General features: G+C 57.5%; 55 protein-coding genes (1 of these 55 cut by a window edge). 31 read left to right on the top strand and 24 right to left on the bottom strand.

The features are described 5' to 3' along the window. Positions 1 to 54: 54 nt before the first annotated feature. Entirely contained in the window at positions 55 to 813 is a 759-nt protein-coding gene (locus tag FEZ62_RS06740) for a Nif3-like dinuclear metal center hexameric protein (protein WP_090509731.1), read from the bottom strand. Positions 814 to 922: 109 nt separating this feature from the next. Here FEZ62_RS06740 and algW point away from each other — a divergent pair, with 109 nt between their 5' ends. Next, the gene (gene algW / locus FEZ62_RS06735) at positions 923 to 2065 is read left to right on the top strand and encodes a Do family serine endopeptidase AlgW (protein ID WP_069898003.1); all 1143 of its coding nucleotides are present in this window, start codon (positions 923 to 925) and stop codon (positions 2063 to 2065) included. A 76-nt stretch (positions 2066 to 2141) separates the two neighbouring features. On the opposite strand, the gene hisC is transcribed toward algW, so the two are convergent. From hisC to FEZ62_RS06685, 10 genes are all read right to left on the bottom strand, one after another. Continuing rightward, positions 2142 to 3194, bottom strand: coding sequence for a histidinol-phosphate transaminase (gene hisC, locus FEZ62_RS06730; protein ID WP_172927214.1), 1053 nt, complete (start codon positions 3192 to 3194; stop codon positions 2142 to 2144). 49 nt (positions 3195 to 3243) lie between these two features. After that, complete coding sequence (hisD, locus tag FEZ62_RS06725; protein WP_069898005.1) at positions 3244 to 4554, bottom strand: histidinol dehydrogenase; 1311 nt, start codon at positions 4552 to 4554, stop codon at positions 3244 to 3246. A 203-nt stretch (positions 4555 to 4757) separates the two neighbouring features. Then, positions 4758 to 5393 carry an ATP phosphoribosyltransferase gene (hisG, locus tag FEZ62_RS06720; protein ID WP_069898006.1) on the bottom strand — a complete coding sequence of 212 codons (636 nt, stop codon included), beginning with the start codon at positions 5391 to 5393 and terminating at the stop codon, positions 4758 to 4760. A gap of 125 nt (positions 5394 to 5518) precedes the next feature. Then, positions 5519 to 6784, bottom strand: a complete 1266-nt coding sequence (gene murA / locus FEZ62_RS06715) for a UDP-N-acetylglucosamine 1-carboxyvinyltransferase (RefSeq protein WP_069898007.1) — start codon at positions 6782 to 6784, stop codon at positions 5519 to 5521. A 22-nt stretch (positions 6785 to 6806) separates the two neighbouring features. Beyond that, positions 6807 to 7046, bottom strand: a complete 240-nt coding sequence (locus FEZ62_RS06710) for a BolA family protein (protein WP_069898008.1) — start codon at positions 7044 to 7046, stop codon at positions 6807 to 6809. Positions 7047 to 7190: 144 nt separating this feature from the next. Beyond that, positions 7191 to 7499 carry an STAS domain-containing protein gene (locus FEZ62_RS06705; RefSeq protein ID WP_090509724.1) on the bottom strand — a complete coding sequence of 103 codons (309 nt, stop codon included), beginning with the start codon at positions 7497 to 7499 and terminating at the stop codon, positions 7191 to 7193. Continuing rightward, positions 7496 to 8128, bottom strand: coding sequence for an ABC transporter substrate-binding protein (locus FEZ62_RS06700; RefSeq protein ID WP_069898010.1), 633 nt, complete (start codon positions 8126 to 8128; stop codon positions 7496 to 7498). The genes FEZ62_RS06705 and FEZ62_RS06700 overlap by 4 nt, the downstream gene beginning before the upstream one ends. Positions 8129 to 8139: 11 nt before the next feature. Next, a complete protein-coding gene (mlaD, locus tag FEZ62_RS06695) occupies positions 8140 to 8610 on the bottom strand; it encodes an outer membrane lipid asymmetry maintenance protein MlaD (RefSeq protein ID WP_069898011.1) in 471 nt (156 codons plus the stop codon). Next, a complete protein-coding gene (gene mlaE, locus FEZ62_RS06690; RefSeq protein ID WP_069898012.1) occupies positions 8610 to 9407 on the bottom strand; it encodes a lipid asymmetry maintenance ABC transporter permease subunit MlaE in 798 nt (265 codons plus the stop codon). The genes mlaD and mlaE overlap by 1 nt, the downstream gene beginning before the upstream one ends. Beyond that, positions 9407 to 10216 carry an ATP-binding cassette domain-containing protein gene (locus FEZ62_RS06685; RefSeq protein ID WP_150547623.1) on the bottom strand — a complete coding sequence of 270 codons (810 nt, stop codon included), beginning with the start codon at positions 10214 to 10216 and terminating at the stop codon, positions 9407 to 9409. Before FEZ62_RS06685 ends, mlaE begins: the two co-directional genes overlap by 1 nt. 242 nt (positions 10217 to 10458) lie before the next feature. On the opposite strand from FEZ62_RS06685, the gene FEZ62_RS06680 reads away from it, so the two are divergent. The 10 genes from FEZ62_RS06680 (at position 10459) to FEZ62_RS06635 (ending at position 17668) form a co-directional block, all read left to right on the top strand. After that, positions 10459 to 11433, top strand: coding sequence for a KpsF/GutQ family sugar-phosphate isomerase (locus FEZ62_RS06680; RefSeq protein WP_069898014.1), 975 nt, complete (start codon positions 10459 to 10461; stop codon positions 11431 to 11433). Then, the gene (locus FEZ62_RS06675) at positions 11433 to 11972 is read left to right on the top strand and encodes an HAD family hydrolase (protein WP_069898015.1); all 540 of its coding nucleotides are present in this window, start codon (positions 11433 to 11435) and stop codon (positions 11970 to 11972) included. The genes FEZ62_RS06680 and FEZ62_RS06675 overlap by 1 nt, the downstream gene beginning before the upstream one ends. An 8-nt stretch (positions 11973 to 11980) precedes the next feature. After that, positions 11981 to 12556: an LPS export ABC transporter periplasmic protein LptC gene (gene lptC / locus FEZ62_RS06670; RefSeq protein WP_090509720.1), complete on the top strand. Its 576-nt coding sequence runs from the start codon at positions 11981 to 11983 to the stop codon at positions 12554 to 12556. Continuing rightward, positions 12543 to 13088, top strand: coding sequence for a lipopolysaccharide transport periplasmic protein LptA (lptA, locus tag FEZ62_RS06665; RefSeq protein WP_172927213.1), 546 nt, complete (start codon positions 12543 to 12545; stop codon positions 13086 to 13088). Before lptC ends, lptA begins: the two co-directional genes overlap by 14 nt. A 2-nt stretch (positions 13089 to 13090) precedes the next feature. After that, positions 13091 to 13816: an LPS export ABC transporter ATP-binding protein gene (gene lptB, locus FEZ62_RS06660; protein WP_090509718.1), complete on the top strand. Its 726-nt coding sequence runs from the start codon at positions 13091 to 13093 to the stop codon at positions 13814 to 13816. A 127-nt stretch (positions 13817 to 13943) separates the two neighbouring features. Beyond that, entirely contained in the window at positions 13944 to 15452 is a 1509-nt protein-coding gene (locus FEZ62_RS06655) for an RNA polymerase factor sigma-54 (protein ID WP_069898019.1), read from the top strand. 273 nt (positions 15453 to 15725) lie between these two features. Next, the gene (gene raiA / locus FEZ62_RS06650) at positions 15726 to 16034 is read left to right on the top strand and encodes a ribosome-associated translation inhibitor RaiA (protein ID WP_069898020.1); all 309 of its coding nucleotides are present in this window, start codon (positions 15726 to 15728) and stop codon (positions 16032 to 16034) included. Between the two features lie 15 nt (positions 16035 to 16049). Next, a complete protein-coding gene (gene ptsN / locus FEZ62_RS06645) occupies positions 16050 to 16514 on the top strand; it encodes a PTS IIA-like nitrogen regulatory protein PtsN (protein ID WP_090509716.1) in 465 nt (154 codons plus the stop codon). 11 nt (positions 16515 to 16525) lie between these two features. Further along, positions 16526 to 17383 (top strand): RNase adapter RapZ, encoded by an 858-nt coding sequence (gene rapZ / locus FEZ62_RS06640; RefSeq protein ID WP_069898022.1) that lies wholly within the window; start codon positions 16526 to 16528, stop codon positions 17381 to 17383. Positions 17384 to 17395: 12 nt separating this feature from the next. Then, positions 17396 to 17668 (top strand): HPr family phosphocarrier protein, encoded by a 273-nt coding sequence (locus FEZ62_RS06635; protein WP_090509714.1) that lies wholly within the window; start codon positions 17396 to 17398, stop codon positions 17666 to 17668. Positions 17669 to 17752: 84 nt separating this feature from the next. On the opposite strand, the gene pmbA is transcribed toward FEZ62_RS06635, so the two are convergent. Next, positions 17753 to 19099, bottom strand: coding sequence for a metalloprotease PmbA (gene pmbA, locus FEZ62_RS06630; RefSeq protein WP_172927212.1), 1347 nt, complete (start codon positions 19097 to 19099; stop codon positions 17753 to 17755). Positions 19100 to 19204: 105 nt separating this feature from the next. On the opposite strand from pmbA, the gene yjgA reads away from it, so the two are divergent. Continuing rightward, complete coding sequence (gene yjgA / locus FEZ62_RS06625) at positions 19205 to 19723, top strand: ribosome biogenesis factor YjgA (RefSeq protein ID WP_172927211.1); 519 nt, start codon at positions 19205 to 19207, stop codon at positions 19721 to 19723. A gap of 46 nt (positions 19724 to 19769) precedes the next feature. Here the strand turns inward: yjgA and tldD are convergent, their stop codons facing one another. From tldD to mreB, 8 genes are all read right to left on the bottom strand, one after another. Further along, a complete protein-coding gene (gene tldD, locus FEZ62_RS06620) occupies positions 19770 to 21227 on the bottom strand; it encodes a metalloprotease TldD (RefSeq protein WP_172927210.1) in 1458 nt (485 codons plus the stop codon). 2 nt (positions 21228 to 21229) lie between these two features. Next, positions 21230 to 22078, bottom strand: coding sequence for a carbon-nitrogen hydrolase family protein (locus tag FEZ62_RS06615; protein WP_069898026.1), 849 nt, complete (start codon positions 22076 to 22078; stop codon positions 21230 to 21232). 63 nt (positions 22079 to 22141) lie between these two features. Then, a complete protein-coding gene (locus FEZ62_RS06610) occupies positions 22142 to 25957 on the bottom strand; it encodes a YhdP family protein (protein ID WP_172927209.1) in 3816 nt (1271 codons plus the stop codon). A gap of 31 nt (positions 25958 to 25988) precedes the next feature. Continuing rightward, entirely contained in the window at positions 25989 to 27446 is a 1458-nt protein-coding gene (rng, locus tag FEZ62_RS06605; protein WP_069898028.1) for a ribonuclease G, read from the bottom strand. A gap of 181 nt (positions 27447 to 27627) precedes the next feature. Then, the gene (locus FEZ62_RS06600) at positions 27628 to 28224 is read right to left on the bottom strand and encodes a Maf family protein (protein ID WP_172927208.1); all 597 of its coding nucleotides are present in this window, start codon (positions 28222 to 28224) and stop codon (positions 27628 to 27630) included. A gap of 27 nt (positions 28225 to 28251) precedes the next feature. Continuing rightward, positions 28252 to 28740 carry a rod shape-determining protein MreD gene (gene mreD, locus FEZ62_RS06595; RefSeq protein ID WP_069898030.1) on the bottom strand — a complete coding sequence of 163 codons (489 nt, stop codon included), beginning with the start codon at positions 28738 to 28740 and terminating at the stop codon, positions 28252 to 28254. Continuing rightward, on the bottom strand, positions 28737 to 29735 hold the full coding sequence (gene mreC, locus FEZ62_RS06590; protein ID WP_172927271.1) for a rod shape-determining protein MreC: 999 nt from the start codon (positions 29733 to 29735) through the stop codon (positions 28737 to 28739). The genes mreD and mreC overlap by 4 nt, the downstream gene beginning before the upstream one ends. Before the next feature lie 85 nt (positions 29736 to 29820). Beyond that, positions 29821 to 30858, bottom strand: coding sequence for a rod shape-determining protein MreB (gene mreB, locus FEZ62_RS06585; protein WP_069898032.1), 1038 nt, complete (start codon positions 30856 to 30858; stop codon positions 29821 to 29823). 236 nt (positions 30859 to 31094) lie between these two features. Here mreB and gatC point away from each other — a divergent pair, with 236 nt between their 5' ends. From gatC to FEZ62_RS06550, 7 genes are all read left to right on the top strand, one after another. After that, complete coding sequence (gatC, locus tag FEZ62_RS06580; protein ID WP_069898033.1) at positions 31095 to 31382, top strand: Asp-tRNA(Asn)/Glu-tRNA(Gln) amidotransferase subunit GatC; 288 nt, start codon at positions 31095 to 31097, stop codon at positions 31380 to 31382. A gap of 15 nt (positions 31383 to 31397) precedes the next feature. Then, positions 31398 to 32849, top strand: coding sequence for an Asp-tRNA(Asn)/Glu-tRNA(Gln) amidotransferase subunit GatA (gatA, locus tag FEZ62_RS06575; RefSeq protein WP_172927207.1), 1452 nt, complete (start codon positions 31398 to 31400; stop codon positions 32847 to 32849). Positions 32850 to 32860: 11 nt separating this feature from the next. Beyond that, on the top strand, positions 32861 to 34306 hold the full coding sequence (gene gatB, locus FEZ62_RS06570) for an Asp-tRNA(Asn)/Glu-tRNA(Gln) amidotransferase subunit GatB (RefSeq protein ID WP_069898035.1): 1446 nt from the start codon (positions 32861 to 32863) through the stop codon (positions 34304 to 34306). 69 nt (positions 34307 to 34375) lie between these two features. After that, on the top strand, positions 34376 to 34741 hold the full coding sequence (locus FEZ62_RS06565; protein ID WP_172927206.1) for a septal ring lytic transglycosylase RlpA family protein: 366 nt from the start codon (positions 34376 to 34378) through the stop codon (positions 34739 to 34741). Between the two features lie 102 nt (positions 34742 to 34843). Further along, positions 34844 to 35935 carry a calcium/sodium antiporter gene (locus FEZ62_RS06560; protein ID WP_090509693.1) on the top strand — a complete coding sequence of 364 codons (1092 nt, stop codon included), beginning with the start codon at positions 34844 to 34846 and terminating at the stop codon, positions 35933 to 35935. Between the two features lie 17 nt (positions 35936 to 35952). Then, the gene (locus tag FEZ62_RS06555; protein WP_069898038.1) at positions 35953 to 36330 is read left to right on the top strand and encodes a carboxymuconolactone decarboxylase family protein; all 378 of its coding nucleotides are present in this window, start codon (positions 35953 to 35955) and stop codon (positions 36328 to 36330) included. 207 nt (positions 36331 to 36537) lie between these two features. Continuing rightward, complete coding sequence (locus FEZ62_RS06550) at positions 36538 to 37161, top strand: CatB-related O-acetyltransferase (protein WP_172927205.1); 624 nt, start codon at positions 36538 to 36540, stop codon at positions 37159 to 37161. Positions 37162 to 37174: 13 nt separating this feature from the next. Here the strand turns inward: FEZ62_RS06550 and FEZ62_RS06545 are convergent, their stop codons facing one another. The 3 genes from FEZ62_RS06545 to FEZ62_RS06535 all read right to left on the bottom strand — a co-directional run bounded on the left by FEZ62_RS06545 (position 37175) and on the right by FEZ62_RS06535 (position 40055). After that, positions 37175 to 38116: an AEC family transporter gene (locus FEZ62_RS06545; protein WP_172927204.1), complete on the bottom strand. Its 942-nt coding sequence runs from the start codon at positions 38114 to 38116 to the stop codon at positions 37175 to 37177. Between the two features lie 101 nt (positions 38117 to 38217). After that, entirely contained in the window at positions 38218 to 38778 is a 561-nt protein-coding gene (locus FEZ62_RS06540; protein WP_069898041.1) for a response regulator transcription factor, read from the bottom strand. Positions 38779 to 38801: 23 nt separating this feature from the next. Beyond that, on the bottom strand, positions 38802 to 40055 hold the full coding sequence (locus tag FEZ62_RS06535) for an ATP-binding protein (protein WP_069898541.1): 1254 nt from the start codon (positions 40053 to 40055) through the stop codon (positions 38802 to 38804). A gap of 248 nt (positions 40056 to 40303) precedes the next feature. On the opposite strand from FEZ62_RS06535, the gene FEZ62_RS06530 reads away from it, so the two are divergent. The 12 genes from FEZ62_RS06530 (at position 40304) to FEZ62_RS06475 (ending at position 55712) form a co-directional block, all read left to right on the top strand. Then, positions 40304 to 41020, top strand: coding sequence for an SIMPL domain-containing protein (locus tag FEZ62_RS06530; protein ID WP_172927203.1), 717 nt, complete (start codon positions 40304 to 40306; stop codon positions 41018 to 41020). A 234-nt stretch (positions 41021 to 41254) separates the two neighbouring features. Then, complete coding sequence (locus FEZ62_RS06525; RefSeq protein WP_172927202.1) at positions 41255 to 42856, top strand: ABC transporter substrate-binding protein; 1602 nt, start codon at positions 41255 to 41257, stop codon at positions 42854 to 42856. 104 nt (positions 42857 to 42960) lie between these two features. Then, entirely contained in the window at positions 42961 to 44574 is a 1614-nt protein-coding gene (locus FEZ62_RS06520) for an ABC transporter substrate-binding protein (RefSeq protein ID WP_172927201.1), read from the top strand. A 101-nt stretch (positions 44575 to 44675) separates the two neighbouring features. Next, positions 44676 to 45686: an ABC transporter permease subunit gene (locus FEZ62_RS06515; protein WP_069898045.1), complete on the top strand. Its 1011-nt coding sequence runs from the start codon at positions 44676 to 44678 to the stop codon at positions 45684 to 45686. Between the two features lie 12 nt (positions 45687 to 45698). Next, the gene (locus tag FEZ62_RS06510) at positions 45699 to 46610 is read left to right on the top strand and encodes an ABC transporter permease subunit (RefSeq protein ID WP_069898046.1); all 912 of its coding nucleotides are present in this window, start codon (positions 45699 to 45701) and stop codon (positions 46608 to 46610) included. A gap of 10 nt (positions 46611 to 46620) precedes the next feature. Next, complete coding sequence (locus FEZ62_RS06505; protein ID WP_172927200.1) at positions 46621 to 47595, top strand: ABC transporter ATP-binding protein; 975 nt, start codon at positions 46621 to 46623, stop codon at positions 47593 to 47595. Continuing rightward, a complete protein-coding gene (locus tag FEZ62_RS06500; RefSeq protein ID WP_172927199.1) occupies positions 47595 to 48581 on the top strand; it encodes a peptide ABC transporter ATP-binding protein in 987 nt (328 codons plus the stop codon). Before FEZ62_RS06505 ends, FEZ62_RS06500 begins: the two co-directional genes overlap by 1 nt. Positions 48582 to 48881: 300 nt before the next feature. After that, the gene (locus FEZ62_RS06495) at positions 48882 to 50129 is read left to right on the top strand and encodes a hypothetical protein (protein WP_172927198.1); all 1248 of its coding nucleotides are present in this window, start codon (positions 48882 to 48884) and stop codon (positions 50127 to 50129) included. 38 nt (positions 50130 to 50167) lie between these two features. Beyond that, the gene (locus FEZ62_RS06490) at positions 50168 to 51841 is read left to right on the top strand and encodes a PEP/pyruvate-binding domain-containing protein (protein ID WP_172927197.1); all 1674 of its coding nucleotides are present in this window, start codon (positions 50168 to 50170) and stop codon (positions 51839 to 51841) included. A gap of 24 nt (positions 51842 to 51865) precedes the next feature. After that, complete coding sequence (locus FEZ62_RS06485) at positions 51866 to 53143, top strand: hypothetical protein (RefSeq protein WP_172927196.1); 1278 nt, start codon at positions 51866 to 51868, stop codon at positions 53141 to 53143. An 80-nt stretch (positions 53144 to 53223) separates the two neighbouring features. Next, positions 53224 to 54846: an ATP translocase gene (locus tag FEZ62_RS06480; RefSeq protein WP_172927195.1), complete on the top strand. Its 1623-nt coding sequence runs from the start codon at positions 53224 to 53226 to the stop codon at positions 54844 to 54846. Between the two features lie 11 nt (positions 54847 to 54857). Beyond that, on the top strand, positions 54858 to 55712 hold the full coding sequence (locus tag FEZ62_RS06475) for a serine hydrolase (protein ID WP_172927194.1): 855 nt from the start codon (positions 54858 to 54860) through the stop codon (positions 55710 to 55712). A gap of 130 nt (positions 55713 to 55842) precedes the next feature. Here FEZ62_RS06475 and FEZ62_RS06470 read toward each other — a convergent pair whose 3' ends face one another. Then, positions 55843 to 56556, bottom strand: partial view of a TonB-dependent siderophore receptor gene (locus FEZ62_RS06470; protein ID WP_069898053.1) — the 3' end only. 1521 nt of this gene lie beyond the right edge of the window; only the last 714 of its 2235 coding nucleotides appear in the window; the start codon falls outside the window, past its right edge; the stop codon is at positions 55843 to 55845.

Genomic DNA, 56556 nt, shown 5'->3' with positions numbered 1-56556 from the left:
ATTATGCCGGCGAAAGCAGCACTCAGAGGCGAGCACTGCTGGTTGGAGGGCGGATCAAATAGGGTTCGGGCAGTCGATGAACTGGTGTTCAAGGGCGAAGCGTCGCGCCAGATAATCACCCAGCGCTTGCACGCCGTAGCGCTCTGTCGCGTGGTGGCCTGCGGCGATAAAGCTGATGGCATTTTCCTGGGCGCTATGGAAGGTTTGCTCGGAGGCTTCGCCGGTCAAATACAGGTCAACGCCGGCGGCAACCGCCTGATCGATATAGCCCTGCCCACCGCCGGTGCACCAGCCGACTCGCCGAATCATCTGCGGCCCGGCAACCAACAAAGGCTCGCGTCCCAATACTTGTTTTACCCGCTGGGCAAACTCTTCAGCGGTTTGCGCTTCCGGCAGTGAGCCGACCAGCCCAACAGTGCGCGGGTTACCCGGTTCGAGCGGACCTTCAACGGTGATACCCAATTGCGCAGCAAGCTGAACGTTGTTGCCGACCTCGGGGTGAACGTCGAGCGGCAAGTGGAAGGCGAGCAAGCTGATGTCATTGGCCAGCAGGGCTTTCAGGCGACGCTGCTTCATGCCGGTGACACACGGATTTTCACCCTTCCAGAAGTAGCCGTGATGAACCAACAGAACATCGGCTTCGGCTTCGATTGCGGCGTCGATCAACGCCTGACTGGCGGTGACACCCGAGACGATTTTACGCACCTGCGGACGACCTTCGATTTGCAGGCCATTTGGACAGTAATCGTTTATAGAGGCGGAATTCAGGTAGCGTTCAGCTTCATCAACGAGAGTGGACAGTGCAATTGCCATTAAGATTCCCTATCAAACGCGGCAGGACGCTGCTTTATTAGCGACCCGCCCTTTATAATGCCCACATTAAGGGGCCTTTTTTGCCCTAGCAACCCTCAGGATTTGATTGATGCCCAAGGCTCTGCGTTTTCTCGGTTGGCCTCTGCTTGCTGGTGTATTGTTGGCGCTGCTGATTATCCAGCGCTATCCCCAGTGGGTTGGCCTTCCAAGCCAGGATGTGCAACTCACGCAATCCCCCAAATACAGTCTCAGCAAGCAGGGCCCGGCCTCTTATGCGGATGCGGTGACGCTGGCGTCTCCGGCTGTGGCCAACCTGTACACCACCAAGTACGTCAACAAACCGGCTCACCCGCTGTTTGAAGATCCGCAGTTCCGCAAGTTCTTCGGCGACAACCTGCCCAAGCAGCGGCGCATGGAGTCGAGCCTGGGCTCGGCGGTAATCATGAGCCCGGAAGGTTATCTGCTGACCAACAATCACGTGACCGCAGACGCCGACCAGATTGTTGTGGCCCTCAAGGATGGTCGCGAAACGCTGGCGCGCGTGATTGGCAGTGACCCGGAAACCGACTTGGCAGTGCTCAAGATTGACCTTGATGACTTGCCCTCGATCACCCTCGGGCGTTCCGACAACATCAAGATTGGCGATGTCACGCTGGCCATCGGCAACCCGTTCGGCGTTGGTCAGACCGTGACCATGGGCATTATCAGCGCAACCGGTCGCAACCAGCTGGGCCTCAATACCTACGAAGACTTTATCCAGACCGACGCCGCGATCAACCCCGGCAACTCCGGCGGCGCGCTGGTTGATGCCTACGGCAATCTGGTCGGCATCAACACTGCGATTTTCTCCAAGTCCGGCGGCTCGCAAGGGATCGGCTTCGCGATTCCGGTCAAGCTGGCATTGGATGTTATGCAGGCAATCATCGAACATGGCCAAGTCATCCGTGGCTGGCTGGGAATTGAAGTACAACCTCTGACCCCTGAACTGGCTGAATCGTTCGGCATGGAAGGTCGCCCAGGCATTATTGTTGCCGGCATCTACCGCGACGGCCCGGCGCAAAAGGCCGGCCTGCAACCCGGCGATTTGATTCTGACGATTGATGGCGAGTCTGCCAGCGACGGCCGCCGCTCAATGAATCAGGTGGCCCGGGCAAAACCCGGCGACAAGATTCGCATTGATATCATGCGCAACGGCGAAGCCATGCAGCTCACCGCAGAAGTCGGCATTCGCCCGCCAGCGTCAACCAACTAAGCACAACGTGCAGACAGCAAAAAGCCGGATCACCCCAGGATGATCCGGCTTTTTTATGCCGAACAGTAAAGCTGTATCAAACGCCTTCAAGCCCATCCAGCAAAGCCTGATTCTGCTCAGGTGTACCGATGGTAATGCGCAGAAACTGAGCGATGCGCGGCTGCGTGAAGTGGCGCACGATAACCCCTTGCTCACGCAATTTGGCCGCCAACTTGGCCGCGTCATGTTGCGGGTGACGGGCGAAAACGAAGTTGGCCTTGGACGGCAGCACGTCAAAGCCCAGCGCCTGCAAACCAGCCACTACTGTTTCACGGCTGTCGATAACCGCTTTGCAGGTTTGCGCGAAGTACTCACGGTCTGCAAACGCCGCCGCGGCACCCGCAATGGCCATGCGGTCCAGCGGGTAAGAGTTGAAGCTGTTCTTGATACGCTCCAGCGCCTCGATCAGATCAGGATGACCAACGGCCAGACCCACGCGCAAACCGGCCAGCGAACGCGACTTAGACAACGTCTGGGTGACCAGCAGGTTCGGGTATTTATCGACCAGCGAAATTGCCGTCTCACCGCCGAAATCAACGTAGGCTTCATCCACCAGCACCACTGTTTCAGTGTTGAGTTGCAGCAAGCGCTCAATGGCCTCCAGCGCCAGCAGGCAACCGGTTGGGGCGTTCGGATTCGGGAAGATGATGCCGGCATTGGTCTGCGCGTAATCTTCGATGCGAATCTGGAACTGCTCATCCAGCGCAATCTGCTTGGCTTCAATGCCATACAGGCCGCAATAAACCGGATAGAAGCTGTAGCTGATGTCCGGAAACAGCAGCGGTTTGCCGTGCTGGAACAGGCCATGGAAGGCATGTGCCAACACTTCATCCGAACCGTTACCGACGAACACCTGATTGGTCTGCACGCCGTAATAATCGGCTACCGCCTGCTTCAGCCGGTCACCGTTAGGGTCTGGATAAAGGCGCAGATCATCAGTGACTTCGGCCTGCATCGCCGCGATGGCCTTGGGCGAAGGGCCGTAAGGGTTTTCGTTGGTGTTAAGTTTAACCAGCTTGGTTAACTTGGGCTGTTCACCTGGCACATAAGGCACCAGGTCTTTGACGAAAGGGCTCCAGAACTTACTCATCACCCTTGTCTCCTCGAAAATATGGCAATTCAATCGGGCATGAAGCCGATTATGACTTGATCCGGTATTCAGCACTGCGCGCGTGGGCTGTCAGCGACTCACCGCGCGCCAGCACCGAGGCAGTTTTACCCAGCACCGAGGCGCCGTCTGCCGAGCAGTAAATGATCGACGAACGCTTCTGGAAGTCATAAACCCCTAGCGGCGATGAGAACCGCGCCGTGCCGGACGTTGGCAACACGTGATTCGGGCCAGCGCAGTAATCGCCCAAAGCTTCGGCGGTGTAACGGCCCATGAAAATCGCGCCAGCGTGACGGATCAGCGGTAGCCACTCTTCTGGCGATTCAACCGACAATTCCAGGTGCTCTGGTGCAATCCGGTTGGCCACTTCGACGGCCTGTGCCTTGTCGGCAACATGAATCAGCGCGCCACGCTCTTCCAGCGAGGTGCGGATAATATCTGCGCGCTCCATGGTCGGCAGCAACCGGTTGATGCTCTCTGCGACTTTGTCGAGGAACGCCGCGTCGGTGCTGAGCAGAATCGACTGCGCGTCCTGATCGTGTTCGGCCTGCGAGAACAGGTCCATGGCGATCCAGTCCGGATCGGTCTGGCCGTCGCACACCACCAGAATCTCCGAAGGACCGGCGATCATGTCGATACCGACTTTACCGAACACGTGGCGCTTGGCGGTGGCCACATAGATATTGCCCGGGCCAACAATCTTGTCGACCGGCGGCACGCTTTCGGTGCCGTACGCGAGCGCTGCAACGGCTTGCGCGCCACCGATAGTGAAGACCCGGTCTACGCCGGCAATCGCGGCAGCGGCCAGCACCATCTCGTTGATTTCGCCACGCGGCGTCGGCACAACCATGACCACTTCGGCCACGCCCGCGACCTTGGCAGGAATCGCGTTCATCAACACCGACGACGGATAAGTCGCCTTACCGCCCGGCACGTAAAGACCGGCGCGGTCGAGGGGCGTTACTTGCTGGCCCAGCACGGTGCCGTCTGCTTCGGTGTAACGCCAGGAATCCTGCTTCTGCTTCTCGTGGTAGCTGCGCACACGTTCAGCGGCGGTTTCGAGTGCTGTGCGCTGCTCGGCGGTGACCCGCTGCAGAGCCTGTTCCAAACGGGCACGCGGCAGAATCAGGTCGGCCATGCTCGCCACTTCCAATCCGTCGAAGCGCTGGGTGTACTCCACCAGAGCTGCGTCACCACGGCTGCGCACGGCGGCAATGATTTCCAGCACCCGCTGATTGACGCCGTCATCAGACACGCTCTCCCAGCTCAGCAACTGATCAAGATGATGGGCAAAACCCTGCTCAGCAGCATTGAGTCGGCGGATAGCGATGGGAGCGGTCATAGCGGGCCTCATTGTTTGGCAAGGTCACAAAACGGGTACGTAATCCTGAGAACGAAGATTTTCAGGCGCCCATACAATACCAGCCGCACCGTGCGGGCACCTGACAATTCTGGCTATTACACGGATAGGGGAACCGAGTCGCTCCTGCGAATTCGGCATTTGCGCCGTCCGTGGCGCAAAGTGCGGCGTAATGCCGAAGGGAATCAGCTTGGGTGGCGCGACTCGACCGCGATGCGCAAGGCATCGATCAGCGCCTGGATGCGCGCATGCTGCATTTTCATCGACGCTTTGTTGACCACCAGACGTGAGCTGATCGTGGCGATCAGGTCTTGCGCCTCAAGGCCATTGGCACGCAGCGTGTTACCGGTATCGACCACGTCGATAATCTTGTCGGCAAGGCCCACCAGCGGCGCCAATTCCATCGAGCCATACAGCTTGATGACATCGACCTGACGGCCCTGTTCGGCATAATAACGCTTGGCAACGTTGACGAACTTGGTGGCGATACGCAGGCGGCCTTTCGGCTCCGGCGCACCTACAGCTCCAGCGGTCATCAGCTTGCAACGGGCGATACGCAGGTCGAGCGGCTCATACAAGCCCTGACCGCCGTACTCCATCAGCACGTCTTTACCGGCAATCCCCAGATCAGCCGCGCCATGCTCAACATAGGTCGGTACATCGGTCGCACGCACGATCAGCAGGCGAACATCTTCCTGTGTCGTCGGGATAATCAGCTTGCGGCTTTTATCCGGATTCTCTGTCGGCACAATGCCGGCCTCTGCCAACAATGGCAGGGTGTCATCGAGAATGCGGCCTTTGGACAACGCAATGGTGAGCATTTTTATTCAAACCTTTAAAAGCGGTTGTATCGTCACAGGCACGATTGCAATCAGCGCAACCGCAAACGCAGGACAACCCTGCGAGCAGTTCTAAAACCCTGCTCGCAGACGTCTGTTGCGTTTGATCAGCCCGGAACGCGGCGGATTTTCGCGCCGAGTAATTGCAGCTTCTCTTCGATGCACTCGTAACCACGGTCAATGTGGTAGATGCGGTCGATCAGGGTGTCGCCTTCAGCAACCAGCGCGGCAATTACCAGACTGGCCGATGCACGCAAGTCGGTGGCCATAACCGGCGCACCCACCAGTCGCTCGGCACCGGTAACAGTGGCCGTGTTGCCTTCAACCTGGATTTGCGCACCCATGCGCAGCATTTCATGTACATGCATGAAGCGGTTTTCGAACACCGTTTCAACAATGGTGCCCACGCCGTCAGCAATCGCATTGAGGGCGATGAACTGAGCCTGCATGTCGGTAGGGAACTCAGGATACGGAGCAGTTACCAGGCTTACCGCCTTGGGACGCTTGCCCTGCATGTCGAGTTCGATCCAGTCCGGACCACAAGTAACTACAGCGCCGGCTTCTTCAAGCTTTTCGAGAACCGCGCCGAGCGTGCTCGGATCGGTGTCCTTGACCTTGACGCGACCACCCGTAGCAGCTGCTGCCACCAGGTAAGTACCGGTTTCGATACGGTCTGGCATCACGCTGAACGTTGCGCCGCCGAGGCGCTTAACGCCGTCGATGGTGATGGTGTCAGTACCGGCACCTTCAATTTTTGCGCCCATGGCGATCAGGCAGTTAGCCAGATCCACGACTTCCGGCTCGCGTGCGGCGTTCGTCAGGACACTGCGGCCATTGGCCAGCGCAGCAGCCATCATGATGTTTTCGGTGCCCGTCACACTGACCATGTCAAAGTGGAAGTTGGCGCCGACCAGGCCACCTTCAGGCGCCTTGGCCTTGATGTAACCGGCTTCAACGTCGATCTTCGCACCCATGGCTTCGAGGCCGCGAATGTGCAGGTCCACCGGACGCGAACCAATCGCGCAACCACCCGGCAGGGCAACTTCTGCCTCGCCAAAGCGCGCAACCATCGGCCCCAGAACCAGGATCGAGGCGCGCATGGTTTTCACCAGCTCATAAGGTGCTACCAGCGTCTTGATGGCGCGCGCGTCGACTTCGACACTGAGCTTTTCATCAATAATCGGCTCGATACCCATGCGCCCGAACAGCTCGATCATCGTGGTGATGTCGTGCAGGTGCGGGAGGTTGCAGATGGTAATCGGCGAGTCGCCCAGCAACGTTGCAGCCAAAATCGGCAAGGCCGAGTTCTTGGCACCGGAAATGCGAATTTCGCCATCAAGGCGAACGCCGCCGGTAATAATCAGTTTATCCATAGTTATCTCGTCGCCCGCAGGCTTATGAACGCGCTGCCCAATCGGCACGGCTGAAGAATTTCATGCTCACGGCGTGAATGCTGCCATCAGCAATCCACGGATTTAAATGAGCATAGACTTGCTGCTGACGCTTAACCGGACTCAAACCGGCCAATTCGTCACTAATAACATTCAGCTGGAAGTTGCAGCCTTCGCCTTCAACCTCGACCTGGGTGTCTGACAACTGCGCCTCTAGGAAAGTTTTTACTTCTAAGGCCTGCATGCTCAACCTCAATCAACGAATTCATGTGCGCGCCAGAGTTTTGGGGCCGATTAACGGCTCCCGGGCCCGCGGGGTCGTGCATCATACAAAAAAGCCCATACCCTGCGAACCCCACGTGATAGCCGGTGAGCCGGCCACATCTACTCAGGCCTCGATAGGTAAAATGTCCAGCAGGCCCGAAACCCGGGCCAATTCATGCAATTCCTTCGGCATGTCGCGCACCAAAATGCTTTTCCCGGCGGCCTGTGCATCGCGCATAAAGGCCAGCAAGAGAGACAAACCGACGCTGCTTGAGCGTTCAATTTTGGCGCAGTTGACGACAACCTGTGTGCTCTGGCTGGCGGCAATCAACTTGCCGCCCTGCTCACGCAGTGACGGCCCGCTGGTAAAGTCGATGTCTCCGCACAGGCACAAAACGCCGGGCGATAACGACTCAATACTGGCCTGACTCACGCATCACCCTTTGCATTGCGCGCCTTGGCGACGACGTCAGCCCAGGAATCGATCACTTTATCGAGATCGTTGTTCTTAACCTGCATCTGCTCGGCGAACTGGTCGCGGAACAGCTTGCCAACATTAATCCCGTTAATGATCAGGTTGCGCATGACCCAGGTGTTGTTCTTACGCACCATGGTGTAAGTCAGCGGGTAAACCGCGCCACCGGAACCGGTGATTTCCATATTCACCGAGGCACGATCAGCGCCCGGCTTGCCGGATTCTGGCAGCACGCGGACGTCTTCGTTGTTGTACTCAAGCAGTGCATTGCCATAAAACTGCATCAGGCTGCGCTTGAAGTTCTCTTCAAAGCGAGTCATTTGCTCAGGCGTAGCCTTGCGCGAAAAACGCACGGTCATCACGCCACGCGAGATACCTTCAACGTCTACAACCGGCAGCAGAATACGGTTGAGTGCGGCGTAGAACTCGTCCGGATTAGCGCGATACTGTTCTTTGTTGGCCTTCAGATCGGCCAACAATGTGTTGGTCGCTGTCTCAACCACCTCAGTGGCCGTCTGCGCTGCAGAGGCAAACAGAGGCAACGCTGCCAGCAATACCAATACGCTATTACGCAACAACTTAATCATTTTGAGCCTCGTTAGTTGGCCGAATCTTTGTTGACCGAATTCAGCAGAAACTTACCAATCAATTCTTCCAGCACCAGTGAGGACTGAGTGTCGTGGATGGTGCCGCCGTCGGCCAGCAGCTCTTCCTCACCACCTACACTGATACCGACGTATTTTTCTCCCAGCAAGCCAGCCGTAAGGATCGACGCGGTTGAGTCAATCGGGAGGTTATCCACGTCTTTGTTCAACTCCATGGTAACGCGACCGGTGTAGCTGTCGCGATCCAGGTCGATTGCGGTGACTTTACCGATGCTAACACCGGCCATGGTGACTTTAGAGCGGACGGTCAGACCGGCGATGTTGTCGAAATGCGCATAGACCTTGTAGGTATCCTCGCCCGCGCCAACAGCCAGACCGCTTACGCGCAATGCCAGCAACATAAGAGCCAACATACCAGCCAGCAAGAACAGGCCGACACCTACTTCCAGTGTGCGGTTTTGCATCAGAAATCTCCAAACATCAATGCAGTCAGAATAAAGTCCAGCCCCAGCACTGCAAGCGAGGCATAAACAACTGTTCGGGTGGTTGCGCGGCTGATGCCTTCCGAGGTCGGCTCACAGTCATAGCCTTGAAAGACCGCGATCCATGTCACCACGAAGGCGAACACAATGCTCTTGATAATGCCGTTAACCACATCATCGGTGAACGACACGCTGTTCTGCATATTGGACCAGAACGAGCCCTCGTAGACACCCAGCCAGTCGATAGCAACCATCGAACCGCCCCAGATTCCGACGACGCTGAATATCATCGCCAACAAAGGCATGGAGATAAACCCGGCCCACAATCTTGGTGCCACAATATATTTCAGCGGATCGACACCAATCATCGCCAGGCTCGAAAGCTGCTCGGTCGATTTCATGTTGCCGATCTCTGCGGTCAGTGCCGAACCGGCGCGGCCGGCGAACAACAGTGCAGTCACCACCGGGCCGAGCTCACGCAACAGGGTCAGCGCAATCATTTGCCCAACCGCCTGTTCGGAGCCGTAGGCGGCCAGAATGCTGAAGCCCTGCAGCGACAACACCATGCCGATGAACACACCGGAAACGACAATAATCGCCAGCGACATCACGCCAACCGAATACAGCTGTTTGATCAGAAGCTGAGTGAACTTCCCTGAGGTGCCACGCCCGAACAGCGCCGCCAGCAGAAAAATGGTCGAACGGCCAAGGCTGGTGACGACATCAATGCCGGCACGGCCTAGCAACTGCACGCGTTCGAGCGGTGATTTTCTGCGCATCAGCGCCCCCCTAGCAAGTCTGAGCGGTAATCGTCCGCCGGAAAATGGAACGGCACAGGACCATCAGGCGTGCCCTGCATGAACTGACGAACCCGCGGATTATCCGAATTCATCAACTCCTCCGGAGTCCCCTGCCCCAATACCTGGGTGTCTCCCACTACATAGAGATAGTCGGCAATACTCGCGGTTTCGGCCAAATCATGCGAGACCACGATGCTGGTTATACCCAAAGCATCAGTGAGCAGGCGGATCAGGCGCACCAAAACCCCCATTGCGATCGGGTCCTGCCCTACAAATGGCTCGTCATAAATAAGGATACGCGGGTCCAGCGCGATCGCTCGCGCCAGGGCGACGCGGCGCTTCATACCGCCTGAGAGTTCATCGGGCATCAGCTGCACGGCGCCACGCAGACCTACCGCCTGAAGTTTCATCAGGACGATGTCACGGATCATGGCTTCGGGCAGCTTGGTGTGAACCCGCAACGGGAAGGCTACGTTTTCGAACACATCAAGATCGGTAAACAGTGCGCCGCTCTGGAACAGTACGCCCATTTTCTTGCGCATATCGAACAGTTCGGTACGCGAAAGCGTGGGCAGATTGACCCCGTTAACCCAAACTTCACCTGCATCGGGGCGTAGCTCGGCCCCGATAAGCCGCAACAGCGTGGTTTTACCACTGCCGGACGGCCCCATGATCCCGGTAACCTTGCCGCACGGTATGCGAATATCGATATCTTTGAAGATATCGCGCGTGCCGCGCTTAAAGCTCAGACCTTTCAGCTCGACCGCATACTTTTCATCGGCGTTCATCTGGACTCCATTACCTACAAGCTTCCTCGTAGACGCGCCACTTCACCAAGAAGGCACCACGTCAGGCGGACACCCAAAATTAGCCGCGAACTATATCACTGCTGCGCGGCCCTACCCAACACCACGGGTGGTTTGCTTGTATTTACTGGCGTTTAGTCCAGCCCGAGGAATTGCACGGTGAGTCCCTCGCCCTTTCGCGATATAATCGCCCCCTTTTTGTTCAACCGTGATGATTGAATACCATGAGCCAGCCCAGCGAACTGATCAAATCCGCAGAACGCACTATCCGCCTTGAACTGCAGGCGGTGGAAGCACTGTTGCCGCGAATTGATGACAATTTTGTTCGTGCCTGCGAACTAATCCTCGCCAGCAAAGGCCGCGTGGTGGTGGTCGGCATGGGCAAATCTGGGCACATCGGCAACAAGATTGCGGCCACACTGGCCAGCACCGGCACCACGGCTTTCTTTGTGCATCCGGCTGAAGCCAGCCATGGCGACATGGGCATGATCACCCGCGACGACACGGTCCTGGCCCTGTCCAATTCCGGCTCGACTGCCGAAATCATCACCCTGCTGCCGTTGATCAAACGCCTCGGCATCACTCTTATCAGCATGACCGGCAACCCGGACTCAGAACTGTCACGCGCAGCGGACGTTAATCTGGACGCACGCGTTGCCGAAGAGGCCTGCCCGCTCAATCTGGCGCCTACCTCCTCGACCACTGCCGCGTTGGTACTCGGTGACGCACTGGCCATCGCGCTGCTTGAAGCCCGCGGATTCACCGCCGAAGACTTTGCGTTCTCGCACCCGGGCGGCGCACTGGGCCGGCGTTTGCTGCTCAAAGTAGAGAATGTGATGCACAGCGGCGAGAGCCTGCCGGTGGTCAACCGCGGCACCAGCCTGCGCGATGCGTTGCTGGTAATGACCCAGAAAGGCCTGGGCATGGCGGTAATACTTGAGGCGGACGGCAAACTGGCCGGGATATTCACCGACGGTGATTTGCGCCGCACGCTCGATCGCAATATCGATGTACGCACTGCAACTATTGATCAGGTCATGACCTCTCATGGCAAGACCGCACGCGCCGAAATGCTCGCAGCGGAAGCCCTGAAAATAATGGAAGACCACAAAATCAACTCGCTGGTGGTTGTCGATGACAACGACCGGCCAACAGGCGCCCTCAACATGCACGATCTGTTGCGCGCCGGTGTTCTGTAATGACTAAACAAGCACTAAGCCCCGAACTGCAAGCGCGCGCCGCCAAGATCAAGCTGGCGATTTTCGACGTCGACGGCGTACTGACCGACGGCAAGCTGTACTTTCTGGTTGATGGCAGCGAATTCAAAACCTTCAACACCCTCGACGGCCACGGCATTAAATTGCTGATCCAATCCGGCGTGCGCACCGCTATTATCACCGGTCGCAAAACACCGGTGGTTGAACGTCGCGCGCAAAACCTCGGCATTCAGCACCTGTACCAAGGGCGAGAAGATAAACTGGTGGTACTGGACGAACTGCTTGGCGAACTCGGTCTCGACTATGCTGAAGTGGCCTACCTCGGCGATGACTTGCCCGACCTGCCGGTTATTCGCCGCGTTGGCTTGGGTATGGCAGTCGCCAGCGCCGACCCGTTTGTCCGCGAACACGCCTTCGCAGTGACTCAGGCCAAAGGTGGAGAAGGTGCAGCACGCGAGTTTTGCGAGCTGATCATGCAAGCCCAAGGCAGCCTCGAAGCTGCTCAAGCCGCTTACTTATAGAATTGATTATGCCTAACCCACGTAAATTGCTGTCACTGCTGCTGTACGCCATTGGGGCTGCATTGCTCGTGGCCGTCGGTTACTGGAACATCAACCAGGAAACCTTCTCGGATCGCCAGCCAGCGGCAACTAACGACAGCCCGATCGATTTTTATGTGGTTAATACCTCTACCGTGCAATACATGCCGGACGGTAGCCGCCACTACACCTTGAAGGCCGACAAACTGGAACACTTCAAGGCAACCGACATCACCAACGTGACGCTGCCTAACCTGATGCTTTACCGTGGCACGGAATACCCGTGGCACGTTCGCAGCGAAAAAGGCGAGATTGGCCCTGGCGGCCAGGAAGTCGAGCTGATCGACAAAGTGAAGGTCGAGCGCACCGATGCAAAAGGTCGCCCGACCATACTCAATACCAGCAGACTGACAGTATTCCCCGATAAACAATATGCGCAGACTGAGCAAGCCGTTAGAATCGACGCTGCCAACGGCGTAACGACCGCGGTCGGAATGAAAGCATATTTGGATGACAGCAGGATGCTCCTTCTGTCCAAAGTAAGAGGCCAGCATGAGGTTCGTTAAAACCCTTCCCCTTCTGCTCAGCTTGGGCGCCACACTCGGCAGCTTCAATGCCTGGGCGCTGCCTTCTGACAAAGATCAGCCAATTCGCGTGCAAGCAGACAGCGCCGAACTGGATGATAAACAGGGCGTAGCCGTGTACCGCGGCGATGTGATCATCACTCAGGGCACCATGAAGATCACCGGCAATACCGTGACGATCACGCAAACTGCTCAAGGTGATATCGACGTGTTCACCTCTGTCGGCACGCCAGCTTATTACGAGCAGAAGCCCGCAGAAGACAAAGAACTGGTTAAAGCCTATGGCCTTACCATCCAGTACTTTGCCAGCAAGAATCGCATTGTCCTGATCGATCAGGCCAAGGTCATTCAAGAAGGCAATACCTTCGAAGGCGAGAAAATCGTCTACGACACGCAGCGTCAGATCGTTAATGCCGGTCGCGCCACGGGCAACCAGATCACCACACCGCGCCCGCGCATCGACATGGTTATCCAGCCGAAAAGCAAACCAGCTGAACCACAGGCGGCCGAATAACGATGGCGATTCTGAAAGCCCAGCATTTGGCCAAAAGCTATAAAAGCCGCCAGGTCGTGCGTGACGTCAGCCTGAATATCGAAAGCGGCCAGATCGTTGGCCTGCTCGGGCCTAACGGCGCCGGTAAAACCACCTGCTTCTACATGATTGTAGGCTTGGTGCAGGCTGATCAGGGTCGCGTCTTGATCGACGACCTGGATGTCAGCCACCTGCCGATGCATGGCCGCGCGCGCGCCGGCATTGGTTATCTGCCGCAAGAAGCGTCGATCTTTCGCAAGCTCAGCGTCTCGGACAACATCATGGCGATTCTCGAGACCCGCAAGGAGCTCGACCGTGCTGCGCGTCACGCGGAGATGGAAAGCCTGCTCGAAGAATTTCATATTCACCACATCCGCGATAATCTCGGCATGAGCTTGTCGGGTGGTGAACGTCGCCGGGTTGAAATTGCCCGCGCACTGGCCACGGCGCCTAAATTCATACTGCTCGACGAACCATTTGCCGGGGTGGACCCGATTTCGGTTGGGGACATCAAACAGATTATTCACCACCTGAAAGCCAAAGGTATTGGCGTACTGATCACCGACCACAACGTTCGCGAAACGCTGGATATTTGCGAAACTGCGTACATTGTCAGTGACGGCCAATTGATTGCCGAAGGTGACTCAGAAGCCATTCTGGCCAACGAGATTGTAAAAGAAGTCTATTTGGGACATGAGTTCAGGCTCTAGCCGAATCATGCCCAAACTCAAAAGCAGTGCTAGGCAAAGGCCACGGGGAAAGGCATATACTCTGCCTCCTTGTGGCTCAAATGCCCTGTAGTGGATTGCGCATAGACGCCGGTTAATAAGGTCTGCAATGAAACCATCGCTAGTCCTGAAGATGGGCCAGCAGCTGACGATGACGCCTCAGCTGCAACAAGCCATCCGCCTACTTCAACTCTCAACCCTGGATCTGCAACAAGAGATTCAGGAGGCGTTGGAGTCCAATCCGATGCTCGAGCGCCAAGAAGATGGCGACGACTTCGATAATTCCGACCCTATGGCTGACGGAGCGGAAACGGCTGCCTCACCGAATCAGGAAGAGGCCAATTTCCAGGAACCGACCTATCAGGAACCGTCGCAAACCGTAGACAACCTGGAAGATGGCGAGTGGAATGAGCGCATTCCCAATGAGCTGCCGGTTGATACCGCCTGGGAAGACGTTTATCAGACAAGCGCCAGCAGCCTGCCAAGCAACGACGATGACGAGTGGGACTTCACCACGCGCACCTCGACAGGCGAAAGCCTGCAAAGCCATTTGTTGTGGCAACTCAACCTGTCGCCAATGTCGGACAAAGACCGGCTTATCGCGGCGACCCTGATCGACTGCATCAATCAGCAGGGTTATCTCGAAGAAACCCTCGATGAAGTGGTCAGCGCATTCGACCCGGAACTCGACATCGAGCTCGATGAAGTCGAAGCCGTTCTGCACCGCATTCAGCAGTTCGAGCCCGCCGGCATTGCCGCACGAACACTCAGCGAGTGCCTGTTGTTGCAGCTGCGCCAATTGCCCGCGAAAACACCTTGGCTAGCTGAAGCCCAGCGTCTGGCAAATGATTACCTCGACCTGCTGGGCAGCCGCGACTACAGCCAACTGATGCGCCGCATGAAGCTCAAGGAAGACGAGCTGCGTCAGGTCATTGAGCTGATCCAGAGCCTCAACCCGCGCCCCGGCTCGCAAATCGAGTCTGGCGAGCCGGAGTATGTAGTGCCCGACGTCATTGTGCGCAAACACAATGACCGCTGGCTGGTAGAACTCAACCAGGAAGCCATGCCGCGCTTGCGGGTCAACCCGCAGTACGCAGGTTTCGTGCGCCGCGCAGACTCCAGCGCCGACAACACCTTCATGCGTAATCAGTTGCAGGAGGCGCGCTGGTTCATCAAGAGCCTGCAGAGCCGTAACGAAACCCTGATGAAGGTTGCCACGCAGATTGTCGAGCACCAGCGCGGTTTCCTCGACTACGGTGACGAGGCCATGAAACCGCTGGTTCTGCATGATATTGCCGAGGCTGTAGGTATGCACGAGTCGACGATTTCACGCGTCACCACGCAAAAATTCATGCACACACCACGCGGCATTTACGAGTTGAAATATTTCTTCTCTAGCCACGTAAGCACCTCTGAAGGCGGTGAATGCTCGTCGACAGCGATTCGCGCAATCATTAAAAAACTGGTTGCTGCGGAAAATGCAAAAAAGCCATTGAGCGACAGCAAGATCGCTGGTTTACTGGAGGCACAAGGTATTCAAGTCGCTCGCCGCACCGTTGCCAAATACCGTGAGTCACTCGGCATAGCACCGTCCAGCGAGCGCAAACGATTAATGTGAGGGAGTCGCCAAAGCAAACCCTGTGCTTTCCTGCAAAACAGCCATACTGATATCAGGGCTGAGCAAAGCGCACGGCAGAAGCCGAAGCGACCCGGCAGACAATCTGCTTACTCTGGGTGATATGCAGGTCCGACATGTTTGAGGCAACACAACCCGCGTCAAACAGCGTTACACAGCACCGCAGAACCGCTACAGGGTAAGTGAGCAAGCTTCAGTGTTCCGGCGGCAGGCAAATTGCCTGTCACTACTACACGGCAACAAGGAGAAAGCGGTATGCAAGTCAACATCAGTGGACACCAGCTGGATGTGACCGACGCCCTGCGTGACTATATCGAGGAGAAACTCAGTCGATTAGAACGCCACTTCGATAAGATCACCAATGTACAAGTCATCATGGAGGTCGAGAAGCTCAAGCAGAAAATTGAAGCGACCTTGCACATAGCGGGCGGCGAAGTCGTTGCCAACGCTGAGCACGATGACATGTACGCAGCAATCGATTTACTAACAGACAAACTTGACCGACAACTTATCAAGCACAAGGAAAAGCAGCTCGACCGTCAGCAAGGCGCTATGGCCCGCTGACATCGCTCACCTCCTATGATCCGACTTGAAGACATCCTGACCCCCGGCCGTTCCCTTGTGAACGTGCCGGGCGGCAGTAAAAAACGTGTTCTTGAACAAATCGCCAATCTGGTCGCTCGTGACTTGAGCGACCTTGACGGCCAAGACATTTTCGAAAGCCTGATTGCCCGCGAAAAACTCGGTTCCACCGGTTTTGGTAATGGCATTGCGATCCCGCATTGTCGTCTGCCTGGCTGTAGTGCGCCGGTGAGTGCGGTACTCAGACTTGACTCAGCAGTCGACTTCGACGCCATTGACGGCGCTCCCGTCGACCTGCTGTTTGTATTGCTGGTTCCGGAAGCGGCAACTGACGAGCATCTTGAATTGCTGCGCCAGATTGCCAGCATGCTAGACCGCAACGAAGTCCGTGAACGCCTGCGCCATGCTGACAGCAATCAGGCCCTCTATGACGTTGTAGTGGACGTACAAAGCGGCCAGTAGGAAATCGCCCTATGCGCTTAATCATCGTCAGCGGTCGTTCGGGCTCGGGCAAAAGTACGGCCCTTGATGTCCTCGAAGACAACGGTTACTACTGCATCGACAACCTGCCTGCCGACTTGTTACCCGAGTTGGCGGAACGGGCCCTGTTGCATCCCGAGCAGCTGCAACCTTTTGTGGCGGTGTCGATTGATGCGCGCAACATGCCCAGCCAGCTCAAGCGCTTCCCCGAGCTGCTGCGTCAGGTTCGTGACCGCAACATCCGCTGCGATATCGTCTACCTTGATGCCGCGCAAGACACCCTGCTCAAGCGCTTCTCGGAAACACGCAGACGTCACCCGCTGACCTCCGAGCATCGCTCGCTGTCGGAGGCTATCGGCGATGAAAGCAAGTTGCTCGAACCGATTATCGACCTTGCTGACCTGCGCATCGACACCACTCATCTCAATCTCTACCAACTGCGTGACACGCTAACCCTGCGCCTGCTCAAGCAACCGGCGCCGGGCACTGCTTATCTGGTTGAGTCTTTCGGATTCAAACGTGGCCTGCCGGTTGATGCCGATCTGGTGTTCGACGTGCGTTGCCTGCCGAACCCGTACTGGAAACCCGAGCTGCGTGATTACAGCGGCCTGGATCAGCCAATCAATGATTACCTGAGCGCAGAACCCGAAGTGGAAGAGATGTATCAGGACATCGCCGGTTATCTGCAGAAATGGCTGCCGCGTATCGCTGCCAGCAACCGCGCCTACGTGACCGTCGCCATTGGCTGCACTGGCGGGCGACATCGCTCCGTGTACCTGGCCCAGCGCCTGAGTGAAGCGCTTAAAACTCAACTGAAGAATGTTCAGGTTCGCCACCGCGACCTCAGCTAAGGATTAGGCGCGATGCCTGCTTGCGAAATCATCATTATCAACAAGCTGGGCCTGCATGCCCGCGCCGCCGCCAAGTTTGTGGGCGTAGCCGGCCGTTTCCCGTGCACAGTTCGTGTTGGCCGCAGCCCAGAAAGCCTGGTCGATGGTAAAAGCATCATGGCGGTAATGATGCTGGCCGCCGGTAAAGGCACGCCTGTACACCTGCACACCGAAGGCGAGCAGGAACAAGAGGCGCTTGAAGCACTGATCGAGTTGATCAATAACTTCTTCGACGAAGGCGAATAGCCCTTTCGCGCACAAAAAAAGCAGACGCTCTAAACGTCTGCTTTTTTATTGGGTGCTGGTTTTGGCGAATGACGCTACGGCGACTTAAGAGCCGGCGACGGTCATGCGCTCAATCAGCACTGAACCCGTGCGAATATTGCTGCGCAGTTCCAGATCATTACCCACCGCGACAATCTGCTTGAACATGTCACGCATGTTGCCGGCAATGGTCACTTCCTGCACCGGGAACTGGATCTCGCCGTTTTCGACCCAGTAACCGCCAGCGCCGCGTGAGTAATCGCCGGTCACCATGTTCAGGCCGTGGCCCATCAGTTCAGTCACCAACAACCCGCGCCCCATGCGCTTGATCAGCGCCTGCTGGTCTTCATCGCCATGGCTGACGAACAGGTTATGCACGCCGCCGGCGTTGGCAGTACTTGGCATTCCCAGCTTACGGCCTGAGTAGGTGCCCAGCACATAGCTCAACAGCTCACCGCTCTCGACGAATGACTTGGCGTAGGTTGCAAGGCCGTCGCCATCAAAGGCTGCGCTGCCCATTGCACGCGGAATATGCGGACGCTCATCAATATTCAGCCATTGCGGAAACAACTGCTCGCCGATAGTGCCCTCAAGGAACGAAGACTTGCGGTAGATGCTGCCGCCCGAAATCGCGCCGAGAAAACTGCCGAACAAGCCAGTCGCCAGTTCAGCCGAAAACAGCACCGGCACTTCGCAAGTAGGCACCGGACGCGCGCCCAAACGGCTGACGGCACGCAAAGCGGCGCGACGGCCAATGCTTTCAGCACTCGCCAACATCTCGCCCTGACGATTAACGTCGTACCAATAGTCGCGCTGCATCTGGCCATCCTGCTCGGCAATCATCACGCAACTGAGACTATGACGCGTACTGGCATAACCACCGATAAAGCCATGGCTGTTGCCATAAATACGGCAGCCCTGATGCGTACTCAGCGAGGTGCCATCGGCATTCTTGATGCGTGCATCGGTATCAAAGGCCGCGGCTTCGCATTGCAACGCTTGCTCGATAGCCTGCTCCGGGCTAATTGACCAGGCGTGATAAAGGTCCAGATCCGGCAGCTCACGCGCCATCAGGCCGGCATCTGCCAAACCGGAACACTCATCTTCCGAGGCATGCTTGGCAATCGCCAACGCCGCCGCTACGGTCTCGCGAATGGCCGCGTCGCCACTCGCCGAAGTGCTCGCAGAACCTTTACGCTGACCCACGTACAGGGTGATCCCAAATCCCTGGTCACGGTTGAATTCAACCGTTTCTACTTCACGCTGACGCACACTGGTCGAGAGGCCCTGTTCGACCGACACGGCAACCTCACAGGCACTGGCGCCCTGCTTCTTGGCTTCGGCGAGAATTTGCTCCACTTGCGCCTGCAATGCAGACAAACCTTGTGGGCCGACCACTTCAACTGCACTCATAACCACTCCTGATTTATCAACTTCATACGTCATCAGCCTATGGCCGGACGTTTGCAGTCAGAAACTTGCTGCTATCATGACGACGTTATCCACTGGATTGTCCCCATGTCTGAATACCTTGATGACTTCTCCGATGAGAAGAGCAAAACCCAAGTCAAACGCGAGCTGCATGCTCTGCAAGATCTTGGACAACGCCTGACCACCCTAAAGCCGGATCTGCTGAACAAGCTACCGCTGACCGATGCCCTGCGCAAAGCCCTCGAAGAGGCACCCAAGCACACGGCCAACTCGGCCAAAAAACGCCACGTCCAATTCATTGGCCGGTTAATGCGTGACCAGGACATTGAGGCGATTCTTACCCTCCTCGACCAACTGGACGCCTCTACCCGCCAATACAACGAGCGTTTTCACGGCCTTGAACGCTGGCGCGACCGGTTAATTGCCGGCGATGACGCCATTCTCGAGAAATTCGTGGTCGAATACCCCGAGACCGACCGCCAACACCTGCGCAACCTGATCCGTCAGGCCCAGCACGAACTGGCGCAGAACAAAGCACCAGCCGCTTCACGCAAAATCTTCAAATACATCCGCGAGCTGGACGAAACTCAACGCGGTTTGCGTTAAGCCATCGTCAGGGTGGAGTCAGACTCCACCCAAGCCCTTATCCCTGTTACGCGCCGGTACCACCGACGGTAATCGCATCAATCTTCAGGGTCGGCTGACCCACGCCAACCGGCACCGACTGGCCCTCTTTACCGCAAGTGCCGACGCCACTGTCCAGCGCCAGATCGTTACCCACCATCGACACCCGGCTCATCGCCTCTGGGCCATTGCCAATCAGTGTTGCGCCTTTGACCGGCGCAGTAATCTTGCCGTCTTCGATCAAATAGGCTTCGCTGGTCGAGAACACGAACTTGCCGCTGGTGATGTCCACCTGACCGCCGCCAAGGTTGGCGCAGTAGATGCCTTTCTTCACCGAACGGATGATCTCTTCAGGATCGCTCTCGCCCGCCAACATGTAGGTATTGGTCATCCGCGGCATTGGCAGGTGCGCATAGGATTCACGGCGGCCGTTACCGGTAGCGCCAACGCCCATCAGCCGCGCATTGAGCTTGTCCTGCATGTAGCCCTTGAGAATGCCATTCTCGATCAATGTGGTGCACTGGGTCGGCGTGCCTTCGTCGTCGACACTCAACGAGCCGCGGCGCTCTGCCAGCGTTCCGTCGTCGACGATAGTGCACAGGCTCGACGCCACTTTCTCACCAATCCGCCCGCTGTAGGCCGAACTGCCCTTGCGATTGAAGTCACCTTCCAGACCATGGCCCACCGCTTCGTGCAGCAGCACGCCGGACCAACCGGCGCCCATTACCACCGGCATACTGCCAGCCGGCGCGGCAATGGCTTCAAGATTGACCAAGGCCTGACGCAACGCCTCACGGGCGTATCCCATTGCCCGGGTTTCATTATTGGCTTCGCGCTCAAGGAAATAGCGATAGTCGGTGCGCCCGCCGCCACCATGCCCGCCGCGCTCGCGACGACCGTTGTGCTCGACGATAACGCTGACGTTAAAACGCACCAGCGGACGAATATCCGCCGCCAGGCTGCCGTCAGTCGCGGCCACCAGAATGCGGTCCCAGACGCCAGCCAGGCTGACGGTGACTTGCTTGATACGCGAGTCCAGCGCGCGGGTGGCTTGATCGATCTCTTTCAGCAGCTCGACCTTTTGCGCACGGTCCAACACGTCCAGCGGATTATGTGGGGGGTACAGAGGCGCAATCTGCGCGGTTTTAAAAGCCTGAACCGTGCCATTCTGGCCGGCGCGTGCAATCGAACGGGCAGCCTGAGCAGCCTGGCTCAGCGCATCCGGGGTAATTGCATTGCTGTAGGCGAAACCGGTTTTCTCACCGGACTGCGCACGCACGCCAACGCCCTGATCGAGATTGAAACTGCCCTCTTTGACGATGCCGTCTTCCAACACCCAGGTTTCAGAAACCTGACTCTGGAAATACAGGTCCGCCGCATCGATACCGGGGCCGGCCAATTCGCCCAGCACACCCGGCAACAGGTCGAGGCTCATGCCGCCAGGACTCAACATATGCTCGGACACGGATAACAACATATCGCTCATAACTACTCCAAACCTGGCAGCCGCGGTTCGGCCGCTGCAAAAAATCGTTTATGCCGGATAACCGGCATTTGCTGGCGAATGCTGGCCTGCTCGACCGCATCACGCGGGGCCAGCAGCATCGCCTCGCCAGAGGCCTGTTCCACCACAACACGCCCCCAAGGGTCGACAATCGCCGCATGGCCAAACGTCTCGCGGCCACCTGCGTGGGTTCCACCCTGCGCGGCGGCCAGCATGTAGCACTGGGTTTCAATCGCCCGGGCGCGGATCAACACGTGCCAATGGGCAGCGCCCGTCACGGCGGTAAACGCCGACGGCGCGCTGATCAATTCGGCGCCAGCATCACGCAGAGCACCATATAACTCAGGAAACCGCAGGTCATAGCAAACGGTCAAACCGAGGCGACCCACGGGCGTGTCAGCCACCACAACCTGGCCGCCGTAGGCGTAGTCATCGGACTCCCGATACCGCCCACGGCTGTCGGCAACATCCACATCAAACAGATGCAGTTTGTCGTAACGGGCCACACGTTCACCGCGATCATCAATCAGCAGGGAACAGGCATTGGGTCTGGCATCCGGCTGACCATCTGGCGGCAACGGCAACGTGCCAGCCACTATCCATAGGTTGAGGTCACTGGCGGCTTTTTTCAACCAAGGCAGAATTGGCCCAGTCCCCAGCGCCTCTTCACGGCTCAGCGTGGCTAGGTCACGACTTCCCATGGCGGCAAAGTTTTCAGGCAAAACCGCAAGCCTGGCTCCGCCTTCTGCCGCGCGCTCGAGCAAGTGACGCGCTGCCTGCAGGTTGGCCATGACATCAGGCAGACTGACCATTTGGATAACCGCGAGTGTCATACCGGCTCCTGCAAGCGTTGAGAACAACAAGCACAGGCGCTGGGCAGTTGCCCGTTTGCGCCGCTACTTCTGTTTTTCAAACGGTTTGTCAAAGGTGAATTCGGGGTCACTGAGCGGCCCCTTGATGTCGTACTGAACACTCGCCAAGCGGGCGATATTGTCACCGAGCAGTTTATCGGCAACGAACAGCGCACCGCCGATGGCCGGGTTGAAGCCGGCAATGATCACCGCTAACGGCAGGTTGTTACTGACCGGCAGCGTCACCAGCAACTTCGCGTCGATGACCTCGCGCGCCAGATCGAGGGTGCCGTTAACTTCGACGTTGCTCGATGGCCCCTTGAGCGCCAATGGCTCTTTGGTGACGTAAACCCCATCGGTGGCGACCAGCAAGCCCTTCACCCGGTCGTAGCTGAGGCCTTTGCCAAACAGGTCAGAGAAGTCCAGACGCAGGCGTCGGCCGATCGAGTTGAAATTGAGCAGGCCAAAAATTCGCAAGGCATTCGCCGAACCCTTGACCTCGACAAACTGGCCTTTCTTCAGCGAGGCGTCCATCGAACCGCTGAAACGCGCCAGCGCAAAACCCGCCGGCGAACCGGGCCAGTGTCCATCTACATCAAGGTGATAACTTTCGCTGGTAGCCGATGGTGCAAATCCCCACGCCACCAGCGTATCAACCAGATTCTCACCTTCCAGACGGCCCTTGTACCAACTGCTGGCGCTACCCGCCGCGCCCTGCCAGCCGACAGTGCCGCTCATGGTGGCGCCGCTGAGTTGCAAGGCCAGATTGCTGAATTGCACACCGTTGGCCAGCGGCCGGGCATTGAATGACCAACTGCCGAGCTGACGCTCGCCCAGCGAGACAAGTTTGATATTGAGGTCTATGGGCGGAACATCGGCCGGGTCAATCGAGCCCAGAACATCCGGAGAAGGCGCGCCGTCGGCTGTAGGCTTGGGTGCGGGCAACTTGAGGTAATCCAGATTGACCACGATTGGCGTGCTGGAAGAATCGGGCAATTTAACCTGGCCCTTGGCCAATGAACTGTCGAGCCCCACCGACCAGGCCGCGCCTGTGCGCTTCAAGTCGAGGTTGAGATTATCCGCCTCGACGCCCATGCCCTTGAAATGATCAATGCGCAGGCGCGCCTCATTGAGCAACTGCTTGGCATCCCCCACCGGGGCATTCTGATACGGCTTGATCGCGGCCTGCCACACATCGACATCCAGCTCGGCAATGCGCCCACTGATATTAAGGCCCTTGTTACGACCGGGCTGCGCCCGCCCGGCTCCAAGCACCAGGCGGCCACCGCCATCCAGGAAGTTCTCAGCCCCTGCGGTATAAGCCAGGCTGGCGCGGTCGGCATATTGCACCGTGTAGGTCGCGAGCACTGTACCAAGGCTCATCTTGAACTCTGCATCGCTGCTGCTTGCAGCAGGCTTGCCCAGCGGCTCAGGCAGGTCGATGGCCAGGCCCTGCAAATCGGAATTAACCTGCAGATAGCTGTCTTGCGCGCCCAAATTGATTCTCAGCCGATACGGTATTACGCCGTTTGCTGGTATCGGTTGGGTGAACGCCAGCCATTGGGTTAACGTCTCCAGCGCAACCTTGCCTTTCAGGTCGAACAGGGTATTGCTAGCGCCGTCTGGCGTGCCGGCAACGGCCTTGCCGGTCACCGTGTGGCCGAGCGCCCGCGCACTCAAACCATCGGCACTAAGGCCCTTACGGGAGTCAAAATTGAAGTCACCCTTGATCTTGCTCAGCTCAAGCTTTGGCGAGGCGATGGTCAGCGATGAATCCTTGCTGCTGAAATCCACCTGCACCACAACCTTGCTCATGTCCTGCAGCGGCAAATCGAGTTTCAGCGCCCCTTCGAGCGCCCCTTGGCCTTTCCAGCCGGCAAAGGTTTCAGCCGTGGGCAGCGGCGAATCCTGAAGAATCTGCATGGCATCGCCGACGTTGCTGGCCAGCTTGCCGTCAATCAACAGATGCGTATCGCCGCCGGGAACGCCCAGCGCGATATTGGCTGTCGCATCGGTAACAGTGCTGTTGAGAATTTGGCCCTTGGCAACGTCGATGCGCACGCCAGTGTCTTCAACCCGAACCTGCGCCTTGGCCTTGCTCAGAGCCGGCCAGCCTGGCTGGTAATCCAGCTCGGCGTCGTCAACATCAAAGAACAGGCTGATGTTGTGCGCGGTTGGCGGCGAGCCGTGATTGATCGAACCCTGATACTGGAAGAAGCCCTGACTTACCGCGCCGCCCTTGATCGAGTCTGTCAGCCATTTGCCCAGTTGCGGGCTGAAACTCGGCACGCGGGTTGGCAGGTACTTGCTGGTGTAGCTCGCATCGCCTTCGCGAATCCCCACACGCAGGTCCATGTAATCTTCCGCTTCGGGATCAGCCAGCAGACGAATTATGAAATCAGCGCCGGCTTTACCTTCCGGGCCAATCGCTTGCAGGTACGGGCTGCGCAGCGTCACGCCGGCCTCGTCCCAGGTCCAGTCAAACTGGCCGTTGACCTTGGTATAAACCCAGGGCTTGGGGAACAGGGTTGCCAGATGCAGGGAGAACTCTTCGGCATCGACATGCACCACGCCGTGGCCGATATCGCCCTCGACGCTGCCGCTGATGTTCTGCACCGAAGGCGATGCTTCAAAAGCCGAGAACCCAACCTTGTCGAGATTGGCGGAAAAGCTCAAACGCCGGGCCAACTCGGCTTGCGGGTTAAAAGCCAGTTGCAGGTTGTTCAACTTGCCATGCGGTTGCAGGGTCTCGATGATCTTGCGGCCATTCTCGGACAACGGCGCGAGCGCAGTTACCAGTGGCACCAACGGCGTGACATCGAACTGATCGGCGCTTAGCTGCCAAGTGTCTTCAGCAACCTTGCGGGTAATGCCGAGCTGAACCTTGCCCCAACGCTCCTCGCCTATGCGCAGGCCAAGGTCAGCCATGCGCAAGGTAAAACCTTGCTCGTTAGCAGCGAAATAACTGTTGAGCTTGATGTCTTGCAGCGCGACGGGCTCCTGCTCAGCCAGAGCCACCTGCAGATTCGCCACCACCATGCGCGTCACTGCCCGCTCTACACCGCCATCGCGCCAGCTCAGCCAGGCCTCACCGCCCAGTTGCGCCTGCTGCAAATGCCAGGCGCCGATGTAGGACGGCGGAATCCAGTCAGCCCAATCGCCAGGCGCCACCTTCAAGTAAACGTCGAGGCTCGAGGCTTGCCACTCCTGCGCGTTGAGATCCGCGTTAACTTGCAACTCCAGCGGCTTGCCGTTGGGCAGGTGCAGGCGCATATCCAGGCGCTGGCCCTGAAGCGTTCGACGCAAGGTCAGATTGATAGCTTTGAGGGTGACTGGCGGCTGCGCATTCGCCTCGACAGTCACCTGGCTGTCGTGCAAGGAGACCTGCTCCAGCGACTTCAGCTGTTGCAGCACCTGCTGCATGTCCACTGGCGCACTGGCTTTGGGCTGCGGCAAACCTGCAACACTCCATTTGCCTTCGGTGTCTTGCTGCGCGCTCAGGCGCAAGCCCTCGACAACCAGATGGGCAATGCGTGGCTGACGCCTGACCAGGCTTTGCAGTAAATCAGGGATGAGGCTGACCCGGCTCAGCTTGAGCGCATCGCCCGCCTCGCCCAACACCAGATCATGGGCGATAAGCTCCGGGGCGAAACCGTGCCAGCCGCCTTCCAGACGGCCAATCGTCACCGGCATGTGCAGCAGCTCAGTGGCCTTGGTCGCCACTTCATCACGGTAGTCGGCCACCATCGGCGACAACACGCGGCCAACGCTCACGTAGATCGCTGCCAGCACCAACAGCAAGGCAAGCAACGCCAACCCCCAACGCAGCAGCGCCGAGATACCCCGACTTAGCGCCAGCACTTAGCGGCGCTCGTTTGGCGTGCGCGACACGCTAGAGCAAGACCACATCGTATTGCTCCTGTGAGTACATGGTCTCGACCTGAAACTTGATGGTGCGACCGATGAATGCTTCAAGATCGGCAACATTGCCTGACTCTTCATCGAGCAGGCGGTCGACGACCCGCTGATTCGCCAGCACCCGGTAACCTTCGGCCTGGTAGGCCCGTGCTTCGCGCAGAATTTCTCGGAAAATTTCGTAGCAGATAGTTTCCGGGGTTTTGAGTTTGCCGCGGCCCTGACAACCCTCGCATGGCTCACACAGCACCTGCTCAAGGCTTTCACGCGTGCGTTTGCGGGTCATCTGCACTAAACCCAGCTCGGTTATGCCGATGATGTTGGTTTTGGCATGGTCGCGCTCCAGCTGCTTCTCCAGCGTGCGCAAAACCTGACGTTGATGTTCAAGGTCTTCCATGTCGATAAAATCGATAATGATGATGCCACCCAGATTGCGCAGGCGCAGTTGCCGCGCGATCGCTGTCGCCGCTTCAAGATTAGTTTTGAAAATGGTTTCTTCAAGCGTGCGATGCCCCACGAACGCGCCGGTGTTGACGTCGATGGTGCTCATCGCTTCGGTTGGATCGATCACCAGATAGCCGCCGGACTTCAACGGCACCTTGCGCTCCAGTGCGCGCTGGATTTCATCCTCAACGCCGTACAGATCAAAAATCGGCCGTTCACCCGGATAATGTTCCAGGCGATCGGCAATTTCCGGCATCAGTTCATCGACGAACTGGGTGATTTTCTGGAAGGTTTCGCGCGAGTCGACCCGCAGCTTTTCAGTGCGCAAGCTGACCAAGTCTCGCAGCGTGCGCATAGCCAGATTGAGGTCTTCATAAATCAGGGTGGGCGCTGGGCAGCTTTGCATCTGCTGATGAATCTGCTGCCATTGGCGGCGCAGGTAACGGATATCTATCAGGATTTCATCGGCGCCGGCACCTTCAGCTGCCGTGCGCAGAATGAATCCGCCGACTTCTTCGATACCTTCCGCCGCGATGCAGTCGGTGACCACTTGCTTGAGGCGTTCACGCTCCACTTCATCTTCGATCTTCAGCGAAATGCCGACATGCGCAGTGCGCGGCATGTACACCAGATAACGTGAAGGAATCGACAGCTGCGTGGTCAGGCGTGCGCCCTTGCTGCCGATTGGGTCTTTAGTAACTTGCACCACCAGGCTTTGCCCATCGTGCACCAGCGCACTGATGCTCTCGACGGCCGCGCCTTCGCGCGTGGAAATTTCCGAGGCATGGATAAATGCCGCACGCTCCAGGCCGATATCGACAAAAGCGGCCTGCATGCCAGGCAGAACCCGTACGACTTTACCCTTGTAGATATTGCCCACAATCCCGCGGCGCTGCGTACGCTCGACATGAACCTCTTGCAGGACACCATTTTCAACCACCGCCACGCGCGATTCCATTGGCGTGATATTGATCAGAATTTCTTCACTCATGTGTCCGTCTCATCCGGGAGGGTGCTAGCTGCATCTTGCAACGTATGCCGCGAGGCAGGCGACGAGAGCTTACAGCGTAATGTCACGAGAGTAAGCGATCTGCTGCGCAGGCGACAAATCAGAAAAGCGACTGTCGGCGATACACAGCCTCAATCATCGCCATGCGCTAAAGAGTCTGCGATCAAAGTGTAGGGTTGCTGTCCTGCCAGCAGGCAACGTCGAAACTGGCCAGTAGCTCTGCTGTTTCGCACAACGGCAAACCCACAACGGCCGAATAGCTGCCTTGCAACTGCGTCACAAACACCCCTGCAAGCCCCTGAATGCCGTAGCTCCCCGCTTTATCGCAGGGTTCACCTGTGGCCCAGTAGGCTTCGATCTCGGCGTCACTGAGCGCGCGAAATGTCACGGCAGTACTGACAACACGAACGTCCGATCGTTGCGCACTGACCACAGCCACGGCACTTAATACCTGATGCTCACGACCAGACAGGCTACGCAACGTCGCCAATGCATCATCCCGATCCAAAGGCTTGCCGAGAATTTGCTGACCAAGGACTACAGCCGTATCGGCGCCAAGCACGACCGAGTCGCCCTCAGGCATGCTGGCAAGCGCCGCTTGCGCCTTGGCGAGCGCAAGACGCTGCACGTAGTCGCAGGGCGATTCGCCAGCAAACGGCGTCTCGTCGACAGGCGCGATGCACAGCGTGAACGGCACGCCTATCTGTTGCAGAAGCTCACTGCGGCGCGGTGAACTTGAAGCCAGATACAACGAAGCCATTTGGATATCCCGAGCTTGATGGAGGGGTTAGTTAACGCCGAAACGCTGCTGCAACCAGCGCAGGATCATCGAAACCCAAGGCCACAGCAAGGCGCTGACCACCGCTGGCAGGATAAAAACCAGAGTCGGCGGGCGGTTGCCGGTGAGTGCGTTGAGCCACAACTGAACCAGCTGCGCGAGGCCAAAGACCATCAGCAGAACAATGCACTGCTGCGACAGCGGAAACATGCGCAGGCGCTGATGCAGGCTCAGCACCAGGAAAGTCACCAGCGTCAGAATCAGCGCATTCTGCCCCAGCAGCGCGCCATTGAGCACATCGGCCAACAGGCCAAAACACCAGGCAGTGAGCATACCGACCCGCTGCGGCAAAGCCAGCAACCAATAGGTCATGAACAGCGCCAGCCACAGCGGGCGGCCCATCTCCATGAAGTCTGGCAGCGGCGAGACGCTGAGCAGCAAAGCAAACAGCATGGATACCCAAATAACCCAAACATTGCGCGGGCTGGTTGCACTCATTGAGCGGGTCTCACCGGAGCGGGGGTTGTGGTTGACGGAGCCTGCGCAGGTGCGGTGGACTGACTCGGCGCTGGCGTATTGGAACCCGCTGCCGATTCAGCCTTTTCCTCAAGCGCCTTCTGATCGGCGGCAACCTCGGCCTCGGCCGATTCAGTTGCCCGCTGCTCGGGCGTGCGCGTGTCGGTAAACACCAACAGCATGTAACGGCTGCGATTGAGGCTGGCAGTCGGTATGGCGCGGACAATCGCAAACGGCTGGCCAGAGTCATGAATCACTTCACTTACGGTCGCCACCGGATAGCCCGACGGAAAGCGCTGACCCAATCCCGAACTTACCAACAAGTCGCCCACCTTGATGTCGGCCGTGTCGGCAACATGGCGCAGCTCCAAGCGCTCCGGGTTACCGGTGCCACTGGCAATGGCGCGCAGGCCGTTGCGGTTCACCTGCACCGGAATACTGTGATTGGTGTCGGTCAGCAGCAGCACGCGAGCGGAATAAGGCATCACCTCAACCACCTGGCCCATCAACCCGCGCGCATCAAGAACCGGCTGACCAATCACCACGCCGTCCTTCTCGCCCTTGTCGATGAGGATGCGATGTGTGAACGGGTTCGGGTCAATACCGATCAGCTCGGTCGCCAGCACGTCATCATCCACCAGCGCAGCCGAGTTAAGCAGCTCACGCAGACGCACGTTCTGTTCGGTAAGGGCAGCGAGTTTTTGCAGGCGACGCTGCAACAGCAACTGCTCGGTCTTGAGCTTCTCGTTTTCAGCGGCAAGCTCAGTGCGCGAGCTCAGCTCCTGGGTGGTATTTTCCCAAAGCGTGACGGGCAGATTGCCCAGCCAGTAGATAGGCTCGACGATAACCCCAAGCTGGCTGCGAAAAGGCTTCAGAAAGGCAAAGCGGGCATCGACCACCATCAAGGCGACCGAAAGCACGGCCAGCACCAACAGGCGCACACCAAGCGAAGGACCTTTGGTGAAGAGCGGTTTGATAACAAATTCCTCTACACATCAGCCAGTAACAAAAAGCTGCAAGTGGGCGGGCCCGACTTGCAGCTTGAGACTGACAACTGATGGCTTATTCCGTGGACAGCAGGTCCATGGTGTGACGATCCATCATTTCCAGTGCCTTACCACCGCCACGGGCCACACAAGTCAGCGGGTCTTCGGCAACGATAACAGGCAGGCCAGTTTCCTGTGCCAGCAGTTTGTCGAGGTCACGCAGCAGCGCGCCACCACCGGTCAGCACCAGACCTCGCTCGGCGATGTCCGAAGCCAGCTCTGGCGGAGACTGCTCAAGCGCGCTCTTAACCGCCTGAACGATAGTCGCCAGCGACTCTTGCAGCGCTTCAAGCACTTCATTGGAATTCAGTGTGAAACTGCGCGGAACACCTTCAGCCAGGTTGCGACCACGCACATCAACTTCGCGAACTTCGCCACCGGCGTAAGCCGTGCCGATTTCCTGCTTGATACGCTCAGCAGTCGACTCACCAATCAGGCTGCCGTAGTTACGGCGAACATAGGTGATGATGGCTTCATCGAAACGGTCACCACCGACACGAACCGACTCTGCGTAAACCACACCGTTAAGCGAGATCAGAGCGATTTCAGTGGTACCACCTCCGATATCTACAACCATCGAACCGCGTGCTTCTTCAACCGGCAAGCCGGCACCGATGGCAGCCGCCATTGGCTCTTCAATCAGGAACACTTCGCGGGCGCCAGCACCAAGGGCCGACTCACGGATGGCACGGCGCTCCACCTGGGTGGATTTGCACGGCACGCAGATCAGCACACGCGGGCTGGGCTGCAGGAAGCTGTTCTCGTGAACCTTGTTGATGAAGTACTGAAGCATTTTTTCGCAAACGCTGAAGTCGGCAATAACGCCATCTTTCATCGGGCGAATAGCCGCAATATTGCCTGGAGTACGACCCAGCATACGTTTGGCTTCAGTACCGACCGCGACAACGCTTTTCTGGTTGCCGTGGGTACGAATTGCGACGACAGACGGTTCATTCAGGACGATACCGCGCTCGCGCACATAAATAAGGGTATTGGCAGTGCCCAGGTCAATCGAAAGATCACTGGAAAACATGCCACGCAGTTTTTTGAACATGGGATATGGGACCCTAGGAAACGCGTGGGTAAAAAAGTGCGGCAAACTCTAACAACGGTAGGGATTTTGAGCAAGGCACCAATGTGTTAGATTGCCTGTTTTCTGGGCACTAGAGCCCAACATCGCGGCGTTTGACCGCCAGTTCACTGCATCCGTTCCCTGCATTTTCCGATGCATGGCAACCCGTTCACACTTCAACTGGCCGTCTTGACGACCGCCTTTCCATGGAGAACCCGATGGCGCTTGATCGCTCCGAAGTGGAAAAAATCGCTCATCTTGCACGATTAAGCTTGAATGACAGCGAAATTCCGCAAACTACAGAGACACTCAACAGCATCCTCGGACTCGTCGACCAGATGCAGGCAGTCGATACCACGGGCATTGAGCCGCTGGCTCACCCGCTCGAAACGACTCAGCGCCTGCGAGCCGACGAAGTAACCGAAGAAAATCATCGCGAAGCGTATCAGAAGATTGCGCCAGCCGTAGAAAACGGCTTGTACCTCGTTCCGAAAGTCATCGAGTAAGGGAAAACGCCCAGCATGCATCAAATGAATCTGGCCGAGATCGCCCGCGGACTCGCCGCTAAACAATTTTCCGCCGAAGAACTGACGCGCAGCCTGCTGGCGCGTATTCAGCAACTCGACCCGCAGCTCAACAGCTTTATTACAGTCACCGAAGACCTGGCACTGAGCCAGGCCAAGGCCGCTGACCAGCGTCGCGCTGACGGTGACACCAGCCCGTTGCTGGGCGCGCCGATTGCGCACAAGGACCTGTTCTGCACGCAGGACATCCTCACCAGTTGCGGCTCGAAGATTCTCGGCAACTTCAAGGCGCCTTATAACGCCACCGTAGTCGAAAAGCTCGCCGAGGCTGGCACCGTCACGCTTGGCAAGTTGAACATGGACGAATTCGCCATGGGCTCGGCCAACGAGTCGAGCCACTTCGGCGCGGTGAAGAACCCGTGGAACCTTGAACGTGTTCCCGGCGGCTCATCGGGCGGCTCTGCCGCTGCTGTGGCCGCACGCCTGCTGCCAGCAGCCACCGGCACAGATACCGGCGGTTCGATCCGCCAGCCTGCGGCACTGACCAACCTTACCGGCCTCAAGCCAACCTATGGTCGCGTGTCGCGCTGGGGCATGATCGCGTATGCCTCCAGCCTCGATCAGGGCGGCCCATTGGCCCGCACCGCCGAAGACTGCGCACTGATGCTGCAAGCCATGGCCGGCTTCGATCCGAAAGATTCCACCAGCGTCGACCAACCGCTTGATGATTATCTGGCAGCCCTGACGCAACCGCTGAAAGGCCTGCGCGTCGGCTTGCCGAAAGAGTATTTCAGCGCTGGCCTCGACAGCCGCATCGCCGATGCCGTGATGGCCGTTGTCGAGCAACTGAAAGCACTCGGCGCCACAGTTAAAGACATCAGCCTGCCAAACACCCAGAACGCTATTGCCGCGTACTACGTGATCGCCCCGGCTGAGGCGTCTTCCAACCTGTCGCGTTTTGATGGCGTACGCTTCGGCTATCGCTGTGAAAACCCGCAGAACCTTGAAGACCTCTACAAGCGTTCACGCGGCGAAGGTTTTGGCGCTGAAGTTAAGCGCCGGATCATGGTCGGTGCCTACGCCCTGTCGGCTGGTTATTACGATGCGTACTACATCAAGGCTCAGCAGATCCGCCGCCTGATCAAGAACGACTTCGTCGCTGCCTTCAATGACGTTGATGTAATTCTCGGCCCAACCACGCCAAACCCGGCGTGGAAGCTCGGCGAGAAGAACAACGACCCGGTTGCTGCTTACCTCGAAGACATCTACACCATCACCGCTAACCTTGCCGGTATCCCCGGCTTGTCGATGCCAGCAGGCTTTGTCGACGGTCTGCCGGTGGGCGTGCAACTGCTCGCACCGTACTTCCAGGAAGGCCGGCTGCTCAACGTTGCGCATCAATATCAACAAGTCACTGATTGGCACACTCGCGTGCCAGCTGGATTTTAAGGATCACTCAGATGCAATGGGAAACCGTGATCGGGCTGGAAATCCACGCACAGCTCGCGACTAACTCGAAGATATTCTCGGCCAGCGCCACCACCTTTGGTGCCGAACCGAACACCCAGGCCAGCCTGGTTGATCTGGGCATGCCAGGCACCTTGCCGGTGCTCAACGCCGAAGCCGTGCGCATGGCCTGCATGTTTGGCCTGGCGATTGATGCGCACATTGCCGAGCGCAATATTTTCGCCCGTAAAAACTACTTCTACCCGGACCTGCCAAAGGGTTATCAGACCAGTCAGATGGACGACCCAATCGTCGGCATCGGTCATCTGGATATCACCCTTGAAGACGGCACCGTCAAGCGCATCGGCATCACCCGCGCGCACCTTGAAGAAGATGCCGGCAAGAGCCTGCACGAAGACTTCCAGGGCATGAGCGGCATCGACCTTAATCGTGCTGGCACGCCGTTGCTGGAAATCGTCTCGGAGCCGGACATCCGCAGCGCCAAGGAAGCGGTTGCCTACGTCAAAGCCATCCATGCGCTGGTGCGTTACCTGGGCATTTGCGATGGCAACATGGCCGAAGGCTCGCTGCGTTGCGACTGCAACGTGTCGGTTCGTCCCAAAGGCCAGGCTGAATTTGGCACCCGCGCCGAGATCAAGAACGTCAACTCGTTCCGTTTCATCGAGAAGGCGATCAACCACGAAGTGCAGCGCCAGATCGAGCTGATCGAAGACGGCGGTAAAGTGGTTCAGGAAACCCGTCTGTATGATCCGAACAAGGATCAGACGCGCTCGATGCGCAGCAAGGAAGAAGCCAACGACTACCGTTACTTCCCTTGCCCGGACCTGTTGCCGGTCGTCATTGAGCCAAGCTATCTGGAAGCTTTGCGCGCCACGCTGCCGGAATTGCCGGTGCAGAAGCGCGAGCGTTTCGAGGCGCAGTTCGGCTTGTCGGCGTATGACGCCAGCGTGCTGGCCGCCAGCCGCGAGATGGCCGACTACTTCGAAGCGGTGCAACAGATTTGCGCCGACCCGAAACTGGCAGCCAACTGGGTAATGGGCGAGCTTTCGAGCCTGCTCAACAAAGACAACCTGGAGATCGAGCAGTCGCCGGTTAGCGCCGAGCAACTGGGCGGGATGATTCTGCGCATCAAAGACAACACCATCTCCGGCAAGATTGCCAAGATGGTCTTTGAAGCCATGGCCGCCGGCGAAGGCTCGGCCGACCAGATCATCGAAGCCAAAGGCCTCAAACAAGTCACCGACAGTGGCGCCATCGAGTCGATGCTGGACGAGATGCTCGCCGCTAACGCTGAGCAGGTTGAGCAATACCGTGCGGCTGAAGAAGCCAAACGCGGCAAGATGTTCGGCTTCTTTGTGGGCCAGGCCATGAAAGCTTCCAAAGGCAAAGCCAACCCGCAACAAGTGAACGAACTGCTGAAGAAGAAGCTCGAAGGCTGATAAAGCCATCGTTGCAGTTAAAACGCCGGGCATGCCCGGCGTTTTATTGAGTTCTCAGGAGTCCAACCCATGTTGCGTTTTGCATTGCTGCTGACACTAGTCGCCCTGTTCAGCGGGTGCGCCAGCCATACATTGACCGGTGGCTACAGCGCAGAGGGCAAGGCGTCTTATTACGGCGCGCGGCATCACGGCAAGAAAACCGCCAGTGGCGAAGCGTTCAACCAAAACGCCCTGACGGCCGCACATCGCACCCTGCCCTTTGGCAGCCGCGTGCGGGTGACGAATCTGCGCAATGACAAGAGCGTAGTGGTGCGGATCAATGATCGCGGGCCGTATGCGCGAGGTCGGATAATCGACCTTTCAAAGCACGCCGCCGAGCAGTTGGATATGCTTCGCGAAGGGGTTGCAACGGTGCGTGTTGAACAATTGGAGTAATGACTTGCAAGCTTTACATCTGGTAACCAAACAGCATTTGCGCCCACTGGCGCAGGCTAAACGGATCACTACACTAGCGGCACTTTTTCGGAGCTCGCTGATATGACGTTAATGACCTTTGTGTACCTGATTGCCGGCCTGGTTTTACTGGTCGGTGGTGCGGAAGTTTTGGTTCGCGGCGCTGCCAAGCTGGCCGCGCAATTCGGTATTCCGCCTCTGGTTATCGGCCTGACCGTTGTCGCGTTCGGCACCAGCGCACCCGAGACAGCCGTGAGCGTACAAGCGGCAATGAATGGCAGCGGCGATCTGGCGATTGGTAACGTGGTCGGCAGCAATATCGCCAACGTATTGCTGGTGCTCGGCGCAACCGCACTGATCGCACCGTTGATTGTCTCGCGTCAGTTAATCCGCATGGACGTGCCACTGATGATCGGCGCGAGCTTGCTCACGTTTGGTCTGGCATGGGATGGCGAGCTGAGCAAGATCGACGGGGCAATCTTGTTCACCGGCATTGTGGCTTATACCTTCTTCCTGATCCGCAGCAATCGCAACAGCCTCGACGAGCCGGACGATGAGTTCGCGGCCGAGTTTGGCCTTAACGAGCCCGCCAAACCTTATGCCTGGCTGATCAATCTGGTCCTGATTGTAGTGGGCCTGGTCCTGCTGGTGGGTGGATCACACTTCCTCGTTGAAGGCGCCGTGACGCTGGCCCGCGCTCTGGGCCTGTCGGAGCTGGTAATCGGCCTGACCGTCATTGCTATTGGCACCTCCCTGCCTGAGCTGGCCACCTCGATACTGGCGGCCTTCAAAGGTGAGCGCGACATTGCCGTGGGCAACATAGTCGGCAGCAACTTGTTCAACCTGCTCAGCGTGCTGGGTCTGGCGGCTCTGGTTTCGCCGAGCCCGATTTCGGTATCACCCAATGCACTGGCGTTCGATTTCCCGGTAATGATCGCCGTAGCAGTTGCCTGCTTGCCGATCTTCTTCACCGGTTACCGCATAAACCGCTGGGAAGGCCTGCTGTTCCTCGCGTACTACGGCGCCTACACCCTGTATCTGGTGCTGTTCGCCACAGGGCGCCCTGCCGTGGAAACCTTCGGCCACGCCATGATCGGTTATGTAATCCCGTTGACGGCACTGACACTGCTGGTAGTGGCGGCTCGCAGCTGGCACAAACAGCGTACGGCAAACTAATAAAGAGGCAGCTTTAAATGACCGACAAACCTCTGGATGGCCAGCAAGTCCGCCGCGAAGTCATGGGCGACAGTTTCGTTGACCGCGCGCTGAACAACGCAACTGAGTTCAGCCAGCCGCTGCAGGACTTCGTCAACGATCACGCCTGGGGCGGCGTTTGGAACCGCGAAGGCTTGCCGCGCAAAACCCGCAGCCTGATCACGCTGGCGGCACTGACTGCATTGAAGTGCCCGCAAGAACTGAAAGGCCACGTACGCGGCGCCCTTAACAACGGCTGCACGGTCGAAGAAATTCGCGAAGCGCTGTTGCATTGTGCCGTCTACGCCGGGGTTCCGGCCGCAGTCGACGCGTTTCGCGCAGCCCAGGAAGTGATTGACGAGTACTCGAAACAGTAAATGCTGAACCGTGGTTGAAGGAGCCGGGCGATGCCCGGCTTTTTTATTTGCCGGCGCTGATCAAATTGCGCTTGTACCGTGTACTTCGCTGAAATTTAATTTTTTTGAACACAAGCTTTAACAGAAGGACTTAAGATAGCCTGCTCTGCCTTTTGTGATACTTCTGTTACATCGCGGGCTAGCATTCCACCTCAAGGACTGGTCAAGATGAGGTTCATAAAAAAATTATTAAATCGCAGCGCCAGAAAGCGAATCCGCAACACGCCAAAACTCTACAGAGGCACTCAACGCCTTAAGGAGCGCTACCCGCAATATACCTTTGGCGATGGCACTTATGGCAACCCCGAGGTGCATGACTGGGATAACGGCACAACCTTGCGCATTGGCGCTTACACGTCTATCGCTGGCGGTGTGAATATCTATCTGGGTGGCCATCACCGCGCCGACTGGATCAGCAACTACCCGTTCCCGTTGCAGATAAAAGAGCTGGCAGGCATCCAGGACTCAATCATCAGCAATGGCGATGTAGTCATTGGCAATGACTGCTGGATTTGCTCAAACGTGATGATTCTATCCGGCGTCACCATCGGCGACGGTGCAGTTGTTGCGGCGGGCGCAGTTGTCACCAAGGACGTTCCGGCCTATGCCGTGGTTGGCGGCAACCCTGCTCGTCTGATCCGCTGGCGCTTTGAAGAACCTGTTAGGCAGATGCTGCAAGCGTCGGCCTGGTGGGATTGGCCTGCTGAAGAGGTCCACTCCATCGCCCACCTACTTTGCACAACCGACTTCGATGCGTTCAGTCGCTACGTCAGCGAACGAAAGCAATCCTGAGCAGCTACAAAGTTTAAACCCAGCCAATCGCCTGCATCAGCAATAACCCGAGATTAACGGTGATCACCGCCAGCAGCGTGCTGATCACTATAATCGCCGCGGCCAGCTCGTGGTTGGCACCCACTTCGCGCGCCATTACATAACTGGCCGCAGCGGTCGGGCTGGCGAAGTAGAGAAACAGGATAGCCAGATCAGCGTCGCGAAAGCCAAACAGCCAGGCCCCCAGCGTTGTCACCAAAGGCAACCAGACCAGCTTCATCAAACTCGAACTCAGCGCTATCGAGCTGCTCTTGCGCAGCGCGGCCAGGCTCAGCGTGCCACCGATGCAGATGAGGGCGAGCGGCAGGGTCATGTGCGCAAAATAGCCCGCCGACGTTAGCAGCCATTCTGGCAATTGCAGTTGCCAGTAGGCCACCGGAATCGCCAGCGCGACGCCGATAATCAGTGGGTTGGTGACAATGCTGCGCACGATTGCCACGAAGTCCGACTTCACCCCTGGCGCATAAATGGCCAGCACGATGATCGACAGCACGTTGTAGCAAAAGATCACCACACCGGCCAATACGCTGCCCACCGCCAGACCGTAGTCGCCGTACATGCTTGTGGCCAGTGCCAGGCCGACAATACCGTTGTTGCCGCGGAACGCGCCCTGAACAAAGACTCCGCGGTCTTCTTGCGGGCAACGCCAGTGTGCCCAGGCCCAGGCAAGCAGAAAACTTACAATGGTCGCGCCGATGAAGTAGGCAATGAGAGCCGGCTGCAATGCGGTTTTAAGATCGGCCTGGACAATACCGAGAAACAGCAGCACCGGCATGGTCGCGCGAAAGACCAGTGCCGAGGCCGTATTGATGAACGCAGCGTCAATCCAACCCAGCCGACGCAGACCCAGGCCGAGGAACAGCATGACGAACACCGGTGCCGTGATGCTGATGGTTTGCTGAAAGACTGCGAACATGAAAGCCTCAAAAAACAGACGCAAAGGCGCCGAACTGAATGAGGCTAATGATAGCAAGCCAACTATCTGGATAGCTGGCTGCGGGTGAAATATTTAATCGCTTAACGACGAACCGGACGCTTCTGCAATTTACGCTGCAAGGTTCGCCGGTGCATACCCAGCGCCCGCGCAGTGGCTGAGATATTGCCTTCGTGTTCGGCGAGAACCCGCTGAATGTGCTCCCACTGCAGACGGTCCACCGACATCGGATTTTCCGGCACCAGCGAATCGAGATCGGCATGCTGGGTCAGCAACGCGGCCAACACGTCATCGGCATCGGCAGGTTTGCACAGGTAATTGCACGCCCCGCGCTTGATCGCCTCAACAGCAGTGGCAATGCTGGAGTAGCCGGTCAGGATCACCACACGCATCTCTGCGTCCAGCTCGAGCAATTTTGGCAGCAGCACCAGACCGGAGTCGCCGTCCATCTTCAGGTCGACCACGGCATAGTCGGGCAAGTCATGGCTGGCCAGGGTCAGGCCTTCTTCGGCAGACCCGGCAATCGACACACGCAAACCACGGCGGCTCATGGCGCGCGCCATGACGCGGGTAAAGGTCGGATCATCGTCAACCAGCAACAGGTGCGGTTGCTCGTCGCCTTCAAACAGCGCCTCATCAGACATTTGATACTCCTTGCTGGTCGGCCTCAGGCTGAGCCGTAGGAGCGCGGCAACTTCAACTCGGTGAGGGTGCCGCCCTCTTCATGATTATAAAGCTTAACTGTGCCACCGGCGCGGGTCACGCTGGCCTGACTAAGAAACAGGCCCAGACCGAAACCTTTACCCTTGGTGGTAAAGAACGGCCGCCCAAGCTGCTCGGCAATGGCCAACGGCACGCCCGCGCCAAAGTCGCGGATGCTCAGTTGCAGCCACTGGTGATCCCAGTCGAGGCGTATATCCAACTTCTCAGGACAGGCATCGGCGGCGTTATTGAGCAAATTGAGCAACGCTTGCGTAAGGTCTGCCGGAGGCATCAGCCGGGGCGGTGTTCCGCGGCCCAGACATTGATAACGGTAGCTCGCCTCGGGACGCATCAGGTGCCAGCGGTTAAGCGTGGTTTCGAGCCAGTCTACACTGGACTGCTCGACAATCGCCTGACGTCGGTCAGCCTCTGCGGCTCTAACCAGTTGCTGCAGCGTGTCCTTACACAGCTTGACCTGTTCTTGCAGCACCGCCAGATCTTCTTGCAGCATGGGCTCCGGATGCTCACGACGCAGCTCTTTGATCAGCACACTCATGGTCGCCAGCGGCGTACCCAGTTCGTGCGCCGCGCCCGCTGCCTGCGTGGCCACGGCGAGTAATTGCTGATCGCGCAGGCCTTCCTCCCGACGTTCCGCGCGCTGTTCTTCCTGACGACGCAGCTCACCGGCCATGCGTGACACAAAGAAGGTGATCAACGCCGCCGCTAGGGCAAAGCTCAGCCACATGCCATAAATCAGCAAGCTCTGACGCGGCTCAGACGGCACCTCAAGCGGGTGCGTCCAAACCAGCAACAGCGTGTAGCCGCCGAGCGCCAGCCCAGACAGCGTCAGGGTATACAGCCAGGGCAAGATGGCCGCAGCAATGGTCAGCGGTACCAGATAATAGGACACGAACGGATTGGTCGAACCGCCCGAGTAAAACAACAGGACGCTATGAATCACCAAATCCAGGCCCAACTGCACGGCGTACTCAAGCTCGGTAACCGGCCAGGGGCCGCGCAGGCGGATCATGGTGAACACGCAGAGCAGCAACGAGATGCACAGCGTCACGCTGAGTTCAAACCAGGGCAGCGGCAATAACTCGGATTTATAGGCGAGACCTACCGAACCGGCTTGTGCGGCGAGGACCAGAAAGCGGATCAGGATCAGCCGCCAGAGATTCTGACGGCTTGCGGAAAGTAGTGGAACCGGGGCGAGCATATGCACTCCAAAAAGCTCGGCAACCGAGCAATGCGAGTATAACCAACGCTCGCCGCTGCTTGATGCGGCAACACGCCGCATGCAAGTACTCACTGCCCAACTACCGGAGCCTCTGACCGGCAACGCTGGCAGAGCAGAAAATATTTTTAACGGTGCTTAACCCGTTTTGAAAACCTGGCCCGTCTACTCTGAGCAGAACCTTGCGATCAGTCGCAAGCCAACTTATTACCATTGTTCAAGGAATACCCATGCGAACATCTTCTCGTCTTGCCCGCCTGACCCAAAGCCTGGTGCTGAGCAGCGCCGTTCTGACGCTGGCGACGGCGGCTCAGGCCGATGAGCCGCGTTACAACCAGGTTTCATTGCGTGCCGAGGTCAGCCACGAAATTGCCCACGATCTCATGCAGGTAACGCTCTACAGCGAAGCGCAAGACGCCGACCCCGCCGCACTCGGGGCGCAAATCACCCGTAACCTGAACAAGGCGCTGGAGCAGGCGCGCAAGGCAGAAGGCGTGAAGGTTGCGCTGGGCAGTCGCAACAGTTATCCGCTTTACGACGAAAAACGCCAGAAAATCACTGGCTGGCGTGAGCGCGGTGAAGTGCGCCTGGAAAGTGCCGACTTCGCTGCCCTGTCGAAGCTCTCGGGCGAAATGCTGCAAAATATGAGCATGGGTAACATGAGTTTCAGCATCGCCGACAAGACCCGCAAAGCCGAAGAGGACAAGCTGATCAAAGAGGCGGTTGACGCCTTCAAGGCACGCGCACAACTGGCCACCGAAGCACTCGGTGGCAGTGGCTACAAACTGGTCAGCCTGAACCTCAATACTTCAGGTTTTCAGCCACCGATGATGATGCGCGCAAAAGGCGCAATGATGATGGACTCAGCGCCAACGCCCGAGATAGAGGGCGGCAGCAGCCAGGTAACGGTAAACGCCGATGGCGCCATTGAAGTGCAGATGCCTTGACCACGCGTGCGCAACACGCACCGTTTGCAAACAACGCCGCTCTCGCAAGATAGCGGCGTTTTGCCAGCTGTTAGACGCGAAATGTCGAATATGCGACAACGCCTTACACCCCGCTCACAGTTGCTAAGCTATTTTCATCAGGGGGCTTGCCTCAGGCACGTGCCCTGCATAGTTTCTTGCAAGGTCTTCACAAGAGACCCCTCAATACATAACCACAACAACTATGAGGTTTTTATGCGTAAGAACGCCGTCATACAAGCGATGCTGGTAGCCGGGCTGATCGCCACTGCGCCACTCGCTCAGGCAGCCAGCAATCTGGTGTTTTGCTCAGAAGGTAGCCCTGCAGGTTTCGACCCTGCGCTGTACACCACCGGCACTGACTTCGACGCTGCAGCAGAGACTGTTTTCAACCGTTTGACCCAGTTTGAGCGCGGCGGCACCGCAGTCATCCCCGGGCTTGCAGAGAAGTGGGAAGTGACCGATGACGGTCTCAACTACACCTTTCACCTGCGCCCCGGCGTGAAATTTCATACCACCGACTATTTCAAGCCAAGCCGCGAGTTCAATGCTGACGACGTGCTGTTTACATTCAAGCGCATGCTCAACAAAGACGATCCGTTCCGCAAAGCTTACCCAACTGAATTCCCCTACTTCACCGACATGGGCATGGACCAGAACATCGCCAAGATCGACAAGCTCGACGACATGACGGTGCGCTTCACGCTCAACTCGGTTGACGCTGCATTCATCCAGAACCTGGCCATGAGCTTCGCCTCTATCCAGTCTGCAGAGTACGCCGCGCAGTTGCTCAAAGAGGGCAAGGCCAGCGACATCAACCAGAAGCCAATCGGCACCGGTCCGTTCGTATTCAAGCGTTATCAGAAAGACTCGCAAATCCGCTTCACCGGTAACAAAGAGTACTGGAACCCTGCGGATGTGAGGATCGACAACCTGATCTTCGCCATCAACACCGACGCCTCGGTGCGCATGCAAAAGCTTAAAGCCGGTGAATGTCAGGTCTCTGTATTCCCCCGCCCAGCAGACATCGAATCGCTGCAAAAAGAGCCCAAGCTGCAAATGCCTGAGCAGGCCGGTTTCAACCTCGGCTACATCGCTTACAACATAGAGCATGCGCCGTTCGACAAACTCGAAGTGCGGCAGGCGCTTGATATGTCGGTGAACAAGCAGGCGATCATCAACGCGGTGTATCAGGGTGCCGGTCAGCTGGCAGTTGGCAGCATGCCGCCGACGCAATGGTCCTACGACACCAGTATCAAGGACGCTGCCTACGATCCGGAAAAAGCCAAGGCCATGCTCAAGGCAGCCGGCGTTAAGGAAGGCACCGAGATCACGCTCTGGGCCATGCCGGTTCAGCGCCCGTACAACCCCAACGCCAAGCTGATGGCGGAAATGCTGCAATCCGACTGGGCGAAAATTGGCATCAAGGCCAAGATCGTCAGCTACGAATGGGGCGAGTACAACAAGCGCGCCAAGGCCGGCGAGCATGACGCCCTGCTGATCGGTTGGACTGGCGACAATGGTGACCCGGACAACTGGCTGGGCGTGCTATACGGTTGCGATGCCATTGGCGGCAACAACTACAGCCGCTGGTGCGACAAGGACTTCGACGCCAAGGTCAAAAAAGCCAAGACCCTCAATGACAAGGATCAGCGCAGCGCCCTCTACATGGAAGCCCAGCAGATCCTCAAGAAGAACGTACCGATCACACCGGTCGCTCACTCAACCGTGTTCCAACCGATGAGCAAAACCGTCAAGGACTTCAAAATCAGTCCATTCGGTCTCAACTCGTTTTACGGCGTAAGCGTCGAGAAGTAACCCGCGAAGCAGTTGGCGGGCCGGTTATCCTCCGGTCCGCCAATCGGGCGCTCGTTACCGACGTGGTGACGCTGCGCAGACCGAATCGCCACAGGTATCACTCAATGCCCAAGCCGTCACTGTTGCTATTTACCAGCCTGCTGCTCGCCGCCCTGCCATTGGCCGCGCCGGCAATGGCTGATGACAAGAATTCACTGGTGGTCTGTACCGAAGCCAGCCCCGAAGGCTTCGATCTGGTGCAGTACACTGCCGCGACAACCGCAGACGCGACTGCCGAAACACTGTTCGAGCGCCTGGTGCGTTTCATTCCCGGCACCACCGAACTTGCGCCCGCGTTGGCCGAAAGCTGGGAGGTTGGCGCAGATGGCCTGACATACACCTTTCACTTGCGCCACGGGGTCAAGTTTCATCACACCGAATGGTTTACCCCGAGCCGCGAGTTGAATGCCGACGATGTGCTCTGGAGTTTTCAACGCCAGCTTGATCCGCAACATCCCTGGCACGACAAAGCCGTGCGAGGCTTCCCGTACGCCGAATCGATGGGCATGGCCGAGTTGATCGAGCGCATTGAGGCGCCAGACGCCTACACAGTGCGGTTCACGCTGAAGCATGCCGAAGCGCCGTTTCTGGCCAACTTGGCCATGGGCTTCAGCTCTATCTATTCCGCCGAATACGCCGACCAGTTGCTGGCAGCAGGTAAGCCCGGCCAGCTCAACAAGTTGCCGATTGGCACCGGCCCGTTTGTGTTTGACCGTTACGCCAAGGATGCTCAGGTGCGCTTTCACGCCAACGCCGATTACTGGGATGGCGCGCCTGCGATTCAAAAGCTGCTGTTCGCGATTACGCCAGACCCGAACGTGCGCATTCAGCAACTCAAAGCCGGCGCCTGCCAGATTGCGCTCTATCCGCGCCCAACCGATATTGCTGCGCTGAAAGCCGACAGCAACATCAAAATCCAATCGCTGGACTCATTGCTCACCGCCTATATTGCCATCAATACCGGCCATACACCGCTGGACAATGTACGCGTGCGTCAGGCACTGAACATGGCATTCGACAAAAGCGCCTACCTGCGAGCGCAATACGGTGAAGGCGGCGCCAGCCCGGCAGTCGCGCCTTATCCGCCAACGCTCTGGGGGCATGACTCGCAAATGCTGGGCTGGCCACACGACCCCAAGCGCGCGCGGCAATTGCTGGTCGAGTCCGGTCATGGCGACGGCCTCAAGCTGTCGATCTGGACCCGGCCAGGCGGCGGCCCGACCAACCCCAATCCGGGAATCGGCGCACAAATGCTCCAGGCCGACCTCGCGGCTATCGGCATTGACAGCGATATTCGGGTATTCGAGTGGGGTGAGCTGATCAAGCGCGCCAAGCGCGGCGAGCACGACTTGATTTTCATGGGCTGGGCAGGCGACAACGGCGACCCCGATAACTTCCTCACGCCCAATCTGTCCTGCGCCGCGGCCAAGTCCGGTGAAAACATGTCGGGTTGGTGTGATGAACACTTCGATGCGCTGATCACCGAAGCCCGTCGCGTCAGTTCGCGCCCGCAACGGATTGCCCTGTACCGCGAAGCGCTGTCGGTGTTTCACGACGAGGCGCCGTGGATTCCGCTGGCCTTCCCCAAGCAATTCACCGCCCTGCGCAACGATGTTCAGGGTTTCGTGCAGAGCCCCATGGGTTCCAACAACTTCGCCCGCGTCAGCCGCACACCGTGAAAGCAACGACCTGATAAACCACGACTGTCACCACACACGCACAACAACAATGCTGCACCACGCAGTGCTGCCCGAATAAACCGCTGGAGTTTCCTCTAACCATGTTGTCCTTCATAGCCAGACGTCTGGGACTGCTGATCCCCACCTTTTTCGGCGTGACTCTCCTCACCTTTGCCCTCATCAGAATGATCCCCGGAGACCCGGTGGAAGTGATGATGGGCGAGCGTCGCGTAGACCCCGCCATGCACGCCGAAGCCCTGCACCGTCTGGGCTTGGACAAACCGTTGTACGCGCAGTATTTCGACTATATCGGCAACCTCGCCCAAGGCGATCTGGGCGAGTCTCTGCGTACCCGCGAAAGTGTCTGGCACGAGTTCACCACGCTGTTTCCGGCCACCCTCGAACTGTCGCTGGCAGCGTTGTTATTCGCCGGTACGCTGGGGCTGATTGCCGGAGTTATCGCAGCACTCAAACGCGGCTCGTTATTCGATCACGGGGTGATGGGCATATCGCTGGCGGGCTACTCCATGCCGATTTTCTGGTGGGGCCTGCTGCTGATCATGTTTTTCTCCGTGTGGCTCGGCTGGACGCCGGTATCGGGTCGTATCGACCTGCTTTACGACATCGAACCGCGCACCGGCTTCATGCTTATCGACACCTTGCTGTCCGATGAAGAAGGCGCGTTTGTCAGCGCCCTGCGCCACCTGATCCTGCCGGCGGTGGTGCTCGGCACAATCCCGCTGGCGGTAATCGCCCGCATGACCCGCTCGGCCATGCTCGAAGTGCTGCGTGAAGACTACGTGCGCACCGCCCGCGCCAAAGGTTTATCGCCGGCGCGCGTGGTATTCATTCACGGCCTGCGCAACGCACTGATTCCGGTGCTGACCGTGTTCGGCCTGCAAATTGGCGCCCTGCTCGCGGGCGCGGTGCTCACCGAAACCATTTTCTCCTGGCCGGGCATCGGCAAATGGCTGATCGAGTCGATTGGCGCGCGTGATTACCCAGTGGTCCAGAACGGCATTTTGCTCATCGCCTGCCTGGTCATTCTGGTCAACTTTATCGTGGATATTCTCTACGGTCTGGCCAACCCACGCATTCGCCATCAGCGCTAAGGAGGCCTGAACATGACTCACTCAACGACACCGGAAGCAGTCGATCAGAGCCTGCTTTATCCTTCACCGCTTAAAGAATTTTGGCAGGCATTTGCCCACAACAAGGGCGCTGTTGCCGGCCTGCTGTTTATGATTGGCATGATCATCTGTGCGCTGTTCGCGCCTTGGCTTGCGCCTTACAACCCCAGCGAGCAATTCCGTGACTTTCTGCTCACGCCACCGTCCTGGCTTGAAGGCGGCCAGATGCAGTTTCTGCTCGGCACCGACGAACTCGGCCGCGACATGCTCTCAAGGCTGATTCACGGTGCTCGCCTGTCCTTGATGATTGGTCTGGCTTCGGTACTGATGTCGATGCTGCCGGGCATATTGCTCGGCCTTGTCGCCGGGTTCTTCCCGCGCCTGCTTGGCCCCTCAATCATGCGCTTGATGGACGTCATGCTGGCGTTGCCATCCCTGCTGCTGGCCGTGGCAATCGTCGCCATTCTTGGCCCTGGCCTGATCAACACCGTGGTGGCAATCGCGATTGTGTCGCTGCCCTCTTACGTACGCCTGACTCGCGCGGCGGTGATGAGCGAGTTGAATCGCGACTATGTCACCGCCTCGCGCCTGGCCGGTTCAGGCCTGCTGCGCCTGATGTTCGTCACCGTGCTGCCCAATTGCATGGCGCCGCTTATCGTGCAGGCAACCCTGAGCTTTTCCTCGGCAATTCTTGACGCCGCGGCGCTCGGTTTCCTCGGCCTTGGCGTACAACCGCCGACGCCTGAGTGGGGCACCATGCTAGCCTCGGCACGCGACTATATCGAGCGGGCCTGGTGGGTGGTAACGCTGCCGGGGCTGGCGATTCTGCTCAGTGTGCTGGCGATCAACCTGATGGGCGACGGACTGCGCGATGCACTCGACCCGAAACTCAAGAACGCAGTCTGAGGAGCCCGACATGAGTTTGCTTAACATCAAGAATCTCAGCGTGCGCTTCGGTGACGCTAACGCAGTGCCGGTAGTCGACGGCCTCGATATCGAGGTCAACGAAGGCGAAGTGCTGGCGATTGTCGGCGAGTCCGGTTCGGGCAAGTCGGTCACCATGATGGCGCTGATGGGCCTGATCGAAGCCCCCGGCATCGTCAAGGCGGATCAGTTGCAGTTCGATGGTCACGACATGCTCAGCCTCAAAGGCAAGCAACGGCGCAAGATTGTCGGCAAGGATTTGTCGATGGTGTTTCAGGACCCCATGACCGCGCTCAACCCCAGCTTCACCGTGGGTTATCAGATAGAAGAAGTGCTGCAGCAGCATCTGGGCCTCAAGGGCAAAGCCGCTCGCGAGCGCGCCCTGCAACTACTCGAACGGGTAGAAATACCCGCTGCCGCCAGCCGCCTCGATGCCTATCCGCACCAACTCTCTGGCGGCATGAGCCAACGTGTGGCCATTGCCATGGCGATTGCCGCCGAGCCGAAACTGCTGATCGCCGACGAACCAACCACCGCACTCGATGTGACGATTCAGGCGCAGATCATGGAGCTGCTGCTCGATTTGCAGCGCGAACAAAATATGGCGTTGGTGTTGATTACCCACGACCTCGCCGTAGTCGCCGAAACCGCTCAGCGCGTGTGCGTGATGTACGCCGGGCAAGCGGTAGAACTGGGCCATGTGCCGATGCTGTTCGACAGCCCCAAGCATCCGTATACCGAAGCACTGCTCAAGGCGATTCCGGAGCACTCATTGGGAGCCAAGCGGCTGGCCACATTGCCAGGCATTGTGCCCGGGCGCTTCGATCGACCGCACGGCTGCCTGTTGTCGCCGCGCTGCCCGTATGCGCAGGGTGACTGCAAAGCCCAACGACCCGATCTGGTTCCTCATGCCCACGGCGCCGTACGCTGCTTTTATCCGCTCAACCTGAATTCGGAGGTGGCGTAATGAGCACCACGCCAACCCAGACTGTACTCACCGCCCGCGATCTCACACGCCACTATTCGGTGTCCCGTGGCTTGTTCCAGCCAAGCGCCGAAGTGCGCGCACTTAATGGCGTATCGTTTGAACTTGAAGCGGGCAAAACCCTGGCGGTGGTCGGCGAGTCCGGCTGCGGAAAATCCACCTTGGCCCGCGCACTCACGCTGATTGAAGAGCCCAGTTCAGGCTCCCTGAAAATCGCCGGGCAAGAGGTCGCCGGTGCGAGCAAGGCCCAACGCAAGAGCTTGCGCCGCGACGTGCAGATGATTTTCCAGAACCCTTATGCCTCGCTTAATCCACGGCAGAAGATTGGTGATCAGTTGGCCGAGCCGCTGTTGATCAACACCCAATTGTCGCGCAGCGAGCGCCGCGAAAAAGTCCAGGCAATGATGCAGCAAGTAGGCCTGCGCCCCGAGCATTACCAACGCTACCCGCACATGTTCTCCGGCGGTCAGCGCCAACGTATTGCCCTGGCCCGGGCCATGATTTTGCAGCCCAAGGTACTGGTTGCCGATGAGCCCACCTCGGCACTGGACGTGTCTATTCAGGCGCAGGTGCTCAACCTGTTCATGGATCTGCAAGAGGAGTTCAACACCGGCTATGTGTTTATCTCGCACAACCTCTCGGTGGTGCGCCATGTGGCCGATGATGTGCTGGTCATGTACTTGGGGCGTCCGGCGGAAATGGGCCTCAGCGAGCTGATTTACCAACGGCCATTGCACCCTTACACCAAAGCCCTGCTTTCGGCGACGCCGGCCATTCACGCAGACCCGAACAAACCGAAAATCAAGATCGTCGGCGAACTGCCCAACCCGCTCAATCCGCCATCGGGCTGTGCATTTCACAAGCGTTGCCCGCATGCGACCGAGCTGTGTGAACAGACACTGCCCGAGCTGCGCCTGATCGACTCGCGGCAAGTGGCTTGCCATCACGTCGAGGTCATTAACAGCTGAGAGCCGGTGGGCGTTTGGCTTGCCTGGCACTCGCTAACGCCCATTGCAGACCATTCGACGAGGTCTCCACCCATTGCATAGGCAGTAACCAATCGCTGTGCGACCATGGCGCAACACAGTGCGCGCAGGGTATTAGGATAAGTCCTGCCGCAAACCGTTCGCCCATTGCTGCAACCCCAAGATGCTTGCGCGGCCAGGAAGGCCACGCCGGATTCAACTGTATGGCCGGGCTCTCATGTGCGTACCCGGCCCTGCAATACCGCACGCAGGCCGTCAGGCTGCACAGAACAGGGATTGTTCATGAACGTATCTGCTCGTCCGCAGAAAAACGCCCCAGGTTTGCTCGCCCACGTCAGTCGGGGTGTACTGATTTCGCTGGTTCTAGCGGTCAGTAGCGGCCTCAATGCTGCATCTGTCAGCACTGATACCAAGGTTAGTGCGCTGCAAGCCAGCCAATACCGCACGTGGATTACCCAGATGAAAACCTTGCCACGCGGCCCCTTTGCGCGCCTGCGCTGGTTTTGCGCCGACGGCCGGGTGCTGCCGCCCAAACCATACGCTTGCGGCAAGCGCGGCGGTGAACAGCATGGTGAGTGGAGCGCTAAAACTAAAAAGATGCGCCAGTCTGGATTCCTGATCGCCAATGTACTCGCCGATGCTGACGCCAAATCCATCGCTGAGCACTATTCGCCAGACGGTGAATTACAAGCCATTCTGATCGAGCAATTCTTACTTAACGTCGATGACGGATGGATTCTGCGCAAAGCACGCTTCTATCGTGGCGCATTTCAGATAGAAAGCGAGGAGCGCGTCGGCAACCAGATTCTGACCCGCCTCACGGCTGCGAACCAACCGATAGCCGAGCGCTACGCCCTGATCTTAGAAGCAGTCAAAAATCTGCCCTCGACCCGTGGCGACCAACAACTGTTAAGCACCGTACGCAGCAGTGCGGTGGCGATACAAAACCAAGTGCCGCGTTTTGGCACGCTGCGCAATAAAATCCACGGCAAACTCGATGCTAAAGATGCACAGCGCGTGCGCGAGTTTGCCCGCGATTACCAAGGGCGCAGCGTGCACAAGCAGATGCTCACCCTGGCGGCCCACATTGACTCAATATTTGCCTTTGAGCGTATCAGCAAAGTGGTGGCTGATTTAGCCCAGAGCCAACCGGCGATCTTTGCCTCGCTTGCGCAGCAGTGGTCTGCAGCCAAAACGCCAGGTCAGCAGTATCTAGTACTGGCAAGCGCCAGTAAGAAACTACGCGAGCAAATTGAGCAATCGCCCAAAAACCGTATTGAGCGGTTCAACCAAATCGCCCAACTTGAGCAGATCGTCTTTGCCAAAGGTCGCCAATTACTGGCCTCACCCGACACATTAACCCGCATGAGTCGCGCCGACTTGCTCAACCTGCTAGCGGCCAGTCACGACATGCTTTACGGCGTCGGCTTGCTCACGGAAGCGGAGCTGCAACAGGCCGACAGCAGTATCCAACAAGCACAGAAATCAGCGGATAAAGAATTAACCCTGGCGCCTATCAACGCTTGTTAAAAGACCTTGATCGCGTCCCCGTCTGGGCAGAGCGGCGCTTGCAGTTCTTCTTCCAAGGCCAAGTGCAACGCTTCAGCCTGATCGAACCTAAAGCGCATGACTATATTCCGGATCGCTTACGCGGCTCGCCGCTGCTGATATACACCGCGGTGCTCAACCAACTGAATAAAGACTCATCACGTCTCAGTGGTATCAGCCATCGCTTCTTTAAAACGCCAGTTAGTCGCGGGTTTCGCGTACTCAATCCCGGCGTTGCCCGCGGCCTGCTACTGACACCGCAAATGCTCGCGGCTAAACGCACACCACCTGAAGGGCTGATTCTGGTTGTGCCCGAAACATTGGCCGATTTACCCGCTGTCACCGGTTTGCTCACCGCTTTTGAGGGCAACCAACTGTCACATGTGCAATTGCTCGCGCGGAATTTGGGCGTGCCCAATGTGGTCGTTGGCCCGCAATTATTAGCCAAGCTGAAACCGCATTACGGTCAACGTATTGAGTTACTCGCCAGTGCGGGCGGCGTGGTTGAGGTTCGTCAACTGGCAGCCAATGAAGCGATTGGCCAGACCAGCGCAGGCCAACAGAAAAGTGCCGTGACCATCACTGTCGATGCCGACAAGCTCGATTTAACACAAACCCTGGCGCGCTCAACTAATGAGTTAGACAGCAGCGACTCAGGCGTCAGCGTTGGCCCTAAAGCGGCGAAGGTGGCGCAGCTGAGTAAGCAGTTCCCAGGCCAGGTATCTCCTGGCTTGGCCATTCCATTTGGCACCTTCAGAAAACTGCTCGACGACAATCAACATGCCAGTGGCGTAAGCATGTTTGAGTGGATTCGCAGTCAATATAAAACGCTTAACACCTTGCACGGCACCGCCAAAACACAAGCACGGCGAAAGATGCTCAGCGAGCTGCGCAGTTGGTTCATGACGGTCAAACTTGACCCTGAATTTGTCGCCGACTTGAAACGCAAAATGCGCCGAGAGTTCGGCCCCGATGGCAGCTACGGCGTATTCGTGCGCAGCGACACCAACGTTGAAGACTTACCCGGTTTCACTGGCGCGGGTTTGAATTTAACCGTCACCAATGCGGTTGGCTTCGACGTGATCTTGCACGCGATCCGCGAAGTTTGGGCATCGCCTTTCAGTGAGCGCGCTTTCGGCTGGCGGCAAGCCCGCATGAACCAACCGGAGCACGTTTACACTGCGATCCTGCTGCACAAGAGTGTGGCGTCGGATAAATCCGGGGTACTGGTCACAACAGATGTGTTCAATCAGCAGCCCGACAAGCTCACGGTGGTTCTCAATGAGGGCGTATCCGGCGGAGTCGATGGATTGTCCGCACAAAGCGTGCTGATTGATAAAGCCAGCGCCCATGTCGACCTGCACACCAGTGCCACCGCCCCTTACAAAACCGTACTGCTGAAATCCGGTGGGGCCACACAGGTGCCTGCGAGCGGCAAAGCCCGGCAGTTGAGCGCAGGCAATGTTAAGGATTTGATCACCTTCAGCAATAACGTCGGCCAATGGTTCAGCGATGATCCGCACGCCATTGCCGATGTCGAGTTCGGCTTTCTCAATGAGCAATTCGTGCTGTTTCAGATTCGCCCGTTGGTGGAATCAAAGGTTTCGAGCCTCGATACCCGTCTGACGCGACTGGATCAAGCGCTAAACAAAAGCGCCCATAAAACCGTCGACCTGAAACGCCCCACTGAATAATTCGCTCAAGGAATGAGGCCCAACATGAAGTATTTTTTGCGTGGTATTAGCGCCTGCTTACTGACGCTGAGCGCCGACCTCAGTTACGCCTATCCCGTCGACGGCTACCCCGAAACCGGCATCCGCCGTTTGGAATATTACCGCCTGGGCGATGCCGGATTAATCAAAGGCAAAAAACTCTATGAAGGCGCCAGACTCCTCACGCCAGCGGTGATGCCGCGCCTGCTCGACACTCAACAGAACGCCGTTGAATTGCCCAACGCAGACCGCCAGTTGAGTGCAAAGCTGGGCAAATTAATCCCCTCTCAACCCAGCCGTTACAGCATCAGTCTGCTGGATTTATCCGACCCCGATAAACCGCTGTATGCAGAACATAATCCAGGCTTTCGCGATAACGTCGGCAGCGTAGGGAAAATGTTGGTCGCAGTTGCCCTGTTCGCCAAGCTGCGCGACATCTACCCCGACGACACGGACAAGCGCCAGGCGATTCTGAAAAACACCCGCGTGGTAGCCGACTCGTTCAGCCTGCGTGACAGTCACACTGTACGGTTCTGGAATGTCGAAAAGCGCACCTTGCGCCGCGCACCACTGCGCCCCGGTGACAGCGGTAATCTTTACGAATACCTCGACTGGATGCTGTCGCCCAGCTCCAACTCAGCGGCGGCTATGGTGCAACGAGAACTGGTATTGATGAGCCACTTCGGTAAGCGCTATCCCGCTCCGAATAGCGAAAGCGCGGCATACCTAAAGAACACCCCCAAGAAACAATTGGGCGAGGTGTTTCTCAACGCCATGAATGCTCCGCTGATTGAGTTGGGCATTGATACCAGCAAACTGCGCCAAGGCAGCTTTTTTACCCGAACCGGTAAGCAACGTATTCCCGGCACCAGCAGTTACGGCACCAGTCGCGAGTTGATGAAACTGCTCTACCTGATGGAAGCCGGGAAACTGGTTGATCAGTTTTCCAGTATCGAAATCAAACGTCTGATGTATCTCACCGAACGGCGGATTCGTTATGCCTCGCACCCCAATATGTATGGCGATGCGATTTACTTCAAATCTGGCTCGCTCTACAGCTGCGTAAAAGAAGCCGGCTTTAGCTGCGGCAAATACAAAGGCAATAAACGCAACTTGCTCGCCTCACTGGCGATTGTCGAGTCACCCGCCAAGCAGCGTAAGTATCACTATCTGGTGGTTGTGCAATCCAACGTACTGCGCGTGAATTCGGCAGTTGCACACCAAACACTGGCAGCCCGTGTAGCCAAACTGGTGGCAGCACAGCATCCCGATAAAACCCCGTAGTTGACCACAAGGCAAAACTCCCTAACCGCGATTGACTGCGTGTCACTGGCGGTTTTCATTTGGCAGCTCGGCTATAAACCATGACCCAAACACTCAGCTTATTTGAGCGCACGCTCAACCTCTTCACTCGGGTACGGGCTGGCGAGGGCCGCACTGTCGCCGTTTTCGCGCTGTATGCGGGCCTGATTATCATCTCGTATTACATCTTTAAAAAGCTGCGCGAACCCCTGGTTATTGCGTCCGCATCTGCAGACGCCAAAGCCTATTCAACTGCACTGGCGGCTTTGGTGTTGTTGCTGTTTATGCCGGTTTACAGCTCGCTGTTTCGTGCGGTCTCGCGTGAAAAGCTGGTGATGATTCTGGCATTGGCCTTTGCTGCGATGGGACTGATATTTGCCGCGTGTTACCAAGTTGGCATGAATATCGGCTACGCCTATTACGTCTGGGTATCGATTTATGGCGTGGTGATGGTGGCGCAGTTTTGGGTGTTCGCCAACGGCTCGTTCAATGTCAAAAGCGGCAAGCGTTTGTTTCCGATCATTTTAATGGGCGCATCCGTGGGCGGCTTGATGGGTGCGCAAATCGCCAGTTGGGTGCTGAGCTATTCGGGTGTGCTCAGCGGCTTGCTGGTGGCATCGCTGGTGATCGCATCAACCGCTGCACTGCCCTACTTTGCCCGTAACACCGTGCCGAAAGATTCACGCTGTATCGACTGCCATTTATATCAACCCAAAGCCAGCGGGCTGCTGGGCGGAATCAGCGTGGTGTTTAACTCCAAGCTGCTGCTACTGATTGCTGGCTACGCGTTGATACTGAACATTATCAACAGCAGCGGCGAATATATTTTTGCCCAGGCGTTGCTCGACCATGTCGACAGTCTGGGCATTGTAGATTTGCATCAGCGACAAAATTACATCGGTCAGGTGTATGCCCAATTCAGTTTCTGGGTGACAGCAATTGCACTTGCGTTACAGCTATTTGTGGTCAGCCGGATATTCATTCACTTCGGCATGCCGGTGGCCATTCTAGTTATGCCTGTGCTGATGACTATTGGCTACTTCCTCGGCGGTTTTTTACCCGTTTTCAGTTTTATTTACCTGCTCAAAGTAACGGATAACAGCCTTGATTACTCTATAACTAACACCGTGCGTCAAACCTTGTTCTTGCCTGTTACCCACGAGGAAAAGTTTGAAGGCAAAACCGCAATTGACACCTTATTTTGGCGCTTGGGTGATTTATTTCAGGCGGGTTTGATCTACGCATCGATCCACTGGCTGGGCTGGGGGATCGCTCAACTGATGATGTTATGCGCCGTGTTAGGCGTTATCTGGATTGTGTTTAGCCGCCTGATCAGCACTGAGTATCAACGCCGCATTGTTGAACATCCGGGTGAAGCACCGAAGTTGAATGCGCCGTTTGATGAAATTCCGGTAATGCCCGGCAGAGAGCTGTTATTTCGCATCCCCAGCAATACATTCACCGCAGCAGACCCGAGTGACTGCTTACACCTGAGCGCCAAACAGGCAGACGGTTCAGCGCTGCCAAGCTGGCTTAACCTACATGAGAAAGAGGCGCTGTTCAGGGGCGTGGCACCGCATGCCTTGAGCCCACTGAGCCTGAAACTGACGGCCAGTGACGACGCGGGGCTCTGCGCACATAACCATTTCGTACTGCAACCCATCGACCCGACTACTCATTACTAAAGGGCTTGAATATGCAGTTTAAAAAACTATTTTTCGCCACCTGCATGCTGTTCACTTTGAGCACTACCGCCGTTACCGGACATGCCGCACCATCGGCTGTAGCTGATCAGGATTTCCCCAAGCAAGCCGACCCACACTTGCAGACACTGCTTGATTCAGTGGTCGACAAACGCGGGATTTCTCAATTGGTGAAGCAAAAGAAAATCTCCATCACACTGGTTGATATCAGCCAGGTGAAACAACCGAAGATGGCCAACATCAACGGCGACACTACGCTGTACGCGGCGAGCTTGCCTAAGCTGGCGATCATGCTGGCGGTGTTCGAAGAAATCTCACAGGGCAACCTTGAGATGACGCCATCACTGCGCACCTCGTTGGATGCAATGATTAAGCACTCATCCAATGTTGAAGCCTCAAGGCTTTACCACCTTGTGGGGCCTGCCCGCATTGCCGAGATTTTGCAGTCTGAGCGCTATCAGCTCTACGACCAGGACGCCGGTGGCGGACTTTGGGTCGGCAAAGAATATGGCAAAGAGGGTGCGTGGAAACGTGATCCGCTGGAGCATGTCAGCCACGGTGCGAGTGGCCTGCAAGTCGCACGCTTTTACTACATGCTGGAACGCAGTGAGTTGGCCTCGCCAGAAAACTGCCCGGTGATGAAAGACATACTGGCTGACTCAGCAATCAACCATAAATTCGTTAAAGGCATGAACACCATTCACCCCGATGCACAGGTGTTCAGAAAGTCTGGGACATGGCGTGATTACCACGCAGACAGCGCCATTATCGAGCGCAAGGATGGTCGCCAGTACATCGCCGTTGTACTCGCACAAACCACGCAGGGCGGTAAATTACTCGAACAATAATTGTCGATCTCGACAAAATTATTGATCAGACGCCTGTGGAGGCAGGTTAATCGCCGGGGTCTATCAACCCTCTAAACGCAAACGGCCCCAGCAGTTTTTGCTGGGGCCGTTTGTGTTACACCGCTGACACTCAGAAGTGGAAGTTGGTGCTCAGCAGCGCCGTACGGCCAGCAGCAACGTGGGCGTAGTGGCTGGCGTAAACCTGATCGTAATAACGCTCGTCGGTCAGGTTCTGCACGTTGAGTTGCAGGTCCAGCGACTCGCTGACACGGTACTTGGCCATTGCATCGTAGCGCCAGTAGTCAGGCACTTCGATGGTGTTGGCGGTGTTGCCGAAACGCGAATCGACGTAGTTGGCGCCCGCCCCCACACTCAGGTCTTGAGTGATGTTGTAGGTGGTCCAGAAGCTGAAGCTGTTTTCTGGAGTGCTCGGGATATCGTTGCCGTCGTATACACCTTCAACGCCGCTGACCGCGCCGCCGTCCACCAACTCGCCATCGAGGTAGGTGTAGCTGGCGAATACCTGCCAGTCACGGGTGATCTGGCCAGTAGCGCCCAGTTCGAAACCATCAACCTTGGTTTCACCGATATTGCGTGTGGTGCCATCAACATCGGCGACACGGGCGTTGGTTTTCTCGGTGCGGAAGATAGCCGCATTCAAGCCCAGACGGTTGTCGAAAAGGTCCCACTTGGTGCCGATTTCGTAGTTACGGTTACGCTCTGGTTCAAGCGATTCAACAGCGGCGCTCAGGCTGTCCGCACCTTCACCCGCGGTTTCACCGGCCGGGTTGCTGGAAGTCGACCACGCCACATAGATGCTGCCGTTTTCAGTCGGGTTGAACAC

It is taken from the genome of Pseudomonas sp. MS19 (assembly GCF_013277615.1).
GTDB lineage: Bacteria > Pseudomonadota > Gammaproteobacteria > Pseudomonadales > Pseudomonadaceae > Aquipseudomonas > Aquipseudomonas marincola.
Note: the sequence above shows the minus strand (reverse complement) of the source record. Positions and strands in the feature narration are given on the sequence as shown.

What these genes read in the sequence shown, in the direction of transcription:
- FEZ62_RS06740 (WP_090509731.1), bottom strand. Translation starts at nt 813, where the DNA reads ATGGCAATTGCACTGTCCACTCTCGTTGATGAAGCTGAACGCTACCTG.
- algW (WP_069898003.1), top strand. Translation starts at nt 923, where the DNA reads ATGCCCAAGGCTCTGCGTTTTCTCGGTTGGCCTCTGCTTGCTGGTGTA.
- hisC (WP_172927214.1), bottom strand. Translation starts at nt 3,194, where the DNA reads ATGAGTAAGTTCTGGAGCCCTTTCGTCAAAGACCTGGTGCCTTATGTG.
- hisD (WP_069898005.1), bottom strand. Translation starts at nt 4,554, where the DNA reads ATGACCGCTCCCATCGCTATCCGCCGACTCAATGCTGCTGAGCAGGGT.
- hisG (WP_069898006.1), bottom strand. Translation starts at nt 5,393, where the DNA reads ATGCTCACCATTGCGTTGTCCAAAGGCCGCATTCTCGATGACACCCTG.
- murA (WP_069898007.1), bottom strand. Translation starts at nt 6,784, where the DNA reads ATGGATAAACTGATTATTACCGGCGGCGTTCGCCTTGATGGCGAAATT.
- FEZ62_RS06710 (WP_069898008.1), bottom strand. Translation starts at nt 7,046, where the DNA reads ATGCAGGCCTTAGAAGTAAAAACTTTCCTAGAGGCGCAGTTGTCAGAC.
- FEZ62_RS06700 (WP_069898010.1), bottom strand. Translation starts at nt 8,128, where the DNA reads ATGATTAAGTTGTTGCGTAATAGCGTATTGGTATTGCTGGCAGCGTTG.
- mlaD (WP_069898011.1), bottom strand. Translation starts at nt 8,610, where the DNA reads ATGCAAAACCGCACACTGGAAGTAGGTGTCGGCCTGTTCTTGCTGGCT.
- mlaE (WP_069898012.1), bottom strand. Translation starts at nt 9,407, where the DNA reads ATGCGCAGAAAATCACCGCTCGAACGCGTGCAGTTGCTAGGCCGTGCC.
- FEZ62_RS06685 (WP_150547623.1), bottom strand. Translation starts at nt 10,216, where the DNA reads ATGAACGCCGATGAAAAGTATGCGGTCGAGCTGAAAGGTCTGAGCTTT.
- FEZ62_RS06680 (WP_069898014.1), top strand. Translation starts at nt 10,459, where the DNA reads ATGAGCCAGCCCAGCGAACTGATCAAATCCGCAGAACGCACTATCCGC.
- FEZ62_RS06675 (WP_069898015.1), top strand. Translation starts at nt 11,433, where the DNA reads ATGACTAAACAAGCACTAAGCCCCGAACTGCAAGCGCGCGCCGCCAAG.
- lptC (WP_090509720.1), top strand. Translation starts at nt 11,981, where the DNA reads ATGCCTAACCCACGTAAATTGCTGTCACTGCTGCTGTACGCCATTGGG.
- lptA (WP_172927213.1), top strand. Translation starts at nt 12,543, where the DNA reads ATGAGGTTCGTTAAAACCCTTCCCCTTCTGCTCAGCTTGGGCGCCACA.
- lptB (WP_090509718.1), top strand. Translation starts at nt 13,091, where the DNA reads ATGGCGATTCTGAAAGCCCAGCATTTGGCCAAAAGCTATAAAAGCCGC.
- FEZ62_RS06655 (WP_069898019.1), top strand. Translation starts at nt 13,944, where the DNA reads ATGAAACCATCGCTAGTCCTGAAGATGGGCCAGCAGCTGACGATGACG.
- raiA (WP_069898020.1), top strand. Translation starts at nt 15,726, where the DNA reads ATGCAAGTCAACATCAGTGGACACCAGCTGGATGTGACCGACGCCCTG.
- ptsN (WP_090509716.1), top strand. Translation starts at nt 16,050, where the DNA reads ATGATCCGACTTGAAGACATCCTGACCCCCGGCCGTTCCCTTGTGAAC.
- rapZ (WP_069898022.1), top strand. Translation starts at nt 16,526, where the DNA reads ATGCGCTTAATCATCGTCAGCGGTCGTTCGGGCTCGGGCAAAAGTACG.
- FEZ62_RS06635 (WP_090509714.1), top strand. Translation starts at nt 17,396, where the DNA reads ATGCCTGCTTGCGAAATCATCATTATCAACAAGCTGGGCCTGCATGCC.
- pmbA (WP_172927212.1), bottom strand. Translation starts at nt 19,099, where the DNA reads ATGAGTGCAGTTGAAGTGGTCGGCCCACAAGGTTTGTCTGCATTGCAG.
- yjgA (WP_172927211.1), top strand. Translation starts at nt 19,205, where the DNA reads ATGTCTGAATACCTTGATGACTTCTCCGATGAGAAGAGCAAAACCCAA.
- tldD (WP_172927210.1), bottom strand. Translation starts at nt 21,227, where the DNA reads ATGAGCGATATGTTGTTATCCGTGTCCGAGCATATGTTGAGTCCTGGC.
- FEZ62_RS06615 (WP_069898026.1), bottom strand. Translation starts at nt 22,078, where the DNA reads ATGACACTCGCGGTTATCCAAATGGTCAGTCTGCCTGATGTCATGGCC.
- rng (WP_069898028.1), bottom strand. Translation starts at nt 27,446, where the DNA reads ATGAGTGAAGAAATTCTGATCAATATCACGCCAATGGAATCGCGCGTG.
- FEZ62_RS06600 (WP_172927208.1), bottom strand. Translation starts at nt 28,224, where the DNA reads ATGGCTTCGTTGTATCTGGCTTCAAGTTCACCGCGCCGCAGTGAGCTT.
- mreD (WP_069898030.1), bottom strand. Translation starts at nt 28,740, where the DNA reads ATGAGTGCAACCAGCCCGCGCAATGTTTGGGTTATTTGGGTATCCATG.
- mreB (WP_069898032.1), bottom strand. Translation starts at nt 30,858, where the DNA reads ATGTTCAAAAAACTGCGTGGCATGTTTTCCAGTGATCTTTCGATTGAC.
- gatC (WP_069898033.1), top strand. Translation starts at nt 31,095, where the DNA reads ATGGCGCTTGATCGCTCCGAAGTGGAAAAAATCGCTCATCTTGCACGA.
- gatA (WP_172927207.1), top strand. Translation starts at nt 31,398, where the DNA reads ATGCATCAAATGAATCTGGCCGAGATCGCCCGCGGACTCGCCGCTAAA.
- gatB (WP_069898035.1), top strand. Translation starts at nt 32,861, where the DNA reads ATGCAATGGGAAACCGTGATCGGGCTGGAAATCCACGCACAGCTCGCG.
- FEZ62_RS06565 (WP_172927206.1), top strand. Translation starts at nt 34,376, where the DNA reads ATGTTGCGTTTTGCATTGCTGCTGACACTAGTCGCCCTGTTCAGCGGG.
- FEZ62_RS06560 (WP_090509693.1), top strand. Translation starts at nt 34,844, where the DNA reads ATGACGTTAATGACCTTTGTGTACCTGATTGCCGGCCTGGTTTTACTG.
- FEZ62_RS06555 (WP_069898038.1), top strand. Translation starts at nt 35,953, where the DNA reads ATGACCGACAAACCTCTGGATGGCCAGCAAGTCCGCCGCGAAGTCATG.
- FEZ62_RS06550 (WP_172927205.1), top strand. Translation starts at nt 36,538, where the DNA reads ATGAGGTTCATAAAAAAATTATTAAATCGCAGCGCCAGAAAGCGAATC.
- FEZ62_RS06545 (WP_172927204.1), bottom strand. Translation starts at nt 38,116, where the DNA reads ATGTTCGCAGTCTTTCAGCAAACCATCAGCATCACGGCACCGGTGTTC.
- FEZ62_RS06540 (WP_069898041.1), bottom strand. Translation starts at nt 38,778, where the DNA reads ATGTCTGATGAGGCGCTGTTTGAAGGCGACGAGCAACCGCACCTGTTG.
- FEZ62_RS06535 (WP_069898541.1), bottom strand. Translation starts at nt 40,055, where the DNA reads ATGCTCGCCCCGGTTCCACTACTTTCCGCAAGCCGTCAGAATCTCTGG.
- FEZ62_RS06530 (WP_172927203.1), top strand. Translation starts at nt 40,304, where the DNA reads ATGCGAACATCTTCTCGTCTTGCCCGCCTGACCCAAAGCCTGGTGCTG.
- FEZ62_RS06525 (WP_172927202.1), top strand. Translation starts at nt 41,255, where the DNA reads ATGCGTAAGAACGCCGTCATACAAGCGATGCTGGTAGCCGGGCTGATC.
- FEZ62_RS06520 (WP_172927201.1), top strand. Translation starts at nt 42,961, where the DNA reads ATGCCCAAGCCGTCACTGTTGCTATTTACCAGCCTGCTGCTCGCCGCC.
- FEZ62_RS06515 (WP_069898045.1), top strand. Translation starts at nt 44,676, where the DNA reads ATGTTGTCCTTCATAGCCAGACGTCTGGGACTGCTGATCCCCACCTTT.
- FEZ62_RS06510 (WP_069898046.1), top strand. Translation starts at nt 45,699, where the DNA reads ATGACTCACTCAACGACACCGGAAGCAGTCGATCAGAGCCTGCTTTAT.
- FEZ62_RS06505 (WP_172927200.1), top strand. Translation starts at nt 46,621, where the DNA reads ATGAGTTTGCTTAACATCAAGAATCTCAGCGTGCGCTTCGGTGACGCT.
- FEZ62_RS06500 (WP_172927199.1), top strand. Translation starts at nt 47,595, where the DNA reads ATGAGCACCACGCCAACCCAGACTGTACTCACCGCCCGCGATCTCACA.
- FEZ62_RS06495 (WP_172927198.1), top strand. Translation starts at nt 48,882, where the DNA reads ATGAACGTATCTGCTCGTCCGCAGAAAAACGCCCCAGGTTTGCTCGCC.
- FEZ62_RS06485 (WP_172927196.1), top strand. Translation starts at nt 51,866, where the DNA reads ATGAAGTATTTTTTGCGTGGTATTAGCGCCTGCTTACTGACGCTGAGC.
- FEZ62_RS06480 (WP_172927195.1), top strand. Translation starts at nt 53,224, where the DNA reads ATGACCCAAACACTCAGCTTATTTGAGCGCACGCTCAACCTCTTCACT.
- FEZ62_RS06475 (WP_172927194.1), top strand. Translation starts at nt 54,858, where the DNA reads ATGCAGTTTAAAAAACTATTTTTCGCCACCTGCATGCTGTTCACTTTG.